This window comes from Bacillus sp. FSL R5-0576, from assembly GCF_038004765.1.
Lineage (GTDB): Bacteria > Bacillota > Bacilli > Bacillales > Bacillaceae > Bacillus > Bacillus subtilis.
On record NZ_JBBORU010000001.1, the window covers coordinates 248014 to 305684 of the forward strand.

Sequence of the window (57671 nt, forward strand, 5' to 3'; positions counted from 1 at the left end):
CGGTTAACCGGAATGCCGCTCTCGGCCCCGAGCGTTGTATTTGGGCGGATGCCGACAGCCATGACGACTAAATCAGCTTCAATGCTTGTGCCATCCTTGAATCGGAGGCCTTCGACACGGTCGTCACCGACAATTTCTTCTGTTTGCTTTTCAAGTAAAAAGGTCATACCTTGTTTTTCTAACTCGTTTTGCAGCAGGCGTCCTGCCGTTGCATCAAGCTGGCGCTCCATCAGGAATGGGGCAAGGTGGATGACGGACACATCCATGCCAAGATTCAGCAGTCCGCGAGCTGCTTCCAAACCAAGAAGTCCTCCGCCGATGACGGCAGCTTTTTTATATTGTTTTGACGCGGCGAGCATTGTGTCTGTATCTTTTATGTCCCGGAAAGCTGTGACGCCTTTTTTGTCTGCGCCCGGAATCGGAAGGATAAAAGGGACCGAGCCTGTCGCCAGGATCAATTCATCGTAAGGCTGGATTCTGTCTGCATCTGTGATGACTGTTTTGTTTTCCGTGTCCACTTTGATGACTGTTTCATTTGTATACAATTGAATGTTGTTTTCTTCGTACCAGTCCCAATCGTTTAACGTAATATCTTTAATATCTGTATCGCCTTGAAGCACTTTTGACAAAAGGATTCGGTTGTAATTGGGATGCGGTTCGGCACCGAAAATTGTGATCTGAAACTCGTCTTTAGCAACACTCAGTATCTCTTCAATGGCCCTTACCCCGGCCATTCCATTACCAACAAGAACTAGCTGTTTTTTTCCCATCAGATGATCCGCTCCTTATCAATGTTTTTTCCAGCGTAGCACAGCAAAAAGGAATATTTAAGATACATGTTATAAAATGTAACAAAATATACGAAAAGTTCTAAAAATTTTATGAAAAATTTAAATAGGTCTGATTCGGACGGCGCATACCTTAAAACCGGGCATTTTACAGGCTGGATCTAAGGCTTCTCCGATTAAATCATTCACATTTTGAGCGTCTGCCCAATGAATGGGAACAAAAACAGTATCTTTTCTGATTTGTTCTGATAATTTGCTGCGGACGGTGATGCTTCCCCGCGGCGATTCTATTTTTACCAGTACACGGTCCTCGATATTGTAGGTCGCTGCTGTTTGCGGATGGATCTCCATAAACGATTCAAAATGTCTCGCGGCAAGGGCGGCGCTTTTTCTTGTTTGGACGCCTGTTAAGTAGTGAGACATGACTCTGCCTGTCGTTAAATAAAGCGGATAATCGGCTGTTGGCTTCTCTTTTGGAACAGATGGTTCGTTTGGAATCACACTTAATGCCGCTTTTTGATCCGGATGAGCAAATGATTCTGTAAACAAGCGCCCAGTTCCGGGATGATCAGATTCCGGACACGGCCAATGAATGCCGCCTTCACGTCTGAGCCTGCCGTATGAGATGCCTGAATAATCGGCAATCCCGCCTCGGCTCGCTTCTCTCAATTCATTAAAAATATCCTCCGCTGACGTATAAGAGAAGTAGCGACCCTTGCCGAGAGCGGATGCGAGATCACAAATGATCTGCCAATCATGCTTTGCTTCGCCGAGACATGGCCGGCTTGCTTCTCTTAATGTCACGCGTCCTTCTACATTTGTCATGGTGCCTTCATCTTCTAAGTAAGAGGAGGCGGGTAAAATCACATCTGCGTATTTCGCAGTCTCAGAAATAAACAAATCGATTGCAACAAAGAATGTCAGTTTACGTAAAGCCTTTTTCACGAGATTCGCATTTGGACTGGAGACAGCAGGATTGGAGCACATGAGGAACAATCCTTTGATGTCGCCGTCATTGATTTTTTCCATCATTTCATAGGCTGAGACACCTTTTCGCGGCAGATCATCCTGATGGATTCCCCACACTTGCGCAACATGTGCCCGGTGTTGTTCGTTTTCAATAGATCGATAGCCCGGAAGCTGATCGGCTTTTTGGCCATGCTCTCTTGCACCTTGCCCGTTGCCTTGTCCGGTGATCGCCCCGTAACCTGAGTAAGGCTTGCCGATTTTTCCTGTGATCAGCACCATGTTTAAGAAGCCTTTCACAGCCGCTGTTCCATCGGTTTGCTGTTCAATCCCGCGGGCTGTAAACAGCATGCCGGACGTTTCCTTGGCAAACTTTACAGCCGCTTTTCTTATATCCGCCAGCGGGACACTCGTCTGTTCGGCGATGTCATTCAGGTCCAACGAGTCAGTATGCTGCTTCAGCTCTTCGAATCCATTTGTTCGTGATTGAATGAAATCCTCGTTTATAAGCTGTTCGTCAATGATGATTTTGACGAGGCCGTTGGAAAGGGCGGCGTCTGTGCCGGGTTTGATTTTCAGATGAAGATCGGCGATTTTTGTTGTTGCTGTTTCACGCGGATCAATGGCAATGATGTAAGCTCCGTTTTCTTTCGCTTTTTCAAAATACGGCATAATCGTAGGCTGGCATTCCGCGATATTGGTGCCGGCCAGAATGATCACACGGGTGTGGGGAATGTCTGATAAGGGATTCGTTAAGCCTCTGTCGGCTCCGAATGTTTGGTTGGCTGCGGTTGCTGCGGCGGACATACAAAGCCTCCCGTTATAGTCGATGTATTTTGTCTGTAAGCCCACCCGTGCGAATTTCCCTAACAAATACGCCTCTTCATTTGTAATCGAGGCGCTTCCGTATACCGCCATGGCGTCATGGCCGTGTTCTGCTTGGATCATTGTCACTTGGTCTTTAATGTAATTCAATGCTTCTTCCCAGGAAACAGGGATAAACTCGCCGTTTTTCTTCAGCAGAGGGCGGGTGATGCGAGAGGAGTTCAAGGCATGCTGGTGAGCATTCATGCCCTTCATGCATAGCCGACCCTGTGTCGTAGGATTATCAATCCCGATCGCAGTGTACTTTTTGCGCGTGACGATGGTTTGTTCCACGAGCTGCATTTTGCACTGCATGCTGCAAAACGGGCATTGAGTGTCATATGTTTTTTCTGATTGGACGTCTTGCTGTTTATCACGGAAATATCTAAGCAGTCGTTCAGTCAAAATGCCTCATCCTTTCTTATATGCGCCCGTCTCTACAGTCGGGTTTTGAATCAGTGACAGATCTGTTTGGAGGCTTTCCAGCAGCTGTGCCCTTAGGTCTTCTTCGAATAGCACTTCTCTGATATGAACGATCCCGAGACGGTCTATCCACTGATGAACAGCTTCTAAGTAATGAGCCGTTTCCCGATAATACTGGATCAGTCCTTTGATCATGCCGGCAGTGCTGTCTTCGTTCTCAGTCACGCAAAACAGAGCTCCTGAACGGGCATGAGTTCCCCGGACGCCGCCGATGTGAATGTCCCAGCCAGCTTGTGTCCGAATTGCGCCGACATCTTGCAGGGCGGCATCGGTGCAGTCAGTTTCACATGATAAGCTGATAGAAATGGGAGCGGGTAAGGGAAGCGTCTCAAGTTGTCTTTCGATTTGGGCTGCCAGCTGCTGAATCGATCGATTTTGCCCGCATGTACATGCTTTGATGGTTTGCAGCGTGTGTCGGTGTTCATTAGTGTAAACGGGCATTTTCAGGTCTTTTTTCATGTTCGGGAGATCCGCAGGCTTGATCCCGGAAAGCTTCAGCCTTTGGCCGTGAGTGATGGATACGTCGGAAATGCTGTATGCCTCAATGATGTTAGCGATGGTTCTTAGCTGATCCGCGTTTGTCCGCCCCCCGTACATTTGCGGAATCAGGATGCATGTCTCTTCAGTGGCTGGCTCAGGCTGTACAAACCCGGGGTACAGCATTTCCAGATAGTATTGAATCGCAGGAACACAAGTACTGCATCCTTTTTTTGTTTTCCAGTCAAGCTGGTTCATCACTTCTGCCGGATTAGTGAATGGCCTGCGCTGAAGCTCAGCGATGATGTCGTCTTCTGTAAAATCAGTACAGCCGCAAAACGAAAGTGTGCCGGCGGGCTTCGTATATTCGCTGTTGGTCATGTACCTCAAAAGGTCTTCAACGAGCGGTTTGCATCCTCCGCAGGACCCAGAGGCTTTGGTGCAGTGCTTGACTTCCTCAACAGTTGTTAAGCTTTTCGTGTTCACCGCATCTTCAATCGCGCCTTTCGTCACTGTGTTGCATTGGCAAATCGTTTCACTGGAAGGCATGGATTCAAATAAAGTGCTGCTTGTCTCCGGTTCGATGATCTGCTTTTTGACAATGGAGATGTCTCGTTGTTTAAGCAGGCTGTCGAGAAGCCGCTGCTTGTCACGGGTGTCTCCGAATAAAATAACGCCGGCCAGTTTGTCATCTACAAAAAGCGCTTTTTTATAAACGCCTGCTTGTTCGTCGTAGATTTTGATGCTCGTCGTGCGTTCATCCTCTTGGATCTTTCCTGCTGACCACACATCGATTCCAGCTATTTTTAACGCCGCAGATGGTGCTGAGCCTTGATATTCCTCACATGGAACGCCGCAAATATGACTGGCGAGAACTTTTCCCTGCTCATAAAGCGGAGCCACCAATCCGTACACCGTTCCGTTATGCTCAGCGCATTCACCAACGGCGTAGATATTCGGTTCGCTTGTCTGCATGAAGTCATTCACGATGATCCCGCGGTTCACTTTGATTCCAGCAGATACAGCCAATTCAATATTCGGTTTGACGCCGGCCGCCATCACAATCAAGTCTGCTTTTAATGAAGAGCCATCTTTAAAATGGATTCGGTCTGCTTTCGTGGTGCCGGAAATGGAGACGGTGTCTTTCTCCAAAAGAAAGGTTAGGCCTTTTTGTTCCAGCTCTGTTTGCAGCAGCCGCGCCGCTGTTTGATCGAGCTGTTTTTGCATAATGCCGGCGGAGTGGTGAATGACGCTGACATCCATACCGAGATGCTGTAAACCGACTGCAGCTTCCAGTCCTAATAAGCCGGCTCCGATTACCGCAGCCTTTTGAAAGTGCTGGGCCATCCTCATCAGCGCTTGGCAGTCTTCTATTGTCCGAAATCCATAGACACCTTTTTTGTCTGCCCCGGGGATAGGGAGAATATGAGGGGAGGAGCCTGTTGCCACTATTAATTTGTCATACGACAGAGTGCGTTTCCGATCTGTGATGACCTGCTGCTGATCTGTATCAATTTGAATAACCGTTTCGCCTGTGTAAAGCGTGATCCCGTGCTTGTCGTACCAATCCTTGCTGTTCAGTGTAATATCATCGAGTGACGCTTCACCCTGCAATACAGAGGATAAGAGAATGCGATTGTAATTGGGATGCGGCTCGCTTCCGAAAATGACAATCTCAAACATGTGGCGATTCAGCTTTAATACTTCTTCAATACAGCGGATTCCGGCCATGCCGTTTCCCGCTAACACCAATCTTTGTTTCTTCATGTATCAGACCTCCTTTGGCGAAGCTCGTAAGTTTTCTCCTATTAAAAATTATGTCACAATGCACTGTTAACGCATTAAACGTGTCACAAAAACTTACACATGTCTTTTCCAGAAAATAATGGTCCTATATCCTTGATTCAGAAAATGTAAAATAATGAGGGTCTAGAAAGGGGAATCTTATGAAGCTGTCGGAACTGAAAACTAGCGGTCATCCACTCACTTTGCTCTGTTCCTTTTTATACTTTGATGTCAGTTTTATGATATGGGTTATGCTTGGGGCGCTAGGTGTTTATATTTCTCAGGATTTTGGCCTGTCTCCTTTTGAGAAAGGGCTTGTCGTAGCTGTGCCGATTTTATCTGGATCAGTGTTTCGTATCATTCTTGGTATTTTAACGGACAGAATCGGACCGAAAAAAACGGCAGTGATCGGGATGCTGGTGACGATGATTCCGCTGCTTTGGGGGACATTCGGCGGCCGTTCCCTGACTGAGCTGTATGCCATCGGGATTCTGCTTGGCGTGGCGGGGGCAAGCTTTGCTGTAGCGCTGCCTATGGCCAGCCGATGGTATCCGCCTCATTTGCAGGGGCTTGCGATGGGGATTGCCGGAGCGGGGAACAGCGGCACGTTGTTTGCAACCCTGTTTGGCCCTCGTCTGGCAGAGCAGTTCGGCTGGCACATTGTCATGGGAATTGCGCTAATTCCATTATTGATCGTCTTTATTCTTTTTGTATCCATGGCAAAGGATTCTCCTGCACAGCCGTCTCCCCAGCCGCTCAAAAGCTATCTGCATGTGTTCGGGCAAAAGGAAACATGGTTTTTCTGCCTGCTGTACAGCGTCACATTTGGCGGATTTGTCGGGCTCTCAAGCTTTTTATCTATTTTCTTTGTTGATCAATACCAGCTGTCAAAAATTCATGCGGGGGACTTCGTTACATTATGTGTGGCGGCGGGGAGCTTTTTCCGGCCTGTCGGGGGCTTGATTTCGGATCGTGTCGGCGGCACGAAAGTTCTTTCTGTACTGTTTGTCATCGTGGCACTGTGTATGGCCGGAGTCAGCAGCCTGCCATCTCTCTCAATGGTTATTGTTCTATTGTTTGTCGGAATGATGGGGCTCGGAATGGGTAACGGTGCAGTATTCCAGCTCGTGCCGCAGCGTTTTCGCAAAGAAATTGGCATGGTGACGGGAATTGTCGGTGCGGCCGGAGGAATCGGTGGGTTTTTCCTGCCGAACATCTTAGGATCTCTCAAACAGATGACAGGCACATATGCTATCGGTTTTATCACGTTTTCCTGTATCGCCCTGCTGGCATTTGCACTTGTGCTTGCCGCAGGCTATTACTGGAGAAAAAGCTGGAGCGCGGAAAGCAGCCCGGCGGATGTTTAGGGTTTTGACGGACACGCGTTTGTGCGTGTCTTTTTTATTTTCTCTTGATTTTCAACAGTGAACCGATCAAAATAAATAGTAATTATTACGATTTGTTAGCGAGAGGAGTTTTCTGAATGAATCAACATACGCTGCTCCCGAAAAAAACGGAGCGTCTTCAATACTTTGGATCGGTCAGTCCGATCAAAGGCGAGAAACCAGTGGAAAAAGAGAAAATGAAGGACCTGCAAAATATCAGGAAGGATTATTTTTTTGACATTCAGCATGTAGGTGTAGCTAATGTGTCCCATCCAGTCACAATCACTTCTGCCATGATGCCTGCCGAGCAAACAACGGCTGCGAACTTTACAATGACTTGTAATTTGCCGAGAAATCAGAAGGGGATTAACATGAGCCGGTTAACAGAGCTGCTGCAAGTCTATCATCAAAATGGCTGGGTTCTCTCATTTTCCTCTCTTCAGCAATTTACGAAAGAGCTTGCAGAAAACATGGACATATCATCTGCCACAGTTGAAGTGAGGTTTCCGTGGTTTTTCGAACGGAAAAGCCCGAAGCTTGAGAAAGCGGGTTTGATGCATGCTGATATATTCATGTCTGTCACCTATCGCAAAGATCAGCCGTTTAAACAGCGTGCCGGCATCTCAGCAAAAGTAACGACTCTGTGCCCTTGCTCCAAGGAAATCAGCGAATACAGTGCCCATAATCAGAGGGGAACGGTCAGCATTTGGGCGGATATTCACCCGGCCGCATCGCTGCCAAGTGATGTTAAAGCTGATTTGCTTCACGCCGCAGAATCAAATGCTTCTGCGAGACTGCATCCGGTATTGAAGCGGCCTGATGAAAAAGCCGTGACAGAAACGGCCTATGAAAACCCGAGATTTGTTGAGGATCTCGTCCGGCTGATTGCTGCTGATTTGTTTGAGCTTGAATGGGTGTCAGCCTTTGAGATTGAATGCCGAAATGAAGAATCGATCCATCTCCACGATGCCTATGCGAAGCTGTGTTTTTCGAAGGAAGTGGATAGAATATGAAACTCTCATTATTCATTGTTGCAGTTCTTATGCCAGCCAGCCTGCTGTCAGCCTGCTCCGATCATGCAGAAGAACACGCAAGTATCAATACAAAGAAAACGGTCGAAAACATAACGGATGTTCGAAAAACAGCAAAAACAAGCATTGATTGGACGAAGCCTTCGGGCGGAGAATACCCGGATATTAAACAGAAGCATGTCTGGATTGATGTGAATGTGAAGGAGCAGAAGGCTTACATCAAGGAAGGAAGCAACACTATCTATACAATGATGATCTCTTCTGGTCTTGATCAAACAAAAGATGATGCTACGCCAAAGGGCACCTTTTATGTAGAGCCTGAACGGGGAGAATGGTTTTTCTCCGAAGGATACCAGGAAGGCGCAGAATACTGGGTATCATGGAAAAACCACGGCGAATTTCTATTTCATAGTGTGCCAATGACAAAGGATCAAAAAGTCATCAAAACGGAAGCAGAAAAACTAGGAACGAAAGCATCTCACGGTTGTATCAGGCTGATCATTCCAGATGCAAAATGGATATATGAAAATATCCCTGAACATACAAAAGTGGTGATCAGCTGAATTGAAAACCGTTGACAAAAAGGAAAAAAGACCATACAATTTAAATCGTAACAATTACGTTTTATGATAAATGGCTTATCATTGTCTGTGCATCTGTGAAAAGCGGAAAGGCATCGATTAAGGATCTTGCTGTCGGCAAGGGCAGGGATTTGCGATGGGGAAAAGGATTAAACGCGGTTGGAGCCTTTACTGATTTATAAATCGGGCGGCAGCGAGAAATGAGCGCGAAAAGCTGCTCTACACCATTGTACATATGGCAAAGTATACAATTTAAATCGTAATCATTCTATTTTAATGGAGGCATTATTATGAAAAAAATTCCGGTTACCGTACTGAGCGGTTATCTCGGTGCGGGAAAAACAACATTGCTGAACAGCATTCTGCAAAATCGCGAAGGCTTGAAAATAGCGGTTATCGTAAACGATATGAGCGAGGTGAACATTGACGCGGGCTTGGTTAAGCAGGAAGGGGGCCTTTCCAGAACAGATGAAAAGCTTGTGGAAATGTCAAACGGCTGCATTTGCTGCACGCTTCGCGAAGACTTATTAATTGAAGTTGAGAAGCTGGCAAAAGACGGACGGTTTGATTATATCGTCATCGAATCGACAGGAATCAGTGAACCGATCCCGGTGGCCCAGACTTTCTCTTATATCGATGAAGAAATGGGAATCGATCTTACAAAATTCTGTCAGCTGGATACGATGGTGACAGTGGTTGATGCCAACCGTTTTTGGCATGATTATCAGTCAGGCGAAAGCCTTCTGGACCGCAAAGAAGCATTGGGGGAAGAGGATGAAAGAGAAATCGCCGACCTCTTGATCGATCAAATTGAGTTTTGCGATGTACTGATCTTAAATAAATGTGATTTGGTCAGCGAGCAAGAGCTCGAACAGCTTGAAAACGTTCTTCGTAAACTGCAGCCAAGAGCCAAGTTCATTCGTTCCGTCAAAGGAAATGTAAAACCGCAGGAGATTTTGCATACAGGGTTATTTAACTTCGAGGAAGCGAGCGGATCGGCGGGCTGGATTCAAGAGCTGACGGCAGGCCATGCGGAACACACCCCGGAAACAGAAGAATACGGTATCTCTTCATTTGTATATAAGAGACGTTTGCCGTTTCATTCTACACGGTTTTATCAATGGATAGATCAAATGCCAAAGAACGTGGTTCGTGCCAAAGGAATCGTCTGGTGCGCATCTCATAACAACCTCGCTTTGCTGATGTCGCAAGCAGGTCCGTCGGTTACGATTGAGCCTGTATCTTATTGGGTGGCGGCGCTGCCGAAGCTTGAGCAGGAGCAAGTCAAACAGCAGGAGCCGGAAATCCTGGAGGAGTGGGACCCGGAGTTCGGCGACCGCCTAACGCAGCTAGTTTTTATCGGAACTGACCTGGATGAAGAAACGATCACGAAAGAGCTTGATCAATGCCTGTTGACTGAGTATGAATTTGATTCCGACTGGTCGCTGTTTGAGGACCCGTTTAAATGGAAGCTGAATCAATAGAAAAAAAGCCGTCCCATGGGGAACGGCTTTTTTTAATGAAACGTTTGTTTAAACATAATGAGCGTATTTTTTCTCAAGGATATTCTGAAAGACCGCGGCAATGGAGCAGATGGCCCAATAAATGAGAGCGGTCAGAATATACATGGTCATATAATCAAACTCTCTGCCCCCGATGATTTTCGCATGCTGGAGCAATTCCGGCACTGTAATCATCGCAGCGAGAGATGACGCCTTGATTAAGTCGAGCAATACATTGGCAAGCGGAGGCAGCGCAATACGTATCGATTGCGGCAAAATGATGCCCCTCATCGTCTGCCAATAGGAAAGACCCAGCGAGGATGCGGCTTCCCACTGTCCTTTTTCGACGGATGAAATGGCTGAACGGTTAATTTCCGCAATGTAGGCGGCGCTGTTAAGGCTAAAGCCGATTAAAGCAGCCGTGATAGCGGAAAATTGAATGCCGATATAAGGAAACCCGAAATAAAGGATAAACAAAATCACTAAAATCGGAACGCCCCGCATAAATGAGATATAGAGCTTCGCCGGCCATCTTAACAAAGCAATCTTAGACATTCTGGCGAGTGATATGAACAGGCCGATCACAGTTCCCGCAAACATGCTTACAAAAGAGATGAGCAGTGTATACCCAATGCCTTTTATGACATAAGGGAACGATTCAATAGCCAGCTTCGTGTTGAAAATATATTCCCATTGAATGCTATTGATCATGGCGTCCGATTACAAATCAACGTCCTGAACGTCGGCATCAATTTTTTTTGATACATCTGCTTTATTGAAGAATTGTTTCGACAGTTTAGTCAAAGAGCCATCCTTGCTCATCTCTTTCAATGCTTCGTTCATCTTTTTCTGAAGTGCCTCATTGCTTTTTTTCATGACAAGGGCCTGTTTGTTCGGCATGTACTTGATGTCAGGATGAATTGTAATGTTGAGATCCGGGAATGCCGCGAGCGCAAGTGTCTGCAGGTAATAGTCGTTTAAAATGACGTCAGTGCGTCCGTTGGCAACATCTTTTAAATATTGCTCATTCGTCGCATTATCATAAATCACTTCTTTGGCGCCGTATTTTCTCGCGACATCCATGTAGACGGTCGTAGCCGCGCCAGCCGCTTTCTTCCCTTTTAAATCCTTAAGCGTTTTAATCCCGGATAAATCGTCTTTACGGACAATTGCCGTACCGTATGAATATTTATATGGAGTAGAAAATGCGAACTTCTTCTCGCGGTCCTTCGTCACATCGATGTCATTCGCGGCTGCGTCAACCTGTCCGCTGTTCACCGCTGTCAGCATCCCGTCAATGCCCATCTCCTTGAACTCAACCTTCAGTCCCAGGCGTTTTGCCGCTTCACGAACGACTTCAACCTCGTAGCCCGTCAGCTTATCGGAGCCAGAGTCGGTATCATGATAAGAAGTGGGATAAAGCGTACCTGATGTAGCGACTACGATTTTCCCTTTGTCCTTGATTTGCTCCCAGCCTGTATCCTTGGAATCGGCTTCATTTTTGCCGGAACAGGCTGCCAATATAAGAAAGAAAGCCATTGTGAAACTGAATATAACGGCTTTGGATTGCTTGAATGATTTCACCTATATTTCCCCCAATCTGTTAATCAACTAAAAAGATAGCATTGAACATAAGGGGTTGCAATATGTTGATCGCGTTTTCAAAAAGTTCGAATTGTGTATACAAAAAGCATAGGTGGGTGTTTAAAAGCGTCTATGAAGGGAAGAGGTGATGAAAAAAGGAGTTGTCCAAGGATGAATGCCAGACGTACCAAGGAAACACATGTGGACGTGATGGATGCAGAAGATCAGTTATTCCTCTATGCCAATACCGTAAGAAATGGTCAAGAAGCATGAAATCGATCTTCAGAATAAATTTAAGTCTTGCTGATGCCCCTAAGACATATGATATATCCGATGAGAAAGAAAATGGAAACATTTAAACCATAATGGGGAGTCAAATGAATATTTACAAACCAGCCGGATTTTGGATCAGACTTGGAGCTGCATTGTTAGACTATATTATAGTCTCCGTGCCGCTTTTGCTGATCTATTGGCTGATTACAGGAAAAGACCCAAACGACAGCATGTTCATCAGTTTGGTTGTTCTGCTGTATTCTATTTTGCTGCCGGTGTTTTGGCGCGGTTATCTTATCGGAAAAAGGATCTGCGGAATCAGAATCGTAAAAAAAGACGGATCACAGGTCAGTCTGTTAACAATGTTTTTACGGGTTATTGTAGCCGGCCTGGTTTACGTTATAACCTTCGGACTCGGCTTGATCGCCAGCCTGATTCTGATTGCCGTACGAGAAGACAAACGGACCCTGCATGATTTAATCGCGGGAACATATGTCACTTATGCGACACCAGGTGAAGAAGAACTTAATGCTGACGAAGAGATTAGAAAGAGCGAATAATGGTTCGCTCTTTTTATTTTTATGCATAAAAAATACAAGGCAGCAAAACATATGAAAAATAGGATTGGAGGAATAAACTGGATGAAACGAATAACCATCAACATTATCACAATGTTCATTGCAGCGGCTGTCATTTCTCTGACCGGTACAGCTGAGGCCGCTGAAAAACAGCAGCAGCCACCCGCAAATGTTACACTGACAGATCAGCAAAAGAAAGAGATTGAACAACTGGAAGCAGAGATTCTTAAAAAGCGCAAAGACGTGATCTCAAAGTATGTACAATACGGTATCCTGCCTAAAGAAAGAGGAGAACACATCAAAAATCACTTGGACAAACACTTTGAAATGATGAAACAAAACGGCTTTGTTCCAAAGCACCATCCTCATCCGCATAAATTTGAAAAAAGACATTAAAATGGTAAGCATCCAATTGGAATTGGGTGCTTTTTTATTGTTAAAAGTTACTGAATGAATTTTCCGGAAAAATATATCGCTTTTGTTGATTATATCTTATAATAAGATATAAATGGGGTGTATAATGATGGAAATGGATTTAATCTCTAAACTTAATCAGCAGTGGACAGATATTTATTATTTATTACATTATCAACATAAAGATAATATTTCTCACCAGGCAATACGGATTATGCAGCATATTGAAAAGCAAGGTGAGGCAACAATAGGAGCTTTGGCTGAATACTTGTCTGTCTCTCACAATACGGCGTCAGAGCATACTAAACGTTTGATTCAAAAGGGATTTATAGCTAAACGGCGAAGTCAACAGGATGAACGAAAAGTTTTAGTTTTCTTAACACAAGAAGGAAGATCTGTTCTTGAACAGCATACACAGCTAGATAAAGAGAAATTAAAAGAAATAATTGAACGAATGAGCACATCAGAAAAGAAATTACTTGAACAGGCATTTGAACTTTTAAGTAGGGAAGCTAAACAATGGCAGTTTTAAGTAAAGTAATCATCTCTGCGTTGATTATCGGTTTTGTTACTGAAATATCAAAAAGACATCCGACCTATGGCGGCATCATTGCTGCTTTGCCCTTGGTCAGCTTATTAAGCCTTTTTTGGATGCAAATACAAGGTGAAAAAACAGCTCAATTAAGTCAATTTGCATCTGGTGTGCTTACAGGAATCCCAGCTACAGTTTGTTTACTAGCTATTTTGGCTTTTTTGCTGAAAATTCATGTGCCGTTTTGGTTTGCATTATGTGTTGGAATACTAGGATGGGCTATGTTTTTATGGATGCAGAAGATCTTTCTCAATATATTATTTAACTGAGTATAGAAAGGAGATGCTATGTTTTTAAAAAAGGTTACTCTTCTTCGAGATAGGATTTTGGACTTTGACAGATTTCCTTTTACTATCCCGGCTATAAGTCAATTAAATGACATCTTATTTACTAGCCAAGTGACTTTTTTTGTGGGGGAAAATGGATCTGGAAAATCTACTTTGCTTGAAGCGATAGCAGATAAGTGTGAATTCAATACAGCGGGCGGAAGCCGAAATAATGTCTATGAATTACGGGAGTCAGATTCCCATTTAGGAGATTACATACGTTTATCTTGGCTTCCAAAGGTAACAAATGGCTTCTTCTTAAGGGCTGAATCGTTTTATCATCTTTCTCTTCATCTGGATGAGATGGAACTAGATGCTCCTCAGCCATACCGTTCCTATGGAGGGAGGCCGCTACACAATCAATCACATGGAGAGTCCTTTATGTCTCTATTCCGTCATCGTTTTAAAGAGAAAGCGATTTACCTTTTAGATGAGCCAGAAGCAGCACTTTCTCCAGCTAGACAATTAGCTTTTTTGAGAGTTATACATGATTTGGTGAAGGGCGGAAATGTACAGATGATCATTGCGACTCACTCCCCAATCCTACTGGGCTATCCCAATGCTAATATTTTAAGCTTTGATGGTGGAAGAATACATCATATTGAATATGAGAATACAGAGCATGTTCAATTAACACGATATTTTCTTGGACAAAGAGAAAAAATATTAGCTGAGCTGTTCCGCGACTAACATCGAGTTGATATGAAACGCGTTTCATAGCCTATGATAGGTTTATCAATAATTCAGGAGTGATAAAAACTATGATCCACCAGCATCCAGAATCTTTTCCGAAACATTTTTTGTGGGGCTCTGCTTCAGCAGCGTACCAGATTGAAGGCGCTTGGAATGAAGATGGCAAAGGCCCTTCTGTTTGGGATGTGTTTACGAAAATACCGGGCAAAACGTTTAAAGGAACCAATGGCGAGATTGCGGTTGACCATTATCACCGATTTAAAGAAGATGTCGCTCTGATGGCTGAGATGGGGTTAAAAGCATATCGATTTTCCGTCAGCTGGCCACGGGTTTTTCCAAAAGGAAAAGGAGAGATCAATGAAGCAGGTCTAGCGTTTTACGATAGTCTGATTGATGAATTGCTTTCTCATCACATCGAGCCGGTTCTGACTTTATATCACTGGGATTTGCCTCAAGCGCTTATGGACGAATACGGCGGGTTTGAATCCAGAAACATCATAGAGGATTTTAATCACTACTGTATTACTCTTTATAAACGTTTTGGAGACAGGGTGAAATATTGGGTTACGTTAAATGAACAGAACTACAATTTTAATCACGGATTTATTACAGCCATGCATCCGCCTGGAGTGAAAGACAGAAAACGATTTTACGAAGCAAATCATATTGCGTTTCTGGCTAATGCAAAAGCCATCGAATCATTTAGAGAATATGTGCCTGAAGGCAAAATAGGTCCTAGCTTTGCTTATTCTCCGGCTTACCCTTTATCAAGCCATCCAGAGGATATACTGGCATTTGAAAACGCCGAAGAATTTATGAACAATTGGTGGCTTGACATGTATTGCTGGGGAACCTACCCGCAAATTCCATTCCGCTACTTGGAAAAACAGGGATGGGCGCCGAAAATCGAAGCAGGAGATATGGAGCTGCTTGCCAAAGGGAAGCCTGATTTTATAGGTGTCAATTATTATCAGACGATCACCTATGAACGAAATCCGCTTGATGGTGTGTCTGAAGGGAAAATGAATACGACAGGCCAAAAGGGAACCAATCAGGAGACGGGGATACCCGGAGTGTTCAAAACGAAAAAAAATCCGCATCTGACAACGAGCAACTGGGATTGGACAATTGACCCAATTGGGCTGCGTATCGGTCTTCGCCGAATTACAAGCCGCTATCAGCTTCCAGTGTTTATAACAGAGAACGGTTTGGGTGAATTTGATAAAGTTGAGAACGGCACTGTACAGGATGATTATCGAATTGATTATTTGCGTTCGCATCTTGAGCAATGCAGACAAGCCATCAGTGACGGTGTCGATTTAATCGGCTATTGCAGCTGGTCGTTTACTGATCTGTTAAGCTGGCTGAACGGCTACCAAAAAAGATACGGATTTGTATATGTCAATCGTGATGAAGAAAGCACATACGATTTAAAACGCTTGAAGAAAAAAAGCTTTTATTGGTATCAAGATGTCATCAAGACAAACGGAGAAAGTATATAAAGAGTCCCTGAGAGTTATTCTCTCAGGGGTTTTTCATTACACAGAAACAGCATCAATAATATAAGTGTCGGCGTGCAAATCTGACATTTCAGCCGGCACAGTCCAGCATGTCAATTGATAGTCTCCTTTAGGCAGATCAAAGGACAGTCTTTTAGACATGATGCTTTCAATATGAATTCCGTTTTCTGTGACATGAAAAGGAACAGTCACTTTTGTTTCGTAGGAGTTTACTGTTTCTGAACTGTTCAGGCGCAAAAGAATAAAGGCCTTTGTATTTCGCTGTGCCTCAAAGGAAATGGCTCCGTCTGCCGCAGCATATCCTTTTTCAATCGCTTCGTCAGTCCAATCCATTACAGGAGGTGTAGAATCCTTTTGAAATACAGTAAATTGATGATATGAAATCGAAAGTTCTTGCGGCTTCCATGATTTGATCAATGTGCTGTTCCTCCTCTATGTACTGTTTACTGAATTGTGAATAAAACCTTTGTGCCGTCTGGGTAATCGGTAAGCTGATGCCCGACCCAAGAGCCTGCTCCGCGGTTGTCAGCGGGAGAAATGTATTCTACAGAAGCTCCCTCACCGCCTTCTTTGCACATGGCCATTGGCCATTCATCTCTGTCATACCCCTTTTTGGAAGGTACGTCCTTTAATGATTGCTCGCGGCGTTCCTCAGCTCCGTCTCTGTCGATAGTGCACACCTCTGAGTGCCCCTCATTTATCGCATCCTTAATATGCTTGGCCGTTTCGGGATAACGGTCAGAAGGGAAGGAGATTGTTTCATCATATTCTTTCGTTTGAGACGTTTTTTGATCAGCTGAGAAAAAGTCTCCTTTTATCAGGCCGACAGCTGCAGCTGCTATGATGACGATGACGAGAAGTATTGTTTTTATGATGTCCGTCGTGATGTTCACCTCCCGCTTTTAAAACTGACACAAGAGTAATCCAGAAAGCATTTGGTGTAAAGGTTTAAATTTTATGTTTTACGCTCAGTTTATTGCAAAAATCGTAATTTTAGCAGGTCGAAATATTTGTTTTCAGCAAAATACGATTGCCAATTTACAATAATGATAGTAAGTCATCAGCCGTTTTCGGCTTGATTAATCATTTTAAATTGGCTTATGATACCGGTAAGCTCCTCAGCTAATTGAGAAAGTGTTTCAGAAGCTGCGGTAATCTCCTCCATTGCAGCAAATTGCTCCTCTGTTAATGCAGCCGCTTGCCGGGTATTTTTAGTAGATTCTTTAATGTCGGCCGTATTGGCTGCAAAGGAATCATTTATATGATGTGCACTGGCTGAAATGTTTGTTACAGATGCTGATAAATCACTAATCTCGGCGCTGATTTCACCTGTTGCAGCTGCAATTTCCTTAAATGCATCTCTGGTGCGCTGGATCATGGTGACCCCTTCTGCAGCTTCTGTTTTCACATGCTCAACAGATCTTGCAGACCGGTTCATATCATTTTGTATTTCTATGATCAGTTTTGAAATCTGCCCCGCAGACTGTTGAGACTCTTCCGCTAATTTACGTACTTCATCAGCAACAACAGCAAAGCCTTTTCCTTGTTCACCGGCTCTGGCAGCTTCAATTGCTGCATTCAGCGCAAGCAGGTTTGTCTGATCGGCAATTTGGGTGATGACCGATAAAATTTGCTCAATTTGTTTAGAGCGGCCGTCTAACTGGTGTATGATTTCTCCGCTTTTCTGAATTGACTGGTGAATCGCATCCATTTGCGCCTGTACATTTGCAATTTCCTTTTGCCCAATGTCTGCTTTTGATTGCGCGAGCTGCCCTTTGTCAGCGATAGCGGCAGTATTTGCAGAAATATCCCGGATGTCTGCTGAAGCTTGTTTTAATGAGCTTTCACTGTTTTCAATTCGGGTGATCTGATCTTGGGCTCCATTTGCAATCTGCTGTACAGCTTCTGTGATCTTTTCTGAAGCTTGATTTGTTTCCTCTGCTCCGGCTGAGAGCTGCTGAGAGGCTGACGCAAGCTGAAGGGCTGATTGTTGTACGGTTTGTATGGTATCGTTCAGCTTCATTCTCATCTTATTATAATAGACGCTTAGTTCTGATAGCTCGTCACCGGTTTTGTCTGACACCTCTATTGTCATATCTCCGTTTCCGGCACTTTCAAAGGCGCTTTTTAAAGCGTTCAGCCGCTTGTTGATTTTTCTGGTGAAAACCAAGACAAGGATGACTGATACCATAATGACGATAACAAGAACGATAGCGAATTGAGTGAAAAGTGATTGTGTAAGTGATGTTAAAATACTTTGATTAGCTCCGGTATACAGCATGCCGATGATGTTCCCATTTTGATCTTTTAACGGCATGTATGCAGTCTGATAAGAAGAACCTGCTACATCTGCTTGTCCGTAAAAACGCTTTCCTTTCTTTAAAACAGCGGCAATAACTTCAGAAGAAGCCTGGGTGCCGACAGCTCTTTCGCCATTCTTCATGACATTGGTTGCAACACGAGTATCGCCTTGGAAAATGGTAATGGTATCACCTGTTTTTTCGCCAAGCAGATCAACAATATCTTCATTTCCATTGATTTGTGTTTGCCCTTTATAGAGCTTATTGTTTTTCACCTGCCAGTCGCCTGACATGACATCATCAATATAAGTGCTGCTTAAAGCGAGATCACCTTTCGCTTTTTCAGTTGCCATTTGTTTCATGCTTTCTGTAATTTCCTTAAGCATCACAGTGCCAACTGATGCCGAAAACAAAAGAATCACCACGAAAACGAGGCAAAGAATTTTAGTTCCTAGCTTCATCTCAAGTCGTTTTATCAACATAATTCCTCCCTTTATGATTTGTAGGTCATATTACTTATCGGGTTTTTGGGTTTAAAGTTTTATTTTAGAAAAAATAAAACCGGCCTGATCTTCAGGCCGGTTTGTGTGATGCTATTCAAGGTTTGCGTGGTGAGTGAACATAGTTTCAGAATCGAGTCCTTTTTTCTCCATGAGTTTTAAAATCACTGCATCATAGAATAGCAGCAAAGTTTGTTCAAATAATGATCCCATTGGCTGAATGGTTTTATAGCTTCCGTTTGACTGGTCTTTAGGAGAACCAGGCATTCTGATGATGAGGTCCGCTTGTTTTCCGATGCTTGATTCCGGATTGATGGTTAAAGCGGCAACAATTCCGTGTAAGCTTTTTGCTTTTGCTGCGGTATGAATCAAGCTTTTTGTCTCGCCTGATCCTGAGCCGATAATAACTAGATCTCCTTTGGCGAGCGGCGGAGTGAGAATCTCACCTACAATATGGGCGTTGAAGCCCATGTGCATCAGTCTCATCGCGAAGGATTTTGCCATCAGGCCAGACCGCCCCGCACCCGCGGTGAAAATTTGGTGGGATGAAAGAATGTGATCGGCAAGCTGGTCAGCTTCTTCATTAGAAATATAAGCTACTGAATTGTGTAACTCATTGAGAATTTCCGCTACGTATTCAGTCGTTTTCATAGGAGTTATCCTTGGACAATCAGCTGCTTCATTTTTGAAGCTGTTTCAGCCTTATCAGCTGCGCTTGTAATTCCGCCCCCAACAATGACAAGGTCAGGGTTTTGCTTGATCACTTCTGGCAGTGTATCAAGTTTGATGCCGCCCGCGATTGCGGTTTTTGCGTTTTTTACGGTATTTTTGATTGTCGTTAATTCTTCGAAAGAGTTTTTGCCCTCTGCTTGAAGATCATAGCCAGTGTGGACGCAGATGTAGTCAACGCCTAGTGCGTCAATTTCTTTCGCACGGGATTCGATATCTTTCACGTTAATCATGTCCACTAAGATTTTCTTCTTTTGTTTTTTGGCTTCTTCTACTGCGCCTTTAATCGTTGCATCGTCTGTAGCCCCTAAAACGGTGATGATGTCAGCGCCTGCTTCCGACGCTTTCATAATTTCGTAGCCTCCGGCATCCATGATTTTCAGGTCTGCAAGAACCTTCAATTGAGGAAATGCTTCTTTTATTTCTTTAACGGCTCTTAGGCCTTCATTAATGACGACCGGTGTTCCGATTTCAACTACGTCGATGTATTGTTCTACCTCTTTGACGAGCTCAATGGCTTCCGGGATGTTGACGAGGTCTAATGCAAGCTGTAATTCCATTGTTGATCCACTCCCTTTTTCGAATTATTTTTCATTCTATAGGTTCTCTTATTTGATGAGAAGTAGGCACTTTGAAGTCAACAAGTTACTTGGAGGATACTGTGAGGAGAGACAATCAGATTTCTTTCGCTTGATTTTATGAGTGAGTATAATGAAAAAAGAGTCTGCAAAAAAAGTAAGTAAGTGATGATACGTATCTAACATACAAAAAGGTTACTAAGGGGGGATTCTATTGAGCCGGATGGACGACAAAAGGTTTAATTGTGAGAAGGAATTAACGCTTGCAGTGATTGGCGGTAAATGGAAGATGCTCATTTTATGGCATTTAGGAAAAGAAGGCACAAAGCGGTTCAATGAATTAAAAACATTGATTCCTGATATTACGCAGAAGATCCTCGTGAATCAGCTGAGAGAGCTTGAGCAGGATATGATTGTTCACAGGGAAGTGTATCCGGTTGTCCCGCCGAAGGTTGAGTATTCTCTGACCCCGCATGGAGAAAGCCTCATGCCTATTCTTGAAGCGATGTATGAGTGGGGGAAAGGCTATATGGAATTGATTGATATCGACAAAAATGTCATGAAAGAATCGTTGTAAGACGCTCTTCGCAAGGGTGTCTTTTTTTTGCCTTTTTTTCGGTTTTTGCGCGGTACACATAGTCATGTAAAGATTGTAAATTGCATTCAGCAATAAAAAAAGATTGAACGCAGCAGTTTGGTTTAAAAATTTTTATTTTTCTGTAAATAATGTTTAGTGGAAATGATTGCGGCATCCCGCAAAAATATCCCTGTAAATAAACTGGAATCTTTCGGCATCCCGCATGAAACTTTTCACCCATTTTTCGGTGATAAAAACATTTTTTTCATTTAAAGTGAACGGTAGTAAGATAAAAAATATTGAAAACAATGAATAAATAGACAAAATTGTTTCCTATTAGGATAGGGGATCTTGCGGTCTTTATCCACTTATGTTAAACGCCGCAATGCTGACTGGCGGCTGCCCGTTTTAATAGCGGCAATCTGTTTTTTTGTTTGGAAGCTCTGCTTTTTAAGTGTAGTACTTTGGGCTATTTCGGCTGTTAGTTCATAAGAATTAAAAGCTGATATGGATAAGAAAGAGAAAATGCGTTGCACATGTTCACTGCTTATAAAGATTAGGGGAGGTATGACAATATGGAAATAACTTTTTACCCTTTAACGGATGCACAAAAACGAATTTGGTATACAGAAAAATTTTATCCTCACACGAGCATTTCAAATCTTGCGGGGATTGGTAAGCTGGTTTCAGCTGATGCGATTGATTATGTACTTGTTGAGCAGGCGATTCAAGAGTTTATTCGCAGAAATGAAGCCATGCGCCTTCGGTTGCGGCTAGATGAAAACGGGGAGCCTGTTCAATATATTAGCGAGTATCGGCCTGTTGATATAAAACATACTGACACTACTGAAGATCCGAATGCGATAGAGTTTATTTCACAATGGAGCCGGGAGGAAACGAAGAAACCGTTGCCGCTGTACGATTGTGATTTGTTCCGTTTTTCCTTGTTCACCATAAAGGAAAATGAAGTGTGGTTTTACGCAAATGTTCATCACGTGATTTCTGATGGTATCTCCATGAATATTCTCGGGAATGCGATCATGCACATTTATTTAGAATTAGCCAGCGGCTCAGAGACAAAAGAAGGAATCTCGCATTCATTTATCGATCATGTTTTATCTGAACAGGACTATGCTCAATCGAAGCGGTTTGAAAAGGACAAGGCGTTTTGGAACAAACAATTTGAATCGGTGCCTGAACTTGTTTCCCTGAAACGGAATGCTTCCGCAGGAGGAAGTTTAGATGCTGAGAGGTTCTCTAAAGATGTGCCTGAAGCGCTTCATCAGCAGATTCTGTCATTTTGTGAGGCGAATAAAGTCAGTGTTCTTTCGGTATTTCAATCGTTGCTCGCCGCCTATTTGTACAGGGTCAGCGGCCAGAATGATGTTGTGACGGGAACCTTTATGGGCAACCGGACAAATGCGAAAGAGAAGCAGATGCTTGGCATGTTTGTTTCTACGGTTCCGCTTCGGACAAACATTGACGGCGGGCAGGCGTTTTTAGAATTTGTCAAAGACCGGATGAAGGATCTCATGAAGACACTCCGCCACCAAAAGTACCCGTATAATCTCCTGATCAACGATTTGCGTGAAACAAAGAGCTCTCTGACCAAGCTGTTTACTGTTTCTCTTGAATATCAGGTGATGCAGTGGCAGAAAGAAGAGGATCTTGCCTTTTTGACTGAGCCGATTTTCAGCGGCAGCGGATTAAATGATGTCTCGATCCATGTGAAGGATCGATGGGATACTGGGAAACTCACCATAGATTTTGATTACCGCACTGATTTATTTTCACGTGAAGAAATCAACATTATTTGTGAGCGCATGATTACAATGCTGGAGAACGCGTTAACGCATCCAGAACATACAATTGATGAATTAACGATGATTTCTGATGCGGAGAAAGAAAAGCTGCTTGCGAGGGCCGGCGGTAAATCTGTGAGCTACCGTAAGGACATGACGATCCCGGAACTGTTCCAAGAAAAGGCTGAGCAGCTTTCAGATCATCCGGCGGTTGTATTTGAAGATCGTACATTGTCCTATCGAACGTTACATGAACAATCGGCACGCATCGCCAATGTGCTGAAACAGAAAGGGGTTGGCCCGGACAGTCCTGTCGCGGTTTTGATTGAACGCTCTGAACGGATGATTACAGCTATCATGGGGATTTTAAAAGCCGGCGGAGCCTATGTGCCGATTGATCCGGGTTTTCCTGCTGAGCGCATTCAATATATTTTGGAGGACTGCGGGGCGGACTTCATCCTGACTGAATCGAAGGTTGCGGCGCCTGAAGCCGATGCTGAGCTGATTGACTTAGATCAGGCAATTGCAGAAGGTGCAGAAGAAAGCCTGAATGCAGATGTGAACGCACGGAACCTTGCCTACATTATTTACACATCGGGAACAACCGGACGTCCGAAAGGCGTTATGATCGAGCATCGCCAAGTTCATCATTTGGTTGAATCTCTGCAGCAGACGATTTATCAAAGCGGCAGCCAAACCCTGCGGATGGCATTGCTTGCGCCGTTCCACTTCGATGCGTCAGTGAAGCAGATCTTCGCGTCGCTTCTTTTGGGACAAACCCTTTATATCGTACCGAAGAAAACAGTGACGAACGGGGCCGCCCTTGCTGCATATTATCGGAGAAACAGCATTGAGGCGACGGATGGAACACCGGCTCATTTGCAAATGCTGGTAGCAGCGGGCGATTTTGAAGGCCTAACACTGAAACACATGCTGATCGGAGGAGAAGGCCTGTCATCTGTTGTTGCGGACAAGCTGCTGAAGCTGTTTAAAGAAGCCGGCACAGCGCCGCGTTTGACCAATGTGTACGGACCGACTGAAACATGCGTTGACGCGTCTGTTCATCCGGTTATCCCTGAGAATGCAGTTCAATCAGCGTATGTGCCGATCGGGAAAGCGCTGGGGAATAACCGCTTATATATTTTGGATCAAAAAGGCCGGCTGCAGCCTGAAGGCGTGGCGGGCGAGCTTTATATCGCGGGAGACGGTGTGGGCCGAGGCTATTTACATTTGCCTGAATTAACGGAAGAGAAGTTTTTACAAGATCCATTCGTGCCGGGCGATCGCATGTACCGGACCGGGGATGTGGTACGCTGGCTTCCAGATGGAACAATCGAATATTTAGGCAGAGAGGATGACCAGGTCAAAGTCCGCGGATACCGGATTGAGCTTGGGGAAATTGAAGCCGTGATTCAGCAGGCGCCAGACGTTGCAAAAGCCGTTGTTTTGGCACGCCCTGACGAACAGGGAAATCTTGAGGTTTGCGCATATGTTGTGCAGAAGCCTGAAAGCGAATTTGCGCCAGCCGGCTTGAGGGCGCATGCGGCCAGACAGCTTCCTGACTATATGGTGCCGGCTTACTTTACAGAAGTGACAGAAATTCCGCTTACGCCAAGCGGCAAAGTCGACCGCCGCAAGCTGTTTGCACTAGAGGTGAAGGCTGTCAGCGGCACTGCCTTTACAGCGCCGCGAAATGAGACTGAAAAAGCAATCGCAGCCATTTGGCAGGACGTACTGAACGTTGAGAAGGCGGGGATCTTTGACAATTTCTTTGAAACTGGCGGGCATTCATTGAAAGCCATGACCCTTTTAACAAAGATTCATAAGGAAACAGGCGTCGAGATTCCGCTTCAATATTTGTTTGAGCATCCGACGATTGCGGCTCTTGCAGAGGAGGCTGATCACAGAGAAAGCCGGGCGTTTTCGGTGATTGAACCTGCTGAAAAACAGGAGCATTACCCGCTTTCCCTGGCACAGCAGCGAACATATATCGTCAGCCAGTTCGAGGATGCGGGAGTCGGCTACAACATGCCGGCAGCAGCAATTCTGGAAGGGCCTTTAGATATTCAAAAGCTGGAGCGCGCATTTCAGGGATTAATCCGACGCCACGAGTCATTGAGAACATCATTTGTTCTTGAAAACAGCACGCCGAGACAGAACATTCACGATAGCGTTGATTTCAACATCGAAATGATTGAAAGAGGCGGCCGCTCAGATGAGGCAATTATGGCTTCATTCGTTCGGAAATTTGATTTGGCGAAAGCTCCGCTATTCAGAATCGGTTTGCTGGGGCTTGAAGAGAACCGTCATATGCTGCTGTTTGACATGCACCATTTGATTTCTGATGGTGTATCCATTGGCATTATGCTGGAGGAGTTAGCACGCATTTATAAAGGCGAACAGCTTCCTGAACTTCGTCTCCAGTATAAGGACTACGCTGTATGGCAAAGCAGACAGGCTGCTGAAGGGTACAAGAAGGACCAGGCTTATTGGAAGGAAGTCTTTGCAGGCGAGCTCCCGGTGCTTCAGCTTCTGTCCGATTACCCAAGACCGCCTGTTCAAAGCTTTGAAGGGGATCGGGTGTCAATCAAGCTGGATGCGGGGGTAAAGGATCGCCTCAATCGTTTGGCTGAACAAAACGGCGCCACTTTATATATGGTGATGCTGTCCGCTTACTATACGCTTTTGTCAAAGTATACGGGGCAGGATGACATCATTGTCGGGACACCGTCAGCGGGCAGAAATCACTCCGATACAGAGGGCATTATCGGGATGTTCGTCAATACGCTTGCGATTCGCAGTGAGGTGAAGCAGGATGAGACGTTTACCCAATTGATCTCGCGTGTCCGCAAACGGGTGCTGAATGCCTTTTCTCATCAGGACTATCCGTTTGAGTGGCTTGTTGAAGATTTGAACATCCCGCGTGATGTTAGCAGGCATCCGCTGTTTGACACGATGTTCAGCCTTCAAAACGCGACAGAGGGCATTCCGGCTGTCGGCGATCTGTCCTTGTCTGTTCATGAGACCAATTTCAAGATTGCCAAATTTGATTTGACGGTGCAGGCGAGAGAAACCGATGAAGGCATTGAGCTTGATTTGGATTATAGCACGAAGCTGTTTAAACAAAGCACGGCAAACAGGCTGCTTACGCATTTTGCGCGTTTGCTTGAAGATGCTGCGGCTGATCCGGAGAAGCCGATTTCTGAGTATAAGCTTCTTTCTGAAGAGGAGGCTGCTTCGCAAATTCAGCAGTTTAACCCGGGCAGAACACCTTATCCGAAAGACAAAACAATTGTTCAGCTGTTTGAGGAGCAAGCGGCGAAAACGCCAGATCACCCGGCGCTTCAATATGAAGGCGAATCACTCACTTATCGTGAGCTGAATGAACGGGCCAATCGTTTAGCCCGCGGCATTCTTTCTCTTGGGGCTGGCGAAGGCAGGACAGCGGCTGTCTTATGCGAGCGGTCAATGGATATGATTGTGTCGATCTTGGCAGTATTAAAATCAGGTTCGGCTTATGTTCCGATTGATCCGGAACATCCGATTCAGCGGATGCAGCATTTCTTCCGTGACAGCGGAGCAAAGGTGCTTCTCACTCAGAGGAAATTAAAGGCTTTAGCGGAAGAAGCGGAATTTAAGGGCGTTATCGTGCTAGCCGATGAGGAAGAGAGCTATCATGCCGATGCGCGAAATCTCGCACTGCCTCTTGATTCTGAAGCAATGGCCAACCTGACGTATACCTCTGGAACGACTGGAACACCTAAGGGGAATATCGTGACACATGCCAATATTCTCCGCACGGTGAAGGAAACGAATTATCTCAGCATTACAGAACAGGATACGATTCTCGGTCTTTCCAATTACGTGTTTGACGCGTTTATGTTCGATATGTTCGGATCTTTGTTAAACGGAGCCAAGCTGGTGCTGATACCGAAGGAAACCGTTTTGGACATGGCTCGTCTGTCCCGCGTCATTGAACGGGAGAACATCAGCATTCTCATGATTACAACCGCTTTGTTCCACTTGCTTGTGGACTTGAATCCGGCGTGCTTGTCAACGCTTCGCAAGATTATGTTTGGCGGGGAACGGGCTTCGGTTGAGCATGTCAGAAAAGCTTTGCAAACGGTTGGAAAGGGCAAGCTCCTTCACATGTATGGACCGTCTGAAAGCACGGTTTTCGCGACGTATCATCCGGTTGATGAATTGGAGGAGCACACGCTGTCTGTTCCGATTGGAAAACCGGTCAGCAATACGGAAGTATACATTCTTGCCCGTACGGGACACGTGCAGCCTGCCGGAATTGCCGGAGAGCTTTGCGTCAGCGGCGAAGGACTCGTGAAAGGCTATTACAACCGTCCAGAACTGACTGAGGAGAAATTTGTTCCCCATCCGTTTACATCCGGCGAACGCATGTATAAAACGGGAGACCTTGCGAGATGGCTGCCGAATGGCGACATCGAATTTATCGGGCGAATCGACCATCAGGTGAAGATTCGCGGACAGCGCATCGAGCTTGGAGAAATCGAACATCAGCTGCAAACCCATGATCGTGTTCAGGAGAGTGTTGTGCTTGCCGTTGATCAAGGAGCGGGAGATAAACTGCTTTGCGCTTACTATGTCGGAGCGGGAGACATCTCATCACAAGAGATGAGAGAGCATGCTGCGAAGGACTTGCCGGCATATATGGTTCCTGCGGTGTTTATCCAAATGGACGAGCTGCCGCTGACAGGGAACGGAAAAATTGACCGGAGAGCGCTGCCGATTCCTGATGCCAACGTTTCAAGAGGTGTTTCATATGTTGCGCCACGCAATGAAACGGAACAAAAAGTCGCAGACATTTGGGCACAGGTGCTTCAGGCTGAACAAGTCGGCGTTTATGACCACTTCTTTGACATTGGCGGACATTCATTAGCAGGCATGAAGATGCTTGCCTTGGTTCATCAGGAACTGGGCGTTGAGCTGTCACTCAAGGATCTCTTCCAGTCACCGACGGTTGAGGGCTTGGCACAGGTGATTGCCTCCGCTGAAAAAGGGACAGCCGCAAGTATCAGCCCGGCAGAGAAACAAGATACGTATCCTGTTTCTTCACCGCAAAAACGGATGTACGTGCTTCAGCAGCTTGAAGATGCGCAAACGAGCTATAACATGCCGGCGGTTCTGCGCCTGACAGGTGAGCTTGATGTTGAAAGGCTTAACAGCGTCATGCAGCAGTTAATGCAGCGTCATGAAGCCTTGAGAACCACGTTTGAAATAAAAGATGGAGAAACGGTGCAGCGGATCTGGGAAGAGGCTGAGTGTGAGATAGCCTATTTCGAAGCCACGGAAGAAGAGACAGAGCGGATCGTTTCTGAGTTTATTAAGCCTTTCAAAATCGACCAACTTCCACTGTTCAGAATAGGGCTTATCAAGCATTCAGACACTGAGCATGTGCTGCTGTTCGATATGCATCATATTATTTCTGACGGTGCATCTGTCGGTGTGCTGATTGAGGAGCTTTCAAAGCTGTACGACGGAGAAACCCTTGAGCCGCTCCGTATTCAATATAAGGATTATGCCGTGTGGCAGCAGCAGTTCATTCAGTCTGAGCTTTACAAGAAGCAAGAAGAGCATTGGCTGAAGGAGCTGGACGGAGAGCTGCCGGTGCTGACGCTTCCGACTGATTACAGTCGGCCTGCCGTTCAAACATTTGAGGGAGACCGCATTGCATTTTCATTAGAAGCAGGCAAAGCTGATGCTCTGCGCAGGCTTGCAAAAGAAACGGATTCCACGCTTTACATGGTGCTTCTGGCTTCATACAGTGCATTTTTATCAAAACTTAGCGGGCAAGACGATATCATCGTCGGTTCACCTGTGGCCGGACGATCTCAAGCGGACGTCAGCCGCGTCATCGGAATGTTCGTCAATACATTGGCGCTGCGCACGTATCCGAAGGGTGAAAAGACGTTTGCCAACTATCTTAACGAAGTGAAAGAAACGGCACTCAGCGCTTTTGATGCGCAGGATTACCCACTTGAGGATTTGATCGGAAATGTTCAGGTTCAGCGTGACACAAGCAGAAACCCGTTATTCGATGCAGTTTTTTCAATGCAAAATGCGAATATAAAGGATTTAACAATGAAGGGGATTCAGCTTGAGCCGCATCCGTTTGAACGGAAAACAGCCAAGTTTGACCTCACGCTGACGGCTGACGAAACCGACGGAGGGCTTACATTCGTACTCGAATACAATACAGCTCTGTTTAAGCAGGAAACGATTGAACGATGGAAGCAATATTGGATGGAGCTTTTAGATGCAGTTACTGGGAACCCGAACCAGCCGCTTTCCAGCCTGTCACTGGTCACCGAGACAGAAAAGCAAGCGCTTCTTGAGGCATGGAAGGGCAAGGCGCTGCCTGTGCCGACAGACAAAACAGTTCATCAGCTATTCGAAGAGACTGTCCAGCGCCACAAAGACCGCCCGGCTGTCACATACAACGGCCAGTCTTGGACGTACGGCGAGCTGAATGCGAAGGCAAACCGTCTCGCGCGGATTCTGATGGACTGCGGCATCAGCCCGGATGACCGCGTCGGCATTCTCACGAAGCCGTCGCTTGAAATGTCCGCCGCGGTGCTCGGCGTCTTGAAAGCCGGAGCGGCGTTTGTGCCGATTGATCCTGACTACCCGGATCAGCGGATTGAGTATATTTTACAGGACAGCGGCGCGAAGCTTCTCTTGAAACAGGAAGGCATTTCAGTGCCGGACAGCTTTACGGGAGATGTCATTCTTCTCGACGGAAGCCGCACGATTCTAAGCCTGCCGCTTGATGAAAACGACGAGGGAAATCCAGAAACCGCTGTAACCGCGGAGAACTTGGCGTACATGATTTACACGTCTGGAACGACCGGACAGCCGAAGGGTGTCATGGTCGAGCACCATGCGCTTGTGAACCTGTGCTTCTGGCACCACGACGCGTTCAGCATGACAGCGGAGGACCGCAGTGCGAAGTACGCGGGCTTTGGGTTCGACGCTTCCATTTGGGAGATGTTCCCGACTTGGGCGATCGGCGCTGAGCTTCACGTCATTGATGAAGCGATCCGCCTCGATATCGTCCGCCTGAACGATTATTTTGAAACGAACGGCGTAACGATCACGTTCCTGCCGACACAGCTTGCGGAACAGTTCATGGAGCTTGAGAACACATCACTTCGCGTCCTCTTGACCGGAGGAGACAAGCTGAAGCGCGCAGTGAAAAAGCCGTACACACTCGTCAACAACTACGGGCCGACAGAAAATACGGTCGTTGCCACAAGCGCAGAAATCCATCCGGAGGAAGGCTCGCTTTCCATCGGAAGGGCCATTGCCAATACGAGAGTATACATTCTCGGCGAGGGCAATCAGGTGCAGCCGGAAGGCGTAGCCGGAGAGCTTTGCGTGGCGGGGCGCGGACTGGCACGAGGCTATCTGAATCGAGAAGACGAAACCGCGAAGCGGTTTGTCGCTGATCCGTTTGTGCCGGGTGAGCGCATGTACCGCACCGGCGATTTGGTGAAGTGGACAGGCGGCGGCATCGAATACATCGGCCGGATCGACCAGCAGGTCAAGGTCCGCGGCTACCGGATCGAGCTCTCAGAAATTGAAGTCCAGCTCGCACAGCTTTCTGAGGTGCAGGATGCGGCGGTGACAGCTGTCAAAGATAAAGGAGGCAACACAGCGATCGCGGCGTATGTCACACCGGAAACAGCTAACATAGAAGCACTGAAATCAGCACTGAAGGAAACCCTGCCGGATTACATGATCCCGGCGTTCTGGGTGACGCTGGACGAGCTTCCGGTTACGGCAAACGGCAAAGTGGACCGCAAAGCCTTGCCTGAGCCGGACATCGAGGCGGGAAGCGGAGAATACAAAGCGCCGACGACCGACATGGAAGAGCTGCTTGCCGGCATCTGGCAGGACGTGCTTGGAATGTCTGAAGTCGGTGTCACCGACAATTTCTTCTCGCTTGGCGGAGATTCCATCAAAGGAATTCAAATGGCGAGCCGCTTGAACCAGCACGGCTGGAAGCTGGAAATGAAAGATCTCTTCCAGCACCCGACGATCGAAGAGCTTACCCAATATGTAGAGCGTGCCGAAGGCAAACAGGCAGACCAAGGTCCGGTGGAGGGCGAAGTCATCCTGACGCCGATCCAGCGCTGGTTCTTTGAAAAGAACTTCACGAACAAGCACCACTGGAACCAATCGGTGATGCTTCACGCCAAGAAGGGCTTTGATCCTGAACGGGTGGAGAAAACATTGCAGGCGCTGATCGAGCATCATGACGCGCTCCGTATGGTCTACCGTGAAGGACTGGAAGACGTCATTCAATACAACAAAGGTCTTGAAGCTGCTTCAGCTCAATTGGAGGTCATTCAGATTGAGGGCCAAGCTGCAGATTACGAAGACCGTATAGAGAGAGAAGCGGAGCGTTTGCAAAGCAGCATCGACTTGCAGGAAGGCGGTTTGTTAAAAGCAGGCTTGTTCCAAGCGGAAGACGGAGATCACTTGCTTCTTGCCATTCACCACTTAGTGGTTGACGGCGTGTCGTGGCGGATTTTACTGGAGGATTTCGCCGCGGTATACACACAGCTTGAGCAAGGCAATGAACCGGTTCTCCCGCAGAAAACACATTCATTTGCAGAGTATGCAGAGAGATTGCAAGACTTCGCGAACTCCAAAGCCTTTTTGAAAGAAAAAGAGTATTGGAGACAGCTTGAAGAACAAGCTGTTGCGGCAAAGCTTCCGAAAGACCGCGAATCTGGTGATCAGCGAATGAAACATACAAAGACAATTGAATTCTCGCTGACTGCTGAAGAGACAGAACAGCTCACCACAAAGGTGCATGAGGCATATCACACAGAAATGAATGATATTTTGCTGACGGCATTCGGATTGGCAATGAAGGAGTGGACGGGTCAAGATCGAGTAAGTGTTCATTTAGAGGGGCATGGACGTGAAGAAATCATAGAAGACCTGACCATTTCCCGCACAGTCGGCTGGTTTACAAGTATGTACCCCATGGTGCTCGATATGAAGCATGCGGATGATCTGGGCTACCAGCTGAAGCAAATGAAAGAAGATATCAGACATGTGCCGAATAAGGGAGTCGGATACGGCATTCTGCGCTATCTGACGGCACCGGAACATAAAGAAGATGTGGCGTTCTCGATTCAGCCGGATGTCAGCTTCAACTATTTAGGTCAGTTTGACGAAATGTCGGATGCAGGTTTGTTTACGAGATCAGAGCTGCCGTCAGGACAGTCATTAAGCCCTGAAACAGAAAAACCGAATGCGCTGGATGTTGTCGGATATATCGAAAACGGAAAACTGACGATGTCACTGGCCTATCATTCTCTTGAATTTCATGAAAAAACAGTACAAACATTCAGTGACAGCTTTAAAGCGCATCTTCTCAGAATCATTGAACATTGCCTATCTCAAGACGGTACGGAACTGACCCCGAGTGATCTTGGTGACGACGATTTGACGCTGGATGAGCTGGATAAATTAATGGAAATTTTCTAATAGAGGTGGCATATGAGCAAAAAATCGATTCAAAAGGTGTACGCACTGACACCAATGCAGGAGGGAATGCTGTATCATGCGATGCTTGATCCGCATTCTTCCTCGTACTTCACACAATTAGAGCTTGGGATTCACGGCGCTTTTGATCTTGAAATCTTTGAGAAAAGCGTCAATGAACTGATTCGGTCATACGATATTCTCCGTACGGTATTTGTGCATCAGCAGCTGCAAAAACCGCGTCAGGTCGTGTTAGCGGAACGCAAAACAAAGGTGCATTATGAGGATATCAGTCATGCAGACGAGAACCGCCAGAAAGAGCACATTGAGCGTTACAAACAAGACGTTCAGCGCCAAGGCTTTAACCTGGCAAAAGACATATTGTTCAAGGTAGCGGTTTTCCGCCTTGATGCAGATCAGCTGTATCTTGTCTGGAGCAATCATCATATTATGATGGACGGCTGGAGCATGGGCGTCCTCATGAAAAGCCTGTTCCAAAACTATGAAGCGCTCAGAGCAGGAAGGACACCTGCAAACGGTCAAGGCAAGCCTTACTCCGACTACATCAAATGGCTTGGAAAACAGGACAATGAAGAAGCGGAGAGCTACTGGAGCGAGCGCTTGGCGGGTTTTGAACAGCCAAGCGTGCTCCCGGGCCGCCTGCCTGTGAAAAAAGACGAATACGTCAATAAAGAATATTCCTTTACATGGGACGAAACATTGGTTGCCCGTATTCAGCAAACCGCAAATCTCCATCAAGTGACAGGGCCTAACCTATTTCAGGCCGTTTGGGGCATTGTTCTCAGCAAATACAACTTTACGGATGATGTTGTCTTCGGAACGGTCGTCTCAGGAAGGCCGTCTGAAATCAACGGAATTGAAACGATGGCGGGGCTGTTTATCAACACCATTCCGGTGCGGGTAAAAGTTGAACGAGATGCTGCATTCGCTGATATTTTCACAGCTGTTCAGCAGCATGCAGTAGAGGCAGAGCGTTACGATTACGTGCCGCTCTATGAGATTCAAAAACGCTCAGCCCTTGATGGCAATCTCTTAAACCATCTGGTCGCGTTTGAAAATTATCCGCTTGATCAAGAGCTTGAAAACGGCAGCATGGAAGACCGCCTCGGGTTTTCGATTAAGGTAGAAAGCGCATTTGAACAAACGAGCTTCGATTTCAACCTGATTGTGTATCCGGGCAAAACGTGGACCGTCAAAATTAAATATAACGGAGCCGCCTTTGATTCCGCTTTTATCGAACGGACAGCGGAGCACCTTACCCGCATGATGGAAGCAGCTGTCGATCAGCCGGCCGCTTTTGTGCGTGAGTACGGGCTTGTTGGAGACGAAGAGCAGCGGCAAATTGTCGAGGTGTTTAACAGCACGAAAGCCGAACTCCCTGAAGGAATGGCTGTTCATCAGGTGTTTGAAGAGCAAGCGAAACGGACGCCGGCGAGCACTGCCGTCGTATATGAAGGAACCGAGCTGACGTACCGCGAGCTGAATGCAGCGGCTAACCGTCTGGCGAAAAAGCTTGTCGAACAAGGGCTTCAAAAAGGGGAAACAGCAGCGATTATGAACGACCGCTCAGTAGAAACCGTTGTCGGCATGCTGGCTGTTTTAAAAGCAGGCGCCGCATATGTGCCGCTTGATCCAGCGCTTCCTGGGGATCGTCTTCGTTTCATGGCAGAGGACAGCTCCGTTCGAATGGTTTTGACCGGAAATTCTTATACAGGGCAGGCACATCAGCTGCAAGTGCCGGTTCTTACACTGGACATAGGTTTTGAAGAGAGTGAAGTGGCTGACAATCTCAGCCTGCCATCCGCCCCGTCCGACTTGGCGTACATCATGTACACATCTGGTTCAACGGGCAAACCGAAAGGCGTCATGATCGAACATAAAAGCATTCTGCGCCTCGTCAAAAATGCCGGGTACGTTCCTGTTACTGAAGAGGACCGCATGGCGCAAACGGGAGCTGTCAGCTTTGATGCCGGAACGTTTGAGGTATTCGGCGCACTGTTGAATGGCGCAGCGCTTTATCCGGTCAAAAAAGAGACGCTGCTTGATGCGAAACAATTTGCTGCATTCCTGCGTGAGCAAAGAATCTCGACGATGTGGCTGACATCACCTTTATTCAACCAGCTTGCCGCAAAGGATGCGGGTATGTTCGGCACACTGCGCCATTTAATCATCGGCGGAGATGCCCTTGTCCCTCATATTGTCAGCAAAGTAAAACAGGCATCTCCGTCGCTTTCATTGTGGAACGGATACGGCCCGACAGAAAACACGACGTTTTCAACCAGTTTTCTGATCGACCGTGAGTATGGCGGCTCTATCCCAATCGGGAAGCCGATCGGAAATTCCACTGCCTACATCATGGATGAGCAGCAATGCCTGCAGCCAATCGGCGCGCCTGGTGAGCTTTGCGTAGGCGGAATCGGTGTAGCGCGTGGGTATGTCAATCTCACTGAGCTGACAGAAAAGCAATTTCTCGAAGACCCGTTCAGACCGGGTGAGAGAATTTATCGCACTGGTGACTTGGCAAGATGGCTGCCGGACGGCAATATCGAATTTTTAGGCAGAATCGACAACCAAGTAAAGGTGCGCGGCTTCCGAATTGAGCTTGGCGAAATTGAAACAAAACTGAACATGGCTGAGCATGTGACAGAGGCTGCGGTGATCATCCGCAAGAACAAAGCGGATGAAAATGAAATTTGCGCGTACTTCACAGCGGATCGTGAAGTGGCTGTGAGTGAGCTGAGAAAAACACTGTCTCAGTCTTTGCCTGACTATATGGTCCCTGCCCACCTGATTCAAATGGACAGCCTGCCGCTTACGCCAAACGGGAAAATCAACAAAAAGGAACTGCCTGCACCGCAATCAGAAGCCGTGCAGCCGGAATACGCAGCACCAAAAACAGAGAGTGAAAAGAAATTAGCGGAGATCTGGGAAGGAATACTCGGCGTCAAAGCAGGCGTTACCGATAACTTCTTTATGATCGGCGGCCATTCTTTGAAAGCGATGATGATGACGGCGAAAATTCAAGAGCATTTTCATAAGGAAGTTCCGATAAAAGTGCTTTTTGAAAAGCCGACTATTCAAGAACTGGCACTGTATTTGGAAGAGAACGAAAGCAAGGAGGAGCAGACGTTTGAATCGATCAGGCAAGCATCTTATCAGCAGCATTATCCTGTATCCCCGGCCCAGCGGAGAATGTATATTCTCAATCAGCTTGGACAAGCAAACACAAGCTACAACGTCCCCGCTGTACTTCTGCTGGAGGGAGAAGTAGATAAAGACCGGCTTGAAAACGCGATTCAGCAATTAATCAACCGGCACGAAATCCTCCGTACATCGTTTGACATGATCGACGGAGAGGTTGTGCAAACCGTTCATAAAAACATATCGTTCCAGCTGGAGGCTGCCAAGGGACGGGAAGAAGACGCGGAAGAAATAATCAAAGAATTTGTTCAGCTGTTTGAATTAAACCGCGCGCCGCTCGTCCGTTCGAAGCTTGTCCAGCTGGAAGAAAAACGCTACCTGCTGCTCATTGATATGCATCATATTATTACTGACGGAAGTTCAACAGGCATTCTAATCGGTGATCTTGCCAAAATATATCAAGGCGCAGATCTGGAACTGCCACAAATTCACTATAAAGATTACGCAGTTTGGCACAAAGAACAAACTAATTATCAAAAAGATGAGGAATACTGGCTCGATGTCTTTAAAGGCGAACTGCCAATACTGGATCTTCCCGCGGATTTCGAGCGGCCTGCTGAACGGAGCTTTGCGGGAGAGCGCGTGATGTTTGGGCTTGATAAGCAAATCACGGCTCAAATCAAATCACTCATGGCAGAAACAGATACGACAATGTACATGTTTTTGCTGGCGGCGTTCAATGTACTCCTTTCCAAGTACGCGTCACAGGATGATATCATTGTCGGCTCGCCGACAGCTGGCAGAACACATCCTGATCTGCAAGGTGTGCCGGGTATGTTTGTCAACACGGTGGCACTCAGAACGGCACCAACGGGAGATAAAACCTTCGCGCAATTCCTTGAAGAGGTCAAAACAGCCAGCCTTCAAGCATTCGAGCACCAGAGCTATCCGCTTGAGGAGCTGATTGAAAAGCTTCCGCTTACAAGGGATACAAGCAGAAGTCCGCTGTTCAGCGTGATGTTCAACATGCAGAATATGGAGATTCCTTCATTAAGATTAGGAGATTTGAAGATTTCCTCGTATTCCATGCTTCATCATGTTGCGAAATTTGATCTTTCCTTGGAAGCGGTCGAGCGTGAAGAGGATATCGGCCTAAGCTTTGACTATGCGACTGCCTTGTTTAAGGACGAGACGATCCGCCGCTGGAGCCGCCACTTTGTCAATATCATCAAAGCGGCCGCGGCTAATCCGAACGTTCGGCTGTCTGATGTAGATCTGCTTTCATCTGCAGAAACGGCTGCTTTGCTAGAAGAAAGACATATGACTCAAATTACCGAAACCTTTGCAGCACTTTTTGAAAAACAGGCCCAGCAAACACCTGACCATTCTGCGGTGAAGGCTGGCGGAAATCTGCTGACCTATCGCGAGCTTGATGAACAGGCGAACCAGCTGGCGCATCATCTTCGTGCCCAAGGGGCAGGAAATGAAGACATCGTCGCGATTGTTATGGACCGGTCAGCTGAAGTCATGATATCGATTCTCGGTATCATGAAGGCGGGGGCAGCTTTCCTTCCGATTGATCCTGATACACCCGAAGAACGAATCCGTTATTCATTAGAGGACAGCGGAGCAAAATTTGCGGTCGTGAATGAAAGAAACATGACGGCTATTGGGCAATATGAAGGGACAATCGTCAGCCTTGATGACGGTAAATGGAGAAATGAAAGCAAGGAGCGCCCATCATCCATTTCCGGGTCTCGCAATCTTGCATACGTCATTTATACGTCCGGTACGACCGGAAAGCCAAAGGGCGTGCAGATTGAGCATCGCAATCTGACAAACTATGTCTCTTGGTTTAGTAAAGAGGCGAGCCTGACGGAAAATGATAAGACTGTATTGCTTTCATCTTACGCATTTGACCTTGGCTATACGAGCATGTTCCCCGTACTTCTGGGCGGTGGCGAGCTCCATATCGTCCAGAAGGAAACCTATACGGCGCCGGATGAAATAGCGCACTATATCAAGGAGCATGGGATCACTTATATCAAACTGACACCGTCTCTGTTCCATACAATAGTGAACACCGCCAGTTTTGCAAAAGATGCGAACTTTGAATCCTTGCGCTTGATCGTCTTGGGAGGAGAAAAAATCATCCCGACTGATGTTCTCGCCTTCTGTAAGATGTATGGACATACCGAATTTATCAATCACTACGGCCCGACAGAAGCAACGATCGGCGCCATCGCCGGGCGGGTTGATCTGTCTGAACCGGATGCATTTGCGAAACGCCCGACAATCGGACGGCCGATTACGAATGCCGGCGCGCTTGTCTTAAATGAAGCATTGAAGCTTGTGCCGCCGGGAGCGAGCGGACAGCTCTATATCACGGGACAGGGGCTTGCGAGAGGGTATCTCAACAGGCCTCAGCTGACAGCCGAGAGATTTGTAGAAAATCCATATTCGCCGGGAAGCCTCATGTACAAAACCGGAGATGTCGTACGAAGACTTTCTGACGGTACGCTTGCATTTATCGGCCGGGCTGATGATCAGGTGAAAATCCGCGGCTACCGCATTGAGCCGAAAGAAATTGAAACGGTCATGCTCAGCCTCAGCGTAATTCAAGAAGCGGTTGTACTAGCAGTTTCCGAGGGCGGTCTTCAAGAGCTTTGCGCGTATTATACGTCGGATCAAGCTATTGAAAAAGCAGAGCTCCGGAACCAGCTTTCCCTAACACTGCCGTCTCATATGATTCCTGCTTTCTTTGTGCAGGTTGACGCGATTCCGCTGACGGCAAACGGAAAAACCGACAGAAACGCTTTGCCGAAGCCGAACGCGGCACAATCCGGAGGCAAGGCCTTGGCCGCACCGGAGACAGCGCTTGAAGAAAGCTTATGCCGCATTTGGCAGAAAACGCTTGGCATAGAAGCCATCGGCATTGACGACAATTTTTTCGATTTAGGCGGCCATTCATTAAAAGGGATGATGCTGATTGCCAACATTCAGGCGGAATTGGAGAAAAGCGTACCGCTTAAAGCACTGTTCGAGCAGCCGACTGTTCGCCAGCTGGCGGCTTATATGGAGGCGTCTGCCGTTTCAGGCGGCCATCAAGTACTCAAACCGGCTGACAAGCAGGCTATGTATCCATTGTCATCCGCACAGAAACGGATGTACGTGCTCAATCAGCTTGACCGCCAGACGATAAGCTACAACATGCCATCTGTTCTTCTAATGGAAGGAGAGCTTGATATTTCGCGCCTGCGCGATTCACTCAATCAGCTTGTGAACCGTCACGAATCATTGCGGACGTCATTTATGGAAGCTAATGGTGAGCCTGTTCAGCGCATCATTGAGAAGGCGGAGGTTGATCTTCATGTGTTTGAAGCCAAAGAAGACGAAGCGGACCAAAAGATTAAGGAATTTATCCGGCCATTCGACTTAAACGACGCACCGCTCATTCGCGCAGCTTTGCTTCGAATAGAAGCGAAAAAACATTTGCTGCTTTTAGATATGCATCATATCATCGCAGACGGCGTCTCAAGAGGCATCTTTGTAAAAGAATTGGCGCTGCTTTACAAAGGAGAGCAGCTTCCGGAGCCGGCGCTTCATTATAAAGATTTCGCCGTTTGGCAACATGAAGCTGAGCAAAAAGAACGGATGAAGGAGCATGAGGCGTACTGGATGTCAGTTCTTTCAGGCGAGCTGCCAGAGCTTGATCTCCCGCTCGATTACGCCCGTCCGCCTGTGCAAAGCTTTAAAGGAGATACGATCCGTTTCCGTACGGGAAGTGAGACGGCAAAGGCGGTAGAAAAACTGCTTGCGGAAACCGGAACGACCTTGCACATGGTGCTCCATGCTGTTTTCCACGTCTTTTTAAGCAAAATTTCCGGACAGCGGGATATCGTCATCGGCTCCGTTACTGCCGGCCGGACGAATGCTGATGTTCAGGACATGCCGGGAATGTTCGTCAATACACTTGCCCTGAGAATGGAAGCGAAAGAACAGCAAACATTTGCGGAGCTTTTGGAGCAAGCAAAGCAGACGAACTTGTCAGCGCTTGAGCATCAGGAGTATCCGTTTGAAGATCTGGTTAATCAGCTTGATCTCCCTCGGGATATGAGCCGAAACCCATTGTTTAATGTGATGGTGACGACAGAAAACCCTGATAAAGAACAGCTTACATTGCAAAATCTGAGCATTTCACCTTATGAGGCTCATCAGGGAACTTCTAAGTTTGATCTGACACTGGGCGGATTTACTGATGAAAATGGCATTGGCTTGCAGCTCGAATATGCGACGGATCTGTTCGCAAAAGAAACAGCTGAAAAATGGAGCGAATACGTTCTGCGGCTACTAAAGGCTGTTGCGGATAACCCGAACCAGCCGCTTTCCAGCCTGTCACTGGTCACCGAGACAGAAAAGCAAGCGCTTCTTGAGGCATGGAAGGGCAAAGCGCTGCCTGTGCCGAGAGACAAAACGGTTCATCAGCTATTCGAAGAGACTGTCCAGCGCCACAAAGACCGCCCGGCTGTCACATACAACGGCCAGTCTTGGACGTACGGCGAGCTGAATGCGAAGGCAAACCGTCTCGCGCGGATTCTGATGGACTGCGGCATCAGCCCGGATGACCGAGTCGGCGTTCTCACGAAGCCGTCGCTTGAAATGTCCGCCGCGGTGCTCGGCGTCTTGAAAGCCGGAGCGGCGTTTGTGCCGATTGATCCTGACTATCCGGATCAGCGGATTGAGTATATTTTACAGGACAGCGGCGCGAGACTTCTCTTGAAACAGGAAGGTATTTCAGTGCCGGACAGCTATACGGGAGATGTCATTCTTCTCGACGGAAGCCGCACGATTCTAAGCCTGCCGCTTGATGAAAACGACGAGGAAAATCCAGAGACGGCTGTAACCGCGGAGAACTTGGCGTACATGATTTACACGTCTGGAACGACCGGACAGCCGAAGGGTGTCATGGTCGAGCACCATGCGCTTGTGAACCTGTGCTTCTGGCACCACGACGCGTTCGGTATGACAGAGGAGGACCGCAGTGCGAAGTACGCAGGCTTTGGATTTGACGCTTCCATTTGGGAGATGTTCCCGACCTGGACGATCGGCGCTGAGCTTCACGTCATTGATGAAGCGATCCGCCTCGATATCGTCCGCCTGAACGATTATTTTGAAACGAACGGCGTAACGATCACGTTCCTGCCGACACAGCTTGCGGAACAGTTCATGGAGCTTGAGAACACATCACTTCGCGTCCTCTTGACCGGAGGAGACAAGCTGAAGCGCGCAGTGAAAAAGCCGTACACACTCGTCAATAACTACGGGCCGACAGAAAATACGGTCGTTGCCACAAGCGCAGAAATCCATCCGGAGGAAGGCTCGCTTTCCATCGGAAGGGCCATTGCCAATACGAGAGTATACATTCTCGGAGAGGGCAATCAGGTACAGCCGGAAGGCGTAGCTGGAGAGCTTTGCGTGGCGGGGCGCGGACTGGCACGCGGCTATCTGAATCGAGAAGACGAAACCGCGAAGCGGTTTGTCGCTGATCCGTTTGTGCCGGGTGAGCGCATGTACCGCACCGGCGATTTGGTGAAATGGACGGGCGGCGGCATCGAATACATCGGCCGGATCGACCAGCAGGTCAAGGTCCGCGGCTACCGGATCGAGCTCTCAGAAATTGAAGTCCAGCTCGCCCAGCTTTCTGAGGTGCAGGATGCGGCGGTGACAGCTGTCAAGGATAAAGGAGGCAACACAGCGATCGCGGCGTATGTCACACCGGAAACAGCTGACATAGAAGTACTGAAATCAGCACTGAAGGAAACCCTGCCGGATTACATGATCCCGGCGTTCTGGGTGACGCTGAACGAGCTTCCGGTTACGGCAAACGGCAAAGTGGACCGCAAAGCCTTGCCTGACCCGGACATCGAAGCGGGAAGCGGAGAATACAAAGCGCCGACGACCGACATGGAAGAGCTGCTTGCCGGCATCTGGCAGGACGTGCTTGGATTGTCTGAAGTCGGTGTCACCGACAATTTCTTCTCGCTTGGCGGAGATTCCATCAAAGGAATTCAAATGGCGAGCCGCTTGAATCAGCACGGCTGGAAGCTGGAAATGAAAGATCTCTTCCAGCATCCGACGATCGAGGAGCTCACCCAGTACGTAGAGCGTGCCGAAGGCAAACAGGCAGACCAAGGCCCGGTGGAGGGCGAAGTCATCCTGACGCCGATCCAGCGCTGGTTCTTTGAAAAGAACTTCACGAACAAGCACCACTGGAACCAATCTGTGATGCTTCACGCCAAGAAGGGCTTTGATCCTGAACGGGTGGAGAAAACATTGCAGGCGCTGATCGAGCATCATGACGCGCTCCGCATGGTCTATCGTGAGGAAAACGGGGACATCGTTCAGGCGTATCAACCGATCAGTGAGAGCAAGGTCAGCTTCGAAATCGTGGATCTGTACGGCTCCGATGAAGAGATGCTGAGAAGCCAGATTAAAATTCTCGCGAACAAGCTGCAGAGCAGTCTCGATCTGCAAAACGGGCCGCTTCTAAAGGCGGAGCAATATCGCACAGAAGCTGGAGATCACCTGCTCATTGCTGTACATCATCTGGTGGTCGACGGTGTGTCATGGCGGATTTTGCTTGAAGACTTTGCTTCAGGCTACATGCAGGCTGAGAAAGAAGAGAGCCTTGTCTTCCCGCAAAAAACAAACTCCTTCAAGGATTGGGCGGAAGAACTGGCGGCATTCAGCCAATCAGCGCATCTTTTACAGCAGGCTGAATACTGGTCGCAAATTGCCGCTGAACAGGTTTCTCCTTTACCGAAGGATTGTGAAACTGTGCAGCGGATCGTCAAGGATACATCATCCGTCCTATGTGAATTAACGGAAGAAGACACTAAGCATCTTTTAACAGATGTTCATCAGCCATATGGAACTGAAATCAACGATATTCTTCTCAGTGCGCTTGGTTTGACAATGAAAGAATGGACAAAGGGGGCCAAAATTGGCATTAACCTTGAGGGACACGGCCGGGAGGACATCATCCCGAATGTGAATATCTCCAGAACGGTCGGCTGGTTTACGGCACAATACCCTGTTGTGCTCGACATATCTGAAGCAGATGCCTCAGCTGTGATCAAAACAGTCAAAGAAAACCTGCGCCGCATTCCGGACAAAGGTGTTGGCTACGGCATTCTTCGTTATTTCACAGAAACAGCGGAAACAAAGGGCTTCACACCGGAGATCAGCTTCAACTATTTGGGCCAATTCGACAGTGAAGTCAAAACCGATTTCTTTGAACCGTCTGCTTTCGATATGGGGCGCCAAGTAAGCGGAGAATCAGAGGCGCTGTACGCTTTAAGCTTCAGCGGCATGATCAGAAACGGCAGGTTTGTGCTTTCCTGCTCCTACAATGAGAAGGAGTTTGAAAGAGCTACAGTCGAGGAGCAAATGGAACGGTTTAAAGAAAACCTCCTGATGCTAATCCGCCATTGCACGGAAAAAGAAGACAAGGAATTCACACCAAGCGACTTTAGCGCCGAAGACCTTGAAATGGACGAGATGGGAGATATCTTTGACATGCTTGAGGAGAATTTAAAATAAAACGCAAGGGAATTACAGAAGGCGGGAGCGAAACATATGAGTCAATTTAGCAAGGATCAGGTTCAAGATATGTATTACCTATCGCCGATGCAGGAAGGGATGCTTTTTCATGCCATCCTGAATCCCGGCCAAAGCTTTTACCTTGAACAAATCACGATGAAAGTAAAAGGCAGCTTGAATATCAAATGTCTTGAAGAAAGCATGAATGTGATCATGGACCGGTACGATGTATTTCGTACCGTGTTCATTCACGAAAAAGTAAAAAGACCTGTCCAAGTCGTATTAAAAAAACGGCAGTTCCATATAGAAGAAATCGATCTGACACACTTAACGGGCAGCGAGCAAACAGCCAAAATCAATGAGTACAAAGAACAGGATAAGATCAGGGGTTTTGATTTGACGCGGGATATTCCGATGCGGGCAGCCATTTTCAAGAAAGCTGAAGAAAGCTTTGAATGGGTGTGGAGCTACCACCACATTATTTTGGACGGATGGTGCTTCGGCATCGTCGTACAGGATCTATTTAAGGTATACAATGCTCTGCGCGAACAAAAGCCGTACAGCCAGCCCCCCGTCAAACCGTATAAAGACTACATAAAGTGGCTTGAAAAGCAGGATAAACAAGCATCACTGCGTTACTGGCGCGAGTATTTAGAGGACTTTGAAGGACAAACGACGTTTGCGGAGCAAAGAAAGAAACAAAAGGACGGCTATGAGCCGAAAGAGCTGCTCTTTTCACTGCCGGAGGCGGAAACAAAGGCCTTTACCGAGCTTGCAAAATCGCAGCATACCACTTTAAGTACGGCGCTGCAGGCAGTCTGGAGCGTATTGATCAGCCGCTATCAGCAGTCTGGCGATTTGGCCTTCGGTACAGTTGTTTCAGGGCGTCCCGCGGAAATCAAAGGCGTTGAACATATGGTCGGGCTGTTTATCAACGTTGTCCCGAGACGTGTGAAGCTGTCTGAGGGTATCACATTTAACGGCTTGCTCAAGCAGCTGCAGGAGCAATCGCTGCAGTCTGAGCCGCATCAATATGTGCCGCTTTATGACATCCAAAGCCAGGCCGATCAGCCGAAACTGATTGACCACATCATTGTTTTTGAGAACTATCCGCTTCAGGATGCGAAAAATGAAGAAAGCAGTAAAAACGGCTTTGATATGGTGGATGTTCATGTTTTTGAGAAGTCGAATTATGATCTCAACCTGATGGCTTCCCCGGGAGATGAGATGCTGATTAAGCTTGCCTATAATGAGAATGTGTTTGATGAGGCGTTTATCCTGCGCTTGAAATCTCAGCTTCTCACAGCAATTCAGCAGCTCATCCAGAATCCGGATCAGCCTGTCAGCACGATCAACCTCGTTGACGACAGGGAGAGAGAATTTTTGCTAACCGGCTTAAACCCGCCGGCTCAAGCTCATGAAACAAAGCCTCTGACGGATTGGTTCAAGGAAGCAGTGAACGTCAATCCGGATGCACCTGCGCTTACGTATTCCGGCCAGACCCTGTCTTATCGCGAATTAGATGAGGAAGCGAACCGCCTTGCACGCCGGCTGCAAAAACACGGTGCGGGCAAAGGCTCTGTTGTAGCGCTGTACACGAAGCGCTCACTTGAATTGGTGATCGGCATTCTCGGTGTATTAAAGGCGGGAGCAGCCTATCTGCCGGTTGATCCGAAGCTGCCAGAGGACCGAATCTCGTATATGCTGGCTGACAGTGCGGCAGCCTGTCTTCTGACGCATCAGGAGATGAAAGAACAAGCGGCTGAGCTGCCGTATACAGGCACAACGCTCTTCATTGATGATCAAACACGGTTTGAAGAACAGGCAAGCGATCCTGCAACCGCGATTGATCCTAATGATCCGGCATATATCATGTACACGTCCGGCACAACCGGAAAGCCAAAGGGCAATATGACCACTCATGCCAATATTCAAGGTTTGGTCAAGCATGTAGACTACATGGCATTTTCTGATCAGGATACGTTCTTGTCTGTTTCGAATTACGCCTTTGACGCATTTACCTTTGATTTCTATGCTTCTATGCTGAATGCGGCACGGCTCATTATCGCAGATGAACATACGCTGCTTGATACAGAACGGCTCACAGATCTGATCCTGCAAGAGAATGTCAATGTCATGTTTGCGACAACCGCACTATTTAATCTTCTCACAGATGCGGGAGAGGATTGGATGAAGGGGCTTCGCTGCGTGTTATTCGGCGGAGAGCGCGCGTCTGTGCCTCACGTCAGAAAAGCGCTGCGGGTCATGGGGCCGGGCAAGCTGATTAACTGCTACGGGCCGACTGAGGGAACAGTGTTTGCGACAGCTCACGTCGTGCATGATATACCGGATTCCATCTCCTCATTGCCGATCGGAAAGCCGATCAGCAATGCCAGTGTTTATATTCTGAATGAGCAAAGCCAGCTCCAGCCATTCGGGGCGGTCGGTGAACTGTGCATCAGCGGAATGGGCGTGTCAAAAGGGTATGTAAATCGTGCTGACCTCACGAAGGAAAAGTTTATTAACAACCCGTTCAAGCCGGGAGAAACGCTTTACCGCACAGGGGATTTAGCACGCTGGCTGCCGGATGGAACGATTGAATACGCCGGCCGTATTGACGACCAGGTCAAAATACGCGGACACCGGATTGAGCTTGAAGAAATCGAAAAGCAGCTGCAGGAATACCCAGGTGTGAAAGATGCGGTCGTTGTGGCGGACCGCCCTGAGTCTGGCGATGCATCAATCAATGCCTACCTTGTGAACCGAACGCAGCTTTCAGCTGAAGACGTGAAGGCGCACCTGAAAAAACAGCTTCCTGCTTACATGGTGCCGCAAACCTTTACCTTCTTGGATGAGCTTCCTTTAACGACGAACGGGAAAGTCAATAAACGGCTGCTCCCAAAACCTGATCAGGATCAGCTGGCGGAAGAATGGATTGGACCGCGGAACGAGATGGAAGAAACAATCGCACAAATATGGTCTGAGGTTCTCGGCAGAAAGCAAATTGGCATTCATGACGATTTCTTTGCGCTCGGAGGGCATTCCTTGAAGGCCATGACCGCCGCTTCCCGCATCAAGAAAGAGCTCGGGATTGATCTTCCAGTAAAGCTTTTGTTTGAAGCGCCGACGATTGCCGGCATTTCAGCGTATTTGAAAAACGGGGGCCCTGATGGCTTGCAGGATGTAACGATAATGAATCAGGATCAGGAGCAGATCATTTTCGCATTCCCGCCGGTCTTGGGCTATGGCCTTATGTACCAAAATCTATCCAGCCGCTTGCCGTCATACAAGCTGTGCGCCTTTGATTTTATTGAGGAGGAAGACCGGCTTGACCGCTATGCGGATTTGATCCAGAAACTGCAGCCGGAAGGGCCTTTAACATTGTTTGGATATTCAGCGGGATGCAGCCTGGCGTTTGAAGCTGCGAAAAAGCTTGAGGAACAAGGCCGTATTGTTCAGCGGATCATCATGGTGGATTCCTATAAAAAACAAGGTGTCAGTGATCTGGACGGACGCACGGTTGAAAGTGATGTCGAAGCGTTGATGAATGTCAATCGGGACAATGAAGCGCTCAACAGCGAAGCCGTCAAACAAGGCCTCAAGCAAAAAACACATGCCTTTTACTCATACTACGTCAACCTGATCAGCACAGGCCAGGTGAAAGCAGATATTGATCTGTTGACTTCCGGCGCTGATTTTGACATGCCGGAATGGCTTGCATCATGGGAAGAAGCTACAACAGGTGTTTACCGTGTGAAAAGAGGCTTCGGAACACACGCAGAAATGCTGCAGGGCGAAACGCTAGATAGGAATGCCGGGATTTTGCTCGAATTTCTTAATACACAAACCGTAACGGTTTCATAAATGAAGTGATGAAAGGAGGAGACAGCCAATGAGCCAACTCTTCAAATCATTTGATGCGTCGGAAAAAACACAGCTCATCTGTTTTCCGTTTGCCGGCGGCTATTCGGCGTCGTTTCGCCCTCTCCATGCTTTTTTGCAGGGGGAGTGCGAGATGCTCGCTGCCGAGCCGCCGGGACACGGCACGAATCAAACGTCAGCCATTGAGGATCTCGAAGAGCTGACGGATTTGTACAAGCAAGAACTGAACCTTCGCCCTGATCGGCCGTTTGTGCTGTTCGGACACAGTATGGGCGGAATGATCACCTTCAGGCTGGCGCAAAAGCTTGAGCGTGAAGGCATCTTTCCGCAGGCGGTTATTATTTCTGCAATCCAGCCGCCTCATATTCAGCGGAAGAAAGTGTCCCACCTGCCTGATGATCAGTTTCTCGATCATATTATCCAATTAGGCGGAATGCCCGCAGAGCTTGTTGAAAATAAGGAGGTCATGTCCTTTTTCCTGCCTTCTTTCCGATCAGATTATCGGGCTCTTGAACAATTTGAGCTTTACGATCTGGCCCAGATCCAGTCGCCTGTTCATGTCTTTAACGGGCTTGATGATAAAAAATGCATACGAGATGCGGAGGGCTGGAAGAAGTGGGCAAAAGACATCACATTCCATCAATTTGACGGCGGGCACATGTTCCTGCTGTCACAAACGGAAGAAGTCGCAGAACGGATTTTTGCGATCTTGAATCAGCATCCGATCATTCAACCGTGATCAAAAGCGGACAGCTTCGGCTGTTCCGCTTTTTTTTATGTTGAATGCCAATTTTTGCATGGTATAATAGTCGAAATACCCAAATAAAGGAAGGTCGAAACATGCGCACGTCTCCCAGGATGAAATGGTTTGTATTGCTGTTTACGTTTGTTTTCGCCATCGGAATGAACTCATTCAGAAATTCCTTTCAATTTTTTATGCTGCCAATGGCGGATGCCTTCCATGCCGACAGGTCGCTGATTTCGGTTTCTGTCAGCATTTTTATGATCACAACCGGCATCGTCCAGTTTTTTGTCGGTTTTTTTATCGACCGTTTCAGTGTCAGAAAAATTATGGCGCTTGGAGCTGTCTGCATCAGCGCAAGCTTTTTGGTGCTTCCTTATTCACCGAATGTTCATGTGTTTTCCGCCATTTACGGTGTGCTTGGCGGAATCGGCTATTCCTGCGCGGTCGGCGTGACGACCCAGTACTTCATCAGCCGTTGGTTTGACACACATAAAGGTCTGGCGCTTGCTATTTTGACCAATGCCAACTCTGCGGGCCTGCTGCTTCTCTCGCCCATTTGGGCTGCGGCTCCGTATCATGCCGGCTGGCAGAGCACCTATACGATTTTGGGAATCGTCATGGCGGCTGTTCTGCTGCCGCTCCTCGTCTTTGGGATGAAGCACCCGCCGTATGCGCAAGCGGAGTCTGTGAAAAAATCTTATGATTGGCGGGGGTTTTGGAACGTGATGAAGCAATCCCGCCTCATTCATATCCTGTACTTCGGCGTGTTTACTTGCGGATTTACAATGGGAATTATTGATGCTCACCTCGTCCCGATACTGAAGGATGCGCATGTCTCTCATGTCAACGGAATGATGGCCGCGTTCGGGGCATTTATCATCATTGGCGGATTATTGGCGGGCTGGCTGTCCGATCTCCTCGGCAGCAGAAGCGTCATGCTATCCATCTTATTTTTCATTCGGCTGCTCAGCCTCATTTGCCTGCTCATTCCCATTCTCGGAATTCATCACAGCGACCTTTGGTACTTCGGGTTTATCCTGTTATTCGGGCTCAGTTACACAGGCGTGATCCCGCTGACCGCGGCGTCAATTTCGGAAAGCCATCAAACAGGATTGATCGGATCGCTGTTAGGCATCAATTTCTTTATCCATCAGGTTGCCGGAGCTCTCAGCGTGTATGCGGGCGGTTTGTTTTTTGACATGACTCATGGTTATTTGCTGATTGTCGCTGTGTGCATCGTGTTTGTGGGTTTATCGGCTGTAATAGAGCTGGTGCCGTTTTTAGATAAACAAAAGGCAAAAGAAACCCACCAATCAATATAAAAGGATCAGCACTGTCAATGCTGATCCTTTTTAAATTTGAGTTTTTTTGTTTCGGTATTTTTAAGGATAATCTCCTTGAATCTGTTCATCTCCACTTCGGAATGAAAAAAATGTTTTGGGATCGCAATATATTGGCTGCTGGATGTATTGATGCGGAAGATATTCTTATATTCGAAAACAGCTGTGATTTCATTCCAATTGAAAATGAGGTCATATTTTTTAGAACATATACGAATTCCTTCTTGGTTCAGAGTATATGTTCTTTTAGATTTCATCCGTTCGTTCTTCTTGTATGCTCTGGAAAACTTCACATATAGAAGCAGGAGGAGCAGCAGTGTAAACAGAACTGACATCACGATAATCAACATACTGTTCATAAACAAGTTAAGCGCGTCACTGCCATAAACGATACGGGGCCATCCGTTAATGAAGTTAACTGCAGCAAATATGGCGCAAAACAATAGAAAGTAAAAGCATGATATTTTTGCGATTTGATAAAAAAAGATTTCTCTTACATCCTTAAAAGTGATTTCTCCTGGAAGATTGATATTTTCACTAGCATATTGAATCATACGGTAAACCTACACCTCTAACCATGTTTTTCCTTTCAGTCTAGCATAATTTTTCATTTTTTTGCAGGCATACCAGGGCGCTTTGTTTTTTTCTCCAGATTGATATTGCTCCCCACCACGCCAATCATAATACAAACAGCCCCGGCAAGATGATACCAGGCCAGGCTTTCGTTGAGAATCACAACTCCTGCAATCATCGTCACAATGGTAGATACATGATTAAAAGCGCTCATTTTAAACGCCTCAATTCGCGACAGCGTATAGTTAGACAGAAATGAAGTGACAAGTGAAGACAGCACGCCCAAATACACAATGGCGAGAACGAAGCCGGGCTCCCGGAACGGCAGAAAATAAGTGCCGACTGTTCCCGCCGCTCCGTGACGCACAAGGGCGATGGCGTTGAAGACGACAAAGCCGATGGTTGACATGATGTAGGTGAGCTCGGTCAGCTTGAACCGCTGCGTCATTTTTCTGGCAGCAGTATTGTACATCGCTGAAGACAAAGCGGACAAAAGGATCAGCAAAGACCCTTTTAAGCTGGCTGATTCCACGTCAACGCCTTTCATCACAAAAATAAACATGACGCCGGCAACGGATAAAACTGTGAATCCCTTTTGCGTCCACGTTGGGCGTTCCTTTAAAACATAAGCGGCAAAGACCATCGTGAAAATCGGAATGGCTGCCTGAATAATTCCCGCTTCAGAGGAGGACGAGTACACAAGGCCGAATGCCTGAAAGCTGAAAAATAACGCGGGATACAGCAGGGCGAGCGGCAAAATGGCAATGACGTCCTTTACGCGGATTGATAGCTTTACCCAGCCGAATAAGATCGGTACAGTGGCCGCAGCAAACGCAATGGTGAACCGATGCGCCAAAATATCAAACGGCTCTGCTGTTTGCAGTGCGATTTTCACGAATAGAAAGGATAAACCGATAATGAACGAATATAAAATAGCCGCTATATAAGCGGGGGCTTGCTGATGTTTAACCATAATGGGAAGTGCTCCTTTACCTGAATTGCAGCGCCGGTCGCTCCCTTTATTGTATGGCCGCGGTCAGAACGGTACAATGAGAAAAACAATGAACTGTACCGGTACAAAACAGGGGGAGAAGGCATGGAGAAATATATGAGTCTAGTAACGAGGATAGAGGAGATGATGCAAAGCACCGCCTATCAAGAAGGAGACAGGCTTCCATCTATCCGTCAGCTGTCCGCCCGCTACCAAGTCAGCAAAAGCACAGTGATCCGCGCGCTGCAGGAGCTGGAAAAGCGCCACCTTATCTATTCTGTTCCGAAAAGCGGCTATTATATTGTGAAAAAGACAGGGAAATCAAAAAGCGGGCAGCCTGGCCCCATCGACTTTGCCACATCTGCGCCGGACCCAGATGTGTTTCCGTATCTTGATTTTCAGCACTGTATCAACAAAGCGATTGATACATACAAAAACGATTTGTTTATTTATGGGACGCCAAAGGGGCTTCCATCACTCATCCGCGTACTCCGAAAGCTCTTGGCCACTCAACAGGTATTTGCGGATGAACGGCATATTTTCATTACATCAGGTGTCCAGCAGGCGTTATCCTTGCTTTGTGCCATGCCGTTCCCAAATGGGAAAGAGAAGATCGCCATTGAACAGCCGGGCTACCATTTGATGGTCGAACAGCTTGAGACGCTTGGGATTCCCGCTATCGGGGTGAAACGAACGGAAGAAGGGCTTGATATAGCCGAGGTTGAGCGGTTATTTCAAACAGAATCGATTAAATTTTTTTATACGATGCCGCGCTTCCATAACCCGCTTGGCTGCTCATTGTCAGAGCGTGATAAACAGGAGCTTGTGAGACTGGCAGAAGCGTATGATGTCTATCTCGTTGAGGATGATTACCTCGGTGATCTGGAAGAAAATAAAAAGGCAGATCCGCTGTACGCATATGATCTGTCCTCACATGTCATCTATTTGAAAAGCTTCTCAAAAATGATGTTCCCCGGCCTTCGCGTGGGGGCGGCTGTTTTGCCCGAAGCGCTGACTGACACGTTCTATGCGTACAAAAAGCTGAACGACATCGACTGTTCGATGATTTCTCAAGCGGCATTGGAGATTTACCTGAAAAGCGGTATGTACGGCAGGCATAAGGAGAAAATCAGAGATTCTTATAAAGAGCGGTCGCTGAGGCTACATCAAGCCATTCGAACTCACAGGCAGCTGGGAAGCGGACGCTTTACGTTCTCCAGCGGGCAGGCACCCTGTATGCACACCCACCTGGTGCTTCCTCAGGATCTGCCCGCCTCAAGAGTGATTCATAGACTGAAAAAACAAGGGGTTCTCCTTGAGGCGATAGACCGTCATTATTTATCAGATTATCAGAAAGAAAATCTATTAAAAATCAATATTTCCAATGTGAAAACGGAAGATATTGAGCACGGTGTCAAGCTGTTGATGAGCCATTTATAAAAGCTCTTCGTACGAGACCATTGTGATATCCTCGGGGAAATCAGGGTGTGCGGCGCATACAGCCATTTTGTAGCCGGGATCGACCTCATACGTTTTGATATAGCATGGGGAATGGCTGTCCGGAAGCTCAATGGATACTTGTCCGTCCTGGTGCAGGCGCACTGAAAAGGAATCAAGCGGAAGCGATAAGCCTTTGCCTTCCTGTTTGATAAAGCTTTCTTTCATTGACCATAGATGATAAAAATAGTCTGTCTGCTCGTCCTTGTCTTTTGCTAAAAGGTCGCTGTACTCTGTTTTTGAAAAGAAGCGCTTGGCGATCTCAAGGCTGATCGGTTTCGTTTTTTCGATATCTATGCCGATCGGCTGTGAATCAAACGCGCAAATGACCCAGCGTCCGGAGTGAGAAATGTTGAAATGAGCGTCGGGAAGATCAGGGATGCACGGCTTCCCGTATTCCTGTGTGCTAAAGCGGATATCGGATTTGTCCAACTGATACTGCCTGCTTATGACTGAGCGAACGAGCACATCTCCCAGCAGGGTGCGGTGAGCATCTTCTTTATGATAAAATCTCCGGCATTTCTCCCGTTTTTCAGGTGATATGAAAGACATGAACCGTTCATTTTCTTCCTGTGAAAGCGGGCGGTCCATATAAATTCCGTAAATCTTCATTCTAGATCCTCCGTCTGCAAAAGATTGTCAAAACCATCCTATCATACTTCCACAAGACTCATATAGAGGAGAAAATAAAAAAACAAAGCCAAGGCGGCTTTGTTTTAGTGTACAGGCGGAGATGCTTTCACAGCGGCTGTCCGCCTTGCCACAGCATAATTCAGCAGCTGGATTGACTGGGGCAATGAAAAGCGCAAAATAAGTCCGGTGAGGATGGCGGTCAAAATGGTGCCAAAACCGATCGGTCCGCCCATGCCCCATGCCGCAAACAAAATGGTTAATTCCATGCCGTTCCGCACCCATTGCACATTCCAGCCGGTTTTTTCTGTAATCAGCATCATCAGTGAATCACGCGGCCCCGCGCCAAGGCCTGCTGATACATAAACACCGACGCCGTAACCAATCAGCACCACGCCTAGAGAGAAGACGATGATCGAGCCTGTGTAGGTCGAGGGGGCAGGCAGAATGAAATTGAAAAAATCTATAAATACACCAATGAGCACCATATTCAGGAGGGCACCAATTTTCGGCCAAGCTCTCGTAAACAATGACGTGAATCCGACGATGAGCGCTCCAATAATGATGGACCACTGGCCGACGGTAAGCCCGAAGTGCTGAAACAGGCTGTAATGAAATGCATCCCACGGACTAATGCCGAGTGCTTTTCCTTCTATCGTCAGGGATACACCAAAAGCCAAAATGATCAAACCGGCAAAATAAAATGTCCAGCGCAGAACAAGTTCTTGCTTCACGTGAGGTCCCTTCTTTCGTAAAAATCAGTCGATTGTCATTGTAGCACATCTGACAGAAGGGCGGAATAGGCGAAAGGGGCTCAACAAAAAAACAGGGCCGCCGCGGGCGCCCTGTTTCAGCGTGTTGGCAAACCCTTGCATTCGTTGTCAGGCCTGTGCTTCGGTGCTCACGAATTTAACATTCGCTGTGCTCCAATGCTCGCCCTTCCTAGACTTCAAAGGTTTTCAATCACGCTGAAAATCACAAAATCCTAAAACGAAAATCGTTTTAGGATTTTGTCAATAATCTGAAACAGGGCGCTGGCGCCCTGTTTTTCTTATTACAGCGGGTTCAAAATCCGGTTCAAGAACCGCTGTGTCCGTTCTTCTTTTGGTGCGGAGAAAATTTGCTCCGGCGGTCCTTGCTCCACGATAACGCCGCCGTCGATGAAGATGACTTCATCCGCAACCTCCTGCGCGAACTTGATTTCGTGGGTCACGACGACCATGGTCCAGCCTTCATTGGCCAAGTTCTTGATAACCTTCAGCACCTCTCCGACAAGCTCGGGATCAAGCGCTGAGGTCGGTTCGTCAAACAGCATGAGCTCAGGCTGAATCGCCAGTGCGCGGGCGATGCCGACGCGCTGCTGCTGGCCGCCGGAAAGCTGGAACGGATATAAATCCATTTTGTCCTTCAATCCGACTTTATCAAGAAGCTGAATCGCTTCTTTTCTGACTTCCTCTTTGTTCCGTTTTTGCACCTGAACAGGGCCTTCCATCACGTTTTCGAGGGCTGTGCGGTGCGGGAACAGGTGATACGCCTGAAACACCATTCCGGATTTTCGGCGAAGCTTTAGGATATCCGCCTGTTTCACCTTTTTGGAGAAATCGATGGAGAAATCATCAAATGCAAGCTCTCCGCGATTCGGGATCTCCAGAGCGTTCAGGCAGCGGAGCAGCGTCGTTTTCCCTGAACCTGAAGGCCCAAGTATGGCGATGACTTTTCCTTTTTCAATCTTCATATCTATCTTTTTTAAAATTTCATTTTCACCGAATGATTTGTTTAATCCTTTAACGGTAAGCATACTCGGAACCTCCTTATTTGGCCACGTAGCGGTCAAGACGCCGTTCGATGACATGCTGGACGAGTGAGAGCAGGAAGCAGATAATCCAATAAATAAAGGCTGCTTCAATATAGATCACTAAAATTTGATCAAGATTCCGCGCGCCGATTTCCTGGGCTTTTCTGAACAGCTCAGCGACCAGAATTTGAGAGGCGAGGGATGTATCTTTAATCAGGCTGATAAAGGTATTGGATAATGGCGGGATCGACACACGAAACGCCTGCGGCAAAATGACGCGGAACAGCGTTTTTTGATGTGTCATGCCAATTGTGTAGCCGGCTTCCCATTGCCCTTTCGGCACGGATAAAATAGATGCCCGAATGATTTCAGATGCATAGGCGCCGACGTTTAATGAAAAGGCGATAACTGCGCTTGGAAATGGATCTAATGTGACGTTAAAGGCCGGGAACAGATAGAAAATGATGAACAATTGAACGAGAAGAGGAGTGCCGCGTATTGCGGATACGTATACGCTGAACACCCATCTCAAAGGTCTCACTTTCGACATTCTGGCAAGCGCCGTAATCAGCGCCAGGATCATTCCGAATATAAAGGAAAGAATCGTAAGGGGAATCGTATAGTAGATTCCCCCTGAAAGTATCGGCCAGAATGACTGCTGCACCAGATCCCACGGGATCGCCGTGCCAAGCGTCAATGCCGGCAGATTATTTAGAAACATCTTCGCCGAACCATTTTTTAGAAATTTTAGAAAGAGTCCCGTCCTCTTTCATTTCTTTTAATGCTTTGTTGACTTGATCAACAACCTCGCCGCTTCCTTTACGGAACGTGAAATATGTTGACTGAGGATCACCTGTTTCAAACGCGATTTTCACGTTTTTATTGCCAGATGTTTTTAAGTAGTTCAATACGGCAAGCTTATCGTTGTATGTCATATCGACACGGCCTTGCTGGATCATTTGAAGGGCCTGCGCCATGCCTTCAACGCCTTCTACTTTAGCGCCGGCATTTGTAGCTAATTTGTTGTAGTTGCTTGTCAGTGATTGAGCTGACGTTTTTCCTTTTACATCTGCTTCAGACTTAATATCGTTGTTGTCTTTTTTCGTTACGACAACGGCTCTTGATGTTGTGTATTTATCTGAGAAATCATATTTGTCTTCACGATCTGTTTTTCCGACTTGGTTGGCAACAACGTCAAACCGTTTGGAATTCAGGCCGGCAAACATACTGTCCCACTGTGTTTCCTTAAAGTCGACTTTAAGCCCGAGGCGTTTTGCGACTTCTGTGATAACTTCGACATCATAGCCAGTCAGTTTATCAGTGTCTTTGTCGTGGTAAGTGAACGGCTCATATGTTCCTTCCGTTCCGACTGTGAGCACACCTTTTTTCTTAATTGAAGCCCAAAGATCGCCATCTTTGGCATTATCTTTTGACTGATTGTCATTTCCTGCTCCGCAAGCTGCAAGAGCTGCAATACTTACGACCATGAATAAAGCCAATAATGCTTTTTTCATCTTATTCCCCACTTTTCTGGTTGATTTTATTGAAATAAAAAATTAGCTTACAAATCTAAAGGATAACTTTTTTTTAGTATGAGTCAAGTATTTGGTTTTCATAAGACAAAATCTTTTAAAATAAATCCAAAAATTGCTGTGCCGGTTTAGGCAAATAACTGTCCGTTCTCCACATGACAGCCGGTGTCATAATGAAGGGATTATTTTCGATATGGACGGTGTGAACGTGATTTCTCATATGAACGGGAATCATTGTGACGGGCAAAATAGACGCGCCGAATCCGGATGACACGAGGCTGAGCAAAGTTGCAGAGTCGTGGCATTCACAAACAATGCGCGGCTCCAGGTTCAAACGATGAAATTCATTCATGACCTGATTATAGACGCCTTTTCCGTTGACAGGCCGCAGCAGGATCAGCGGAAATGAAGGAATGTCCTCCATCTTAATGGTGTCTCCGCACGGATATCCGGCTTCATCTGAAAGCACGAGCACACATGGAATGTCATCAAGCTGCTTGAATTGTACTGTGTCACTTTTGATCAGTGTTGTCGTGACCGCCGCATCGATTTGCCGGCTTTCCAGCAGTTCCAACAGTGTCGCGGGCTCATTTTCCCAAATATTAAAGGTGAGATGGGGGTATCTCTCTTTGATCTGTGTTACTTTTTCAAGCATCAGAGCCGCGCAATAAATTGTTGACCCCACGGCAAGTGTGCCGGCTACCTCCTCCTTCAGCTCCTGTACCTCAATGACTGCATCTTCAAACCTATGCAGAATCTCTTTTGCTCTTTTTAGAAAAACAGCTCCTTCATATGTAAGAGTCATTTGTTTTTTCTTGTTCCGGTCGAACAGAACAACACCAAGTTCGTCCTCCAGCTGTTTGAGCTGCCTGCTTAAAGGCGGCTGCGCCATGTGAAGCTTTTTGGCTGCGGACGTAATTTTCTGTTCTTGGGCAATGGTAATGAAGTATCGAAGCTGGCGAATATCCAAAAGAAAGCGCCCCCTTATCATACCTTTTAGGTATTAATTATAGATTTAATAGATATTTTTCATATGGATATATCAGGAGTATGATTGAAATGAAAGCAGAATTCAAGCGTAAAGGAGGGGGCAAAGTGAAACTCGTTGTCGGAATGACAGGGGCAACAGGGGCCATTTTCGGGGTCAGGCTGCTGCAGTGGCTGAAGGCCGCCGGAGTGGAAACCCATCTCGTTGTGTCTCCTTGGGCAAACGTCACGATCAAACACGAAACAGGCTATACCTTACAAGAAGTAGAACAACTGGCCACATACACTTACTCACATAAGGATCAGGCGGCAGCCATTTCAAGCGGGTCGTTTGATACCGATGGAATGATTGTTGCGCCGTGCAGCATGAAATCTCTCGCAAGCATTCGCACCGGAATGGCGGATAATCTGCTGACACGTGCGGCGGATGTCATGCTCAAGGAGAGAAAAAAACTCGTCCTCTTAACGAGAGAGACGCCTTTGAACCAAATTCATCTCGAAAATATGCTAGCGCTTACGAAAATGGGTACAATCATTCTTCCTCCGATGCCGGCATTTTATAATCAGCCGAGCAGCTTAGAGGAAATGGTTGACCATATTGTATTCAGAACGTTGGACCAATTCGGCATTCGGCTTCCTGAAGCGAAGCGCTGGAATGGGATTGGAAAACAAAAAGGAGGAGCTTGATCATGGCTTATCAAGATTTCAGAGAATTTCTCGCTGCCCTTGAAAAAGAAGGACAGCTGCTTACAGTGAATGAAGAGGTAAAGCCGGAACCGGATTTAGGGGCCGCCGCACGGGCAGCCAGCAATCTTGGCGATAAAAGCCCTGCGCTCTTATTTAACAACATTTACGGCTATCATAACGCGCGAATTGCGATGAATGTCATCGGCTCTTGGCCAAACCATGCCATGATGCTGGGCATGCCGAAAGACACACCGGTAAAAGAACAGTTTTTTGAATTCGCAAAGCGTTATGACCAGTTTCCGATGCCGGTCAAACGTGAGGAAACAGCGCCATTTCATGAAAATGAAATCACAGAAGATATCAATTTGTTCGATATACTGCCTCTT

The 57671-nt window shown here is 47.0% G+C and carries 38 protein-coding genes and 1 pseudogene (2 of these 39 only partly in view); 21 read left to right on the plus strand and 18 right to left on the minus strand.

Going from position 1 to position 57671, the window contains the following annotated elements:
* The 3 genes from nasD to nasB form a co-directional block, all read right to left on the minus strand.
* Positions 1-770 carry the 5' portion of an NADPH-nitrite reductase gene (gene nasD, locus NX903_RS01320; RefSeq protein WP_086343433.1) on the minus strand. Its footprint begins 1648 nt before the window's first position, so the window shows 770 of its 2418 coding nt (coding positions 1-770); its start codon is at positions 768-770; its stop codon lies beyond the left edge, outside the window.
* Positions 771-890: 120 nt separating this feature from the next.
* Positions 891-3023 carry an assimilatory nitrate reductase catalytic subunit NasC gene (gene nasC / locus NX903_RS01325; protein WP_086343434.1) on the minus strand — a complete coding sequence of 711 codons (2133 nt, stop codon included), beginning with the start codon at positions 3021-3023 and terminating at the stop codon, positions 891-893.
* Positions 3024-3029: 6 nt separating this feature from the next.
* Positions 3030-5345: an assimilatory nitrate reductase electron transfer subunit NasB gene (gene nasB, locus NX903_RS01330; RefSeq protein ID WP_086343435.1), complete on the minus strand. Its 2316-nt coding sequence runs from the start codon at positions 5343-5345 to the stop codon at positions 3030-3032.
* Positions 5346-5524: 179 nt separating this feature from the next.
* Here nasB and NX903_RS01335 point away from each other — a divergent pair, with 179 nt between their 5' ends.
* The 5 genes and pseudogenes from NX903_RS01335 to zinU all read left to right on the plus strand — a co-directional run bounded on the left by NX903_RS01335 (position 5525) and on the right by zinU (position 9844).
* Positions 5525-6730 (plus strand): MFS transporter, encoded by a 1206-nt coding sequence (locus NX903_RS01335; protein ID WP_003246358.1) that lies wholly within the window; start codon positions 5525-5527, stop codon positions 6728-6730.
* A gap of 116 nt (positions 6731-6846) precedes the next feature.
* Positions 6847-7761: a GTP cyclohydrolase FolE2 gene (folE2, locus tag NX903_RS01340; RefSeq protein ID WP_086343436.1), complete on the plus strand. Its 915-nt coding sequence runs from the start codon at positions 6847-6849 to the stop codon at positions 7759-7761.
* Positions 7758-8342, plus strand: a complete 585-nt coding sequence (locus NX903_RS01345) for a L,D-transpeptidase (RefSeq protein WP_086343437.1) — start codon at positions 7758-7760, stop codon at positions 8340-8342. Before folE2 ends, NX903_RS01345 begins: the two co-directional genes overlap by 4 nt.
* 95 nt (positions 8343-8437) lie before the next feature.
* Positions 8438-8623, plus strand: a pseudogene (locus NX903_RS01350) (hypothetical protein).
* A gap of 27 nt (positions 8624-8650) precedes the next feature.
* Complete coding sequence (zinU, locus tag NX903_RS01355; protein ID WP_041340105.1) at positions 8651-9844, plus strand: zinc metallochaperone ZinU; 1194 nt, start codon at positions 8651-8653, stop codon at positions 9842-9844.
* 48 nt (positions 9845-9892) lie between these two features.
* On the opposite strand, the gene NX903_RS01360 is transcribed toward zinU, so the two are convergent.
* Both NX903_RS01360 and NX903_RS01365 read right to left on the minus strand, forming a co-directional pair.
* Positions 9893-10573 (minus strand): amino acid ABC transporter permease, encoded by a 681-nt coding sequence (locus NX903_RS01360; protein WP_086343438.1) that lies wholly within the window; start codon positions 10571-10573, stop codon positions 9893-9895.
* Between the two features lie 9 nt (positions 10574-10582).
* On the minus strand, positions 10583-11446 hold the full coding sequence (locus NX903_RS01365; protein ID WP_086343439.1) for a transporter substrate-binding domain-containing protein: 864 nt from the start codon (positions 11444-11446) through the stop codon (positions 10583-10585).
* 161 nt (positions 11447-11607) lie between these two features.
* Between NX903_RS01365 and NX903_RS01370 the strand changes: the two genes are divergently transcribed.
* From NX903_RS01370 to bglC, 7 genes are all read left to right on the plus strand, one after another.
* The gene (locus NX903_RS01370; RefSeq protein WP_144486850.1) at positions 11608-11805 is read left to right on the plus strand and encodes a hypothetical protein; all 198 of its coding nucleotides are present in this window, start codon (positions 11608-11610) and stop codon (positions 11803-11805) included.
* Between the two features lie 18 nt (positions 11806-11823).
* Complete coding sequence (locus NX903_RS01375; protein ID WP_064672016.1) at positions 11824-12279, plus strand: RDD family protein; 456 nt, start codon at positions 11824-11826, stop codon at positions 12277-12279.
* 81 nt (positions 12280-12360) lie between these two features.
* Complete coding sequence (locus tag NX903_RS01380; RefSeq protein WP_015252849.1) at positions 12361-12693, plus strand: YckD family protein; 333 nt, start codon at positions 12361-12363, stop codon at positions 12691-12693.
* A gap of 127 nt (positions 12694-12820) precedes the next feature.
* Positions 12821-13243 (plus strand): MarR family winged helix-turn-helix transcriptional regulator, encoded by a 423-nt coding sequence (locus NX903_RS01385; protein WP_170939093.1) that lies wholly within the window; start codon positions 12821-12823, stop codon positions 13241-13243.
* A complete protein-coding gene (locus tag NX903_RS01390) occupies positions 13231-13572 on the plus strand; it encodes a DUF3147 family protein (RefSeq protein WP_032724911.1) in 342 nt (113 codons plus the stop codon). Before NX903_RS01385 ends, NX903_RS01390 begins: the two co-directional genes overlap by 13 nt.
* 18 nt (positions 13573-13590) lie before the next feature.
* Positions 13591-14319: an AAA family ATPase gene (locus tag NX903_RS01395; protein WP_128737496.1), complete on the plus strand. Its 729-nt coding sequence runs from the start codon at positions 13591-13593 to the stop codon at positions 14317-14319.
* Positions 14320-14390: 71 nt separating this feature from the next.
* Positions 14391-15824: a 6-phospho-beta-glucosidase gene (gene bglC, locus NX903_RS01400; RefSeq protein ID WP_086343440.1), complete on the plus strand. Its 1434-nt coding sequence runs from the start codon at positions 14391-14393 to the stop codon at positions 15822-15824.
* A 36-nt stretch (positions 15825-15860) separates the two neighbouring features.
* Here bglC and nin read toward each other — a convergent pair whose 3' ends face one another.
* The 5 genes from nin to hxlA all read right to left on the minus strand — a co-directional run bounded on the left by nin (position 15861) and on the right by hxlA (position 19931).
* On the minus strand, positions 15861-16259 hold the full coding sequence (nin, locus tag NX903_RS01405; protein ID WP_015252845.1) for a DNA-entry nuclease inhibitor: 399 nt from the start codon (positions 16257-16259) through the stop codon (positions 15861-15863).
* A gap of 26 nt (positions 16260-16285) precedes the next feature.
* Positions 16286-16735 carry a DNA-entry nuclease gene (gene nucA / locus NX903_RS01410; protein ID WP_124060108.1) on the minus strand — a complete coding sequence of 150 codons (450 nt, stop codon included), beginning with the start codon at positions 16733-16735 and terminating at the stop codon, positions 16286-16288.
* A 167-nt stretch (positions 16736-16902) separates the two neighbouring features.
* Entirely contained in the window at positions 16903-18624 is a 1722-nt protein-coding gene (tlpC, locus tag NX903_RS01415) for a methyl-accepting chemotaxis protein TlpC (RefSeq protein WP_086343441.1), read from the minus strand.
* 111 nt (positions 18625-18735) lie between these two features.
* A complete protein-coding gene (gene hxlB / locus NX903_RS01420) occupies positions 18736-19293 on the minus strand; it encodes a 6-phospho-3-hexuloisomerase (RefSeq protein ID WP_086343442.1) in 558 nt (185 codons plus the stop codon).
* Between the two features lie 5 nt (positions 19294-19298).
* Positions 19299-19931, minus strand: a complete 633-nt coding sequence (gene hxlA, locus NX903_RS01425; RefSeq protein ID WP_003234604.1) for a 3-hexulose-6-phosphate synthase — start codon at positions 19929-19931, stop codon at positions 19299-19301.
* Positions 19932-20163: 232 nt separating this feature from the next.
* Here hxlA and hxlR point away from each other — a divergent pair, with 232 nt between their 5' ends.
* From hxlR to NX903_RS01465, 6 genes are all read left to right on the plus strand, one after another.
* Positions 20164-20526, plus strand: coding sequence for a transcriptional activator HxlR (gene hxlR / locus NX903_RS01430; RefSeq protein ID WP_003246265.1), 363 nt, complete (start codon positions 20164-20166; stop codon positions 20524-20526).
* A gap of 575 nt (positions 20527-21101) precedes the next feature.
* A complete protein-coding gene (gene srfAA / locus NX903_RS01435) occupies positions 21102-31865 on the plus strand; it encodes a non-ribosomal peptide synthetase (protein ID WP_217009432.1) in 10764 nt (3587 codons plus the stop codon).
* A gap of 12 nt (positions 31866-31877) precedes the next feature.
* Positions 31878-42626 carry a non-ribosomal peptide synthetase gene (locus NX903_RS01450; protein WP_217009430.1) on the plus strand — a complete coding sequence of 3583 codons (10749 nt, stop codon included), beginning with the start codon at positions 31878-31880 and terminating at the stop codon, positions 42624-42626.
* A 36-nt stretch (positions 42627-42662) separates the two neighbouring features.
* Entirely contained in the window at positions 42663-46490 is a 3828-nt protein-coding gene (gene srfAC / locus NX903_RS01455; protein WP_086343444.1) for a surfactin non-ribosomal peptide synthetase SrfAC, read from the plus strand.
* A 28-nt stretch (positions 46491-46518) separates the two neighbouring features.
* A complete protein-coding gene (gene srfAD, locus NX903_RS01460; RefSeq protein ID WP_003234568.1) occupies positions 46519-47247 on the plus strand; it encodes a surfactin biosynthesis thioesterase SrfAD in 729 nt (242 codons plus the stop codon).
* 101 nt (positions 47248-47348) lie between these two features.
* Positions 47349-48575, plus strand: coding sequence for an MFS transporter (locus NX903_RS01465; RefSeq protein WP_086343445.1), 1227 nt, complete (start codon positions 47349-47351; stop codon positions 48573-48575).
* A 14-nt stretch (positions 48576-48589) separates the two neighbouring features.
* Here the strand turns inward: NX903_RS01465 and NX903_RS01470 are convergent, their stop codons facing one another.
* Together NX903_RS01470 and NX903_RS01475 are read right to left on the minus strand one after the other, a co-directional pair.
* The gene (locus NX903_RS01470) at positions 48590-49147 is read right to left on the minus strand and encodes a YcxB family protein (protein ID WP_086343446.1); all 558 of its coding nucleotides are present in this window, start codon (positions 49145-49147) and stop codon (positions 48590-48592) included.
* A 53-nt stretch (positions 49148-49200) separates the two neighbouring features.
* Positions 49201-50139, minus strand: coding sequence for a DMT family transporter (locus NX903_RS01475; RefSeq protein WP_086343447.1), 939 nt, complete (start codon positions 50137-50139; stop codon positions 49201-49203).
* Between the two features lie 123 nt (positions 50140-50262).
* Here NX903_RS01475 and NX903_RS01480 point away from each other — a divergent pair, with 123 nt between their 5' ends.
* On the plus strand, positions 50263-51597 hold the full coding sequence (locus NX903_RS01480; RefSeq protein ID WP_086343448.1) for an aminotransferase-like domain-containing protein: 1335 nt from the start codon (positions 50263-50265) through the stop codon (positions 51595-51597).
* On the opposite strand, the gene NX903_RS01485 is transcribed toward NX903_RS01480, so the two are convergent.
* From NX903_RS01485 to bsdA, 6 genes are all read right to left on the minus strand, one after another.
* A complete protein-coding gene (locus NX903_RS01485; protein WP_003234549.1) occupies positions 51592-52266 on the minus strand; it encodes a 4'-phosphopantetheinyl transferase in 675 nt (224 codons plus the stop codon). The two genes, NX903_RS01480 and NX903_RS01485, sit on opposite strands and share 6 nt — an antisense overlap.
* Positions 52267-52370: 104 nt before the next feature.
* Positions 52371-53018 (minus strand): YczE/YyaS/YitT family protein, encoded by a 648-nt coding sequence (locus tag NX903_RS01490; protein WP_003234545.1) that lies wholly within the window; start codon positions 53016-53018, stop codon positions 52371-52373.
* Positions 53019-53338: 320 nt separating this feature from the next.
* Positions 53339-54082, minus strand: coding sequence for a cystine ABC transporter ATP-binding protein TcyC (gene tcyC, locus NX903_RS01495; protein ID WP_046664288.1), 744 nt, complete (start codon positions 54080-54082; stop codon positions 53339-53341).
* Positions 54083-54095: 13 nt separating this feature from the next.
* The gene (gene tcyB, locus NX903_RS01500; protein WP_003234541.1) at positions 54096-54800 is read right to left on the minus strand and encodes a cystine ABC transporter permease TcyB; all 705 of its coding nucleotides are present in this window, start codon (positions 54798-54800) and stop codon (positions 54096-54098) included.
* Positions 54787-55593, minus strand: a complete 807-nt coding sequence (tcyA, locus tag NX903_RS01505) for a cystine ABC transporter substrate-binding lipoprotein TcyA (RefSeq protein WP_015382752.1) — start codon at positions 55591-55593, stop codon at positions 54787-54789. Before tcyA ends, tcyB begins: the two co-directional genes overlap by 14 nt.
* Positions 55594-55708: 115 nt before the next feature.
* Entirely contained in the window at positions 55709-56581 is an 873-nt protein-coding gene (gene bsdA, locus NX903_RS01510) for a transcriptional regulator BsdA (RefSeq protein WP_003234533.1), read from the minus strand.
* A gap of 89 nt (positions 56582-56670) precedes the next feature.
* On the opposite strand from bsdA, the gene NX903_RS01515 reads away from it, so the two are divergent.
* Positions 56671-57285 carry a non-oxidative hydroxyarylic acid decarboxylases subunit B gene (locus tag NX903_RS01515; RefSeq protein ID WP_086343449.1) on the plus strand — a complete coding sequence of 205 codons (615 nt, stop codon included), beginning with the start codon at positions 56671-56673 and terminating at the stop codon, positions 57283-57285.
* Positions 57286-57287: 2 nt separating this feature from the next.
* Positions 57288-57671, plus strand: the 5' portion of a protein-coding gene (gene bsdC, locus NX903_RS01520) for a phenolic acid decarboxylase BsdC (RefSeq protein ID WP_086343450.1). 1038 nt of this gene lie beyond the right edge of the window; the window shows 384 of its 1422 coding nt (coding positions 1-384); its start codon is at positions 57288-57290; the stop codon falls past the right edge of the window.

What these genes read in the sequence shown, in the direction of transcription:
- nasB (WP_086343435.1), bottom strand. Translation starts at nt 5,345, where the DNA reads ATGAAGAAACAAAGATTGGTGTTAGCGGGAAACGGCATGGCCGGAATC.
- NX903_RS01335 (WP_003246358.1), top strand. Translation starts at nt 5,525, where the DNA reads ATGAAGCTGTCGGAACTGAAAACTAGCGGTCATCCACTCACTTTGCTC.
- folE2 (WP_086343436.1), top strand. Translation starts at nt 6,847, where the DNA reads ATGAATCAACATACGCTGCTCCCGAAAAAAACGGAGCGTCTTCAATAC.
- NX903_RS01345 (WP_086343437.1), top strand. Translation starts at nt 7,758, where the DNA reads ATGAAACTCTCATTATTCATTGTTGCAGTTCTTATGCCAGCCAGCCTG.
- zinU (WP_041340105.1), top strand. Translation starts at nt 8,651, where the DNA reads ATGAAAAAAATTCCGGTTACCGTACTGAGCGGTTATCTCGGTGCGGGA.
- NX903_RS01360 (WP_086343438.1), bottom strand. Translation starts at nt 10,573, where the DNA reads ATGATCAATAGCATTCAATGGGAATATATTTTCAACACGAAGCTGGCT.
- NX903_RS01375 (WP_064672016.1), top strand. Translation starts at nt 11,824, where the DNA reads ATGAATATTTACAAACCAGCCGGATTTTGGATCAGACTTGGAGCTGCA.
- NX903_RS01380 (WP_015252849.1), top strand. Translation starts at nt 12,361, where the DNA reads ATGAAACGAATAACCATCAACATTATCACAATGTTCATTGCAGCGGCT.
- NX903_RS01385 (WP_170939093.1), top strand. Translation starts at nt 12,821, where the DNA reads ATGGAAATGGATTTAATCTCTAAACTTAATCAGCAGTGGACAGATATT.
- NX903_RS01390 (WP_032724911.1), top strand. Translation starts at nt 13,231, where the DNA reads ATGGCAGTTTTAAGTAAAGTAATCATCTCTGCGTTGATTATCGGTTTT.
- NX903_RS01395 (WP_128737496.1), top strand. Translation starts at nt 13,591, where the DNA reads ATGTTTTTAAAAAAGGTTACTCTTCTTCGAGATAGGATTTTGGACTTT.
- bglC (WP_086343440.1), top strand. Translation starts at nt 14,391, where the DNA reads ATGATCCACCAGCATCCAGAATCTTTTCCGAAACATTTTTTGTGGGGC.
- tlpC (WP_086343441.1), bottom strand. Translation starts at nt 18,624, where the DNA reads ATGTTGATAAAACGACTTGAGATGAAGCTAGGAACTAAAATTCTTTGC.
- hxlB (WP_086343442.1), bottom strand. Translation starts at nt 19,293, where the DNA reads ATGAAAACGACTGAATACGTAGCGGAAATTCTCAATGAGTTACACAAT.
- hxlA (WP_003234604.1), bottom strand. Translation starts at nt 19,931, where the DNA reads ATGGAATTACAGCTTGCATTAGACCTCGTCAACATCCCGGAAGCCATT.
- srfAA (WP_217009432.1), top strand. Translation starts at nt 21,102, where the DNA reads ATGGAAATAACTTTTTACCCTTTAACGGATGCACAAAAACGAATTTGG.
- NX903_RS01450 (WP_217009430.1), top strand. Translation starts at nt 31,878, where the DNA reads ATGAGCAAAAAATCGATTCAAAAGGTGTACGCACTGACACCAATGCAG.
- srfAC (WP_086343444.1), top strand. Translation starts at nt 42,663, where the DNA reads ATGAGTCAATTTAGCAAGGATCAGGTTCAAGATATGTATTACCTATCG.
- srfAD (WP_003234568.1), top strand. Translation starts at nt 46,519, where the DNA reads ATGAGCCAACTCTTCAAATCATTTGATGCGTCGGAAAAAACACAGCTC.
- NX903_RS01465 (WP_086343445.1), top strand. Translation starts at nt 47,349, where the DNA reads ATGCGCACGTCTCCCAGGATGAAATGGTTTGTATTGCTGTTTACGTTT.
- NX903_RS01470 (WP_086343446.1), bottom strand. Translation starts at nt 49,147, where the DNA reads ATGATTCAATATGCTAGTGAAAATATCAATCTTCCAGGAGAAATCACT.
- NX903_RS01475 (WP_086343447.1), bottom strand. Translation starts at nt 50,139, where the DNA reads ATGGTTAAACATCAGCAAGCCCCCGCTTATATAGCGGCTATTTTATAT.
- NX903_RS01480 (WP_086343448.1), top strand. Translation starts at nt 50,263, where the DNA reads ATGGAGAAATATATGAGTCTAGTAACGAGGATAGAGGAGATGATGCAA.
- NX903_RS01485 (WP_003234549.1), bottom strand. Translation starts at nt 52,266, where the DNA reads ATGAAGATTTACGGAATTTATATGGACCGCCCGCTTTCACAGGAAGAA.
- tcyC (WP_046664288.1), bottom strand. Translation starts at nt 54,082, where the DNA reads ATGCTTACCGTTAAAGGATTAAACAAATCATTCGGTGAAAATGAAATT.
- tcyB (WP_003234541.1), bottom strand. Translation starts at nt 54,800, where the DNA reads ATGTTTCTAAATAATCTGCCGGCATTGACGCTTGGCACGGCGATCCCG.
- tcyA (WP_015382752.1), bottom strand. Translation starts at nt 55,593, where the DNA reads ATGAAAAAAGCATTATTGGCTTTATTCATGGTCGTAAGTATTGCAGCT.
- NX903_RS01515 (WP_086343449.1), top strand. Translation starts at nt 56,671, where the DNA reads ATGAAAGCAGAATTCAAGCGTAAAGGAGGGGGCAAAGTGAAACTCGTT.